At 68.0% G+C, this 54,201-nt stretch carries 47 protein-coding genes, 4 tRNA genes and 2 pseudogenes; 41 read left to right on the top strand and 12 right to left on the bottom strand.

Annotated features, from left to right (window positions below):
- Positions 1–214 precede the first annotated feature (214 nt).
- Complete coding sequence (gene ilvD / locus DFQ14_RS19980; RefSeq protein ID WP_114454882.1) at positions 215–1,918, top strand: dihydroxy-acid dehydratase; 1,704 nt, start codon at positions 215–217, stop codon at positions 1,916–1,918.
- Here the strand turns inward: ilvD and DFQ14_RS19985 are convergent.
- Positions 1,915–2,634, bottom strand: coding sequence for an alpha/beta hydrolase family protein (locus DFQ14_RS19985; RefSeq protein ID WP_246195505.1), 720 nt, complete (start codon positions 2,632–2,634; stop codon positions 1,915–1,917). The two genes, ilvD and DFQ14_RS19985, sit on opposite strands and share 4 nt — an antisense overlap.
- A gap of 281 nt (positions 2,635–2,915) precedes the next feature.
- Between DFQ14_RS19985 and DFQ14_RS19990 the strand changes: the two genes are divergently transcribed.
- Positions 2,916–5,438 carry a beta-glucosidase family protein gene (locus DFQ14_RS19990; RefSeq protein WP_114454883.1) on the top strand — a complete coding sequence of 841 codons (2,523 nt, stop codon included), beginning with the start codon at positions 2,916–2,918 and terminating at the stop codon, positions 5,436–5,438.
- 13 nt (positions 5,439–5,451) lie between these two features.
- On the opposite strand, the gene DFQ14_RS19995 is transcribed toward DFQ14_RS19990, so the two are convergent.
- Together DFQ14_RS19995 and DFQ14_RS20000 are read right to left on the bottom strand one after the other, a co-directional pair.
- Positions 5,452–6,249, bottom strand: a complete 798-nt coding sequence (locus DFQ14_RS19995) for a phosphatase PAP2 family protein (protein WP_114454884.1) — start codon at positions 6,247–6,249, stop codon at positions 5,452–5,454.
- A gap of 235 nt (positions 6,250–6,484) precedes the next feature.
- Positions 6,485–6,557: transfer RNA gene (locus DFQ14_RS20000), tRNA-Lys, on the bottom strand.
- Between the two features lie 385 nt (positions 6,558–6,942).
- Here DFQ14_RS20000 and DFQ14_RS20005 point away from each other — a divergent pair.
- The 5 genes and pseudogenes from DFQ14_RS20005 to DFQ14_RS22680 form a co-directional block, all read left to right on the top strand.
- On the top strand, positions 6,943–8,079 hold the full coding sequence (locus DFQ14_RS20005; RefSeq protein ID WP_246195574.1) for a L,D-transpeptidase: 1,137 nt from the start codon (positions 6,943–6,945) through the stop codon (positions 8,077–8,079).
- A gap of 77 nt (positions 8,080–8,156) precedes the next feature.
- Positions 8,157–8,885: a hypothetical protein gene (locus DFQ14_RS20010; RefSeq protein ID WP_420810201.1), complete on the top strand. Its 729-nt coding sequence runs from the start codon at positions 8,157–8,159 to the stop codon at positions 8,883–8,885.
- A gap of 245 nt (positions 8,886–9,130) precedes the next feature.
- Positions 9,131–11,248 (top strand): NAD-dependent DNA ligase LigA, encoded by a 2,118-nt coding sequence (ligA, locus tag DFQ14_RS20015; RefSeq protein WP_246195572.1) that lies wholly within the window; start codon positions 9,131–9,133, stop codon positions 11,246–11,248.
- A 61-nt stretch (positions 11,249–11,309) separates the two neighbouring features.
- Complete coding sequence (locus tag DFQ14_RS20020; protein ID WP_114454922.1) at positions 11,310–11,804, top strand: GNAT family N-acetyltransferase; 495 nt, start codon at positions 11,310–11,312, stop codon at positions 11,802–11,804.
- 31 nt (positions 11,805–11,835) lie between these two features.
- Positions 11,836–11,946: pseudogene (locus DFQ14_RS22680) on the top strand (type II toxin-antitoxin system VapB family antitoxin); the annotation flags it as partial.
- Positions 11,947–12,128: 182 nt separating this feature from the next.
- On the opposite strand, the gene DFQ14_RS20030 reads toward DFQ14_RS22680, so the two are convergent.
- Positions 12,129–12,782, bottom strand: a complete 654-nt coding sequence (locus DFQ14_RS20030) for an ACT domain-containing protein (protein WP_114454923.1) — start codon at positions 12,780–12,782, stop codon at positions 12,129–12,131.
- Positions 12,783–13,110: 328 nt separating this feature from the next.
- On the opposite strand from DFQ14_RS20030, the gene gatC reads away from it, so the two are divergent.
- The 11 genes from gatC (at position 13,111) to mnhG (ending at position 22,375) form a co-directional block, all read left to right on the top strand.
- Positions 13,111–13,410 carry an Asp-tRNA(Asn)/Glu-tRNA(Gln) amidotransferase subunit GatC gene (gene gatC / locus DFQ14_RS20035; RefSeq protein WP_114454924.1) on the top strand — a complete coding sequence of 100 codons (300 nt, stop codon included), beginning with the start codon at positions 13,111–13,113 and terminating at the stop codon, positions 13,408–13,410.
- Complete coding sequence (gatA, locus tag DFQ14_RS20040) at positions 13,410–14,969, top strand: Asp-tRNA(Asn)/Glu-tRNA(Gln) amidotransferase subunit GatA (protein ID WP_114454889.1); 1,560 nt, start codon at positions 13,410–13,412, stop codon at positions 14,967–14,969. Before gatC ends, gatA begins: the two co-directional genes overlap by 1 nt.
- Positions 14,969–15,166 carry a hypothetical protein gene (locus DFQ14_RS20045; protein WP_114454890.1) on the top strand — a complete coding sequence of 66 codons (198 nt, stop codon included), beginning with the start codon at positions 14,969–14,971 and terminating at the stop codon, positions 15,164–15,166. The genes gatA and DFQ14_RS20045 overlap by 1 nt, the downstream gene beginning before the upstream one ends.
- Complete coding sequence (gatB, locus tag DFQ14_RS20050) at positions 15,163–16,668, top strand: Asp-tRNA(Asn)/Glu-tRNA(Gln) amidotransferase subunit GatB (RefSeq protein WP_114454891.1); 1,506 nt, start codon at positions 15,163–15,165, stop codon at positions 16,666–16,668. The genes DFQ14_RS20045 and gatB overlap by 4 nt, the downstream gene beginning before the upstream one ends.
- A 163-nt stretch (positions 16,669–16,831) precedes the next feature.
- A complete protein-coding gene (gene mbhE, locus DFQ14_RS20055) occupies positions 16,832–19,111 on the top strand; it encodes a hydrogen gas-evolving membrane-bound hydrogenase subunit E (protein ID WP_114454892.1) in 2,280 nt (759 codons plus the stop codon).
- Entirely contained in the window at positions 19,108–19,527 is a 420-nt protein-coding gene (locus DFQ14_RS20060; RefSeq protein WP_114454893.1) for an MnhB domain-containing protein, read from the top strand. The genes mbhE and DFQ14_RS20060 overlap by 4 nt, the downstream gene beginning before the upstream one ends.
- On the top strand, positions 19,524–19,937 hold the full coding sequence (locus DFQ14_RS20065; protein ID WP_114454894.1) for a sodium:proton antiporter: 414 nt from the start codon (positions 19,524–19,526) through the stop codon (positions 19,935–19,937). Before DFQ14_RS20060 ends, DFQ14_RS20065 begins: the two co-directional genes overlap by 4 nt.
- Entirely contained in the window at positions 19,937–21,379 is a 1,443-nt protein-coding gene (locus tag DFQ14_RS20070) for a proton-conducting transporter transmembrane domain-containing protein (RefSeq protein WP_114454895.1), read from the top strand. Before DFQ14_RS20065 ends, DFQ14_RS20070 begins: the two co-directional genes overlap by 1 nt.
- On the top strand, positions 21,376–21,705 hold the full coding sequence (locus tag DFQ14_RS20075; RefSeq protein WP_114454896.1) for a Na+/H+ antiporter subunit E: 330 nt from the start codon (positions 21,376–21,378) through the stop codon (positions 21,703–21,705). Before DFQ14_RS20070 ends, DFQ14_RS20075 begins: the two co-directional genes overlap by 4 nt.
- Complete coding sequence (locus DFQ14_RS20080) at positions 21,702–21,977, top strand: MrpF/PhaF family protein (protein WP_114454897.1); 276 nt, start codon at positions 21,702–21,704, stop codon at positions 21,975–21,977. The genes DFQ14_RS20075 and DFQ14_RS20080 overlap by 4 nt, the downstream gene beginning before the upstream one ends.
- A complete protein-coding gene (gene mnhG / locus DFQ14_RS20085; RefSeq protein WP_114454898.1) occupies positions 21,974–22,375 on the top strand; it encodes a monovalent cation/H(+) antiporter subunit G in 402 nt (133 codons plus the stop codon). The genes DFQ14_RS20080 and mnhG overlap by 4 nt, the downstream gene beginning before the upstream one ends.
- Positions 22,376–22,477: 102 nt before the next feature.
- Here mnhG and DFQ14_RS20090 read toward each other — a convergent pair whose 3' ends face one another.
- Positions 22,478–22,996: a MarR family winged helix-turn-helix transcriptional regulator gene (locus tag DFQ14_RS20090; RefSeq protein WP_246195504.1), complete on the bottom strand. Its 519-nt coding sequence runs from the start codon at positions 22,994–22,996 to the stop codon at positions 22,478–22,480.
- Positions 22,997–23,387: 391 nt separating this feature from the next.
- On the opposite strand from DFQ14_RS20090, the gene DFQ14_RS20095 reads away from it, so the two are divergent.
- Together DFQ14_RS20095 and DFQ14_RS20100 are read left to right on the top strand one after the other, a co-directional pair.
- Entirely contained in the window at positions 23,388–24,353 is a 966-nt protein-coding gene (locus tag DFQ14_RS20095; protein WP_114454900.1) for a zinc-binding dehydrogenase, read from the top strand.
- 107 nt (positions 24,354–24,460) lie between these two features.
- Positions 24,461–24,664, top strand: a pseudogene (locus tag DFQ14_RS20100) (NADPH-dependent FMN reductase); the annotation flags it as partial.
- Between the two features lie 13 nt (positions 24,665–24,677).
- Here the strand turns inward: DFQ14_RS20100 and DFQ14_RS20105 are convergent.
- Positions 24,678–25,877, bottom strand: a complete 1,200-nt coding sequence (locus DFQ14_RS20105; RefSeq protein WP_338072638.1) for a PQQ-dependent sugar dehydrogenase — start codon at positions 25,875–25,877, stop codon at positions 24,678–24,680.
- A 133-nt stretch (positions 25,878–26,010) separates the two neighbouring features.
- On the opposite strand from DFQ14_RS20105, the gene DFQ14_RS20110 reads away from it, so the two are divergent.
- Positions 26,011–26,772: a DoxX family protein gene (locus tag DFQ14_RS20110; protein ID WP_170206322.1), complete on the top strand. Its 762-nt coding sequence runs from the start codon at positions 26,011–26,013 to the stop codon at positions 26,770–26,772.
- A gap of 65 nt (positions 26,773–26,837) precedes the next feature.
- Here the strand turns inward: DFQ14_RS20110 and DFQ14_RS20115 are convergent, their stop codons facing one another.
- Complete coding sequence (locus DFQ14_RS20115; RefSeq protein WP_114454902.1) at positions 26,838–27,359, bottom strand: PH domain-containing protein; 522 nt, start codon at positions 27,357–27,359, stop codon at positions 26,838–26,840.
- Between the two features lie 313 nt (positions 27,360–27,672).
- On the opposite strand from DFQ14_RS20115, the gene DFQ14_RS20120 reads away from it, so the two are divergent.
- The 8 genes from DFQ14_RS20120 (at position 27,673) to DFQ14_RS20155 (ending at position 37,292) form a co-directional block, all read left to right on the top strand.
- Positions 27,673–29,505, top strand: a complete 1,833-nt coding sequence (locus DFQ14_RS20120) for an acetolactate synthase large subunit (protein ID WP_114454903.1) — start codon at positions 27,673–27,675, stop codon at positions 29,503–29,505.
- An 8-nt stretch (positions 29,506–29,513) separates the two neighbouring features.
- Positions 29,514–30,020, top strand: a complete 507-nt coding sequence (gene ilvN / locus DFQ14_RS20125) for an acetolactate synthase small subunit (RefSeq protein WP_114454904.1) — start codon at positions 29,514–29,516, stop codon at positions 30,018–30,020.
- Between the two features lie 60 nt (positions 30,021–30,080).
- Positions 30,081–31,076, top strand: coding sequence for a ketol-acid reductoisomerase (gene ilvC, locus DFQ14_RS20130; RefSeq protein ID WP_114454905.1), 996 nt, complete (start codon positions 30,081–30,083; stop codon positions 31,074–31,076).
- A 118-nt stretch (positions 31,077–31,194) separates the two neighbouring features.
- The gene (locus tag DFQ14_RS20135; protein ID WP_114454906.1) at positions 31,195–31,440 is read left to right on the top strand and encodes a DUF397 domain-containing protein; all 246 of its coding nucleotides are present in this window, start codon (positions 31,195–31,197) and stop codon (positions 31,438–31,440) included.
- Positions 31,441–31,620: 180 nt separating this feature from the next.
- Positions 31,621–33,216, top strand: coding sequence for a phosphoglycerate dehydrogenase (serA, locus tag DFQ14_RS20140; protein ID WP_114454907.1), 1,596 nt, complete (start codon positions 31,621–31,623; stop codon positions 33,214–33,216).
- 215 nt (positions 33,217–33,431) lie between these two features.
- Complete coding sequence (locus tag DFQ14_RS20145; RefSeq protein ID WP_114454908.1) at positions 33,432–34,475, top strand: 3-isopropylmalate dehydrogenase; 1,044 nt, start codon at positions 33,432–33,434, stop codon at positions 34,473–34,475.
- Between the two features lie 296 nt (positions 34,476–34,771).
- On the top strand, positions 34,772–36,439 hold the full coding sequence (gene cimA, locus DFQ14_RS20150) for a citramalate synthase (RefSeq protein ID WP_114454909.1): 1,668 nt from the start codon (positions 34,772–34,774) through the stop codon (positions 36,437–36,439).
- Between the two features lie 67 nt (positions 36,440–36,506).
- Positions 36,507–37,292: a fumarylacetoacetate hydrolase family protein gene (locus DFQ14_RS20155; RefSeq protein WP_114454910.1), complete on the top strand. Its 786-nt coding sequence runs from the start codon at positions 36,507–36,509 to the stop codon at positions 37,290–37,292.
- Positions 37,293–37,358: 66 nt separating this feature from the next.
- Here DFQ14_RS20155 and DFQ14_RS20160 read toward each other — a convergent pair whose 3' ends face one another.
- A complete protein-coding gene (locus DFQ14_RS20160; RefSeq protein WP_114454911.1) occupies positions 37,359–38,591 on the bottom strand; it encodes an FAD-dependent oxidoreductase in 1,233 nt (410 codons plus the stop codon).
- A gap of 120 nt (positions 38,592–38,711) precedes the next feature.
- On the opposite strand from DFQ14_RS20160, the gene gltX reads away from it, so the two are divergent.
- The 5 genes from gltX (at position 38,712) to DFQ14_RS20185 (ending at position 41,772) form a co-directional block, all read left to right on the top strand.
- Complete coding sequence (gene gltX, locus DFQ14_RS20165) at positions 38,712–40,211, top strand: glutamate--tRNA ligase (protein WP_114454912.1); 1,500 nt, start codon at positions 38,712–38,714, stop codon at positions 40,209–40,211.
- 187 nt (positions 40,212–40,398) lie between these two features.
- Positions 40,399–41,205 (top strand): HAD family hydrolase, encoded by an 807-nt coding sequence (locus DFQ14_RS20170; protein WP_114454913.1) that lies wholly within the window; start codon positions 40,399–40,401, stop codon positions 41,203–41,205.
- Between the two features lie 195 nt (positions 41,206–41,400).
- A tRNA-Gln gene (locus DFQ14_RS20175) sits at positions 41,401–41,472 on the top strand.
- 41 nt (positions 41,473–41,513) lie between these two features.
- Positions 41,514–41,586: transfer RNA gene (locus DFQ14_RS20180), tRNA-Glu, on the top strand.
- Between the two features lie 113 nt (positions 41,587–41,699).
- Positions 41,700–41,772, top strand: a tRNA-Glu gene (locus tag DFQ14_RS20185).
- Positions 41,773–41,926: 154 nt separating this feature from the next.
- Here DFQ14_RS20185 and DFQ14_RS20190 read toward each other — a convergent pair.
- Entirely contained in the window at positions 41,927–42,628 is a 702-nt protein-coding gene (locus DFQ14_RS20190) for an IclR family transcriptional regulator (RefSeq protein WP_170206321.1), read from the bottom strand.
- 102 nt (positions 42,629–42,730) lie between these two features.
- Here DFQ14_RS20190 and leuC point away from each other — a divergent pair, with 102 nt between their 5' ends.
- The 3 genes from leuC to DFQ14_RS20205 all read left to right on the top strand — a co-directional run bounded on the left by leuC (position 42,731) and on the right by DFQ14_RS20205 (position 45,953).
- A complete protein-coding gene (gene leuC / locus DFQ14_RS20195; RefSeq protein WP_114454914.1) occupies positions 42,731–44,131 on the top strand; it encodes a 3-isopropylmalate dehydratase large subunit in 1,401 nt (466 codons plus the stop codon).
- 50 nt (positions 44,132–44,181) lie between these two features.
- Positions 44,182–44,784 (top strand): 3-isopropylmalate dehydratase small subunit, encoded by a 603-nt coding sequence (gene leuD, locus DFQ14_RS20200; protein WP_114454915.1) that lies wholly within the window; start codon positions 44,182–44,184, stop codon positions 44,782–44,784.
- 239 nt (positions 44,785–45,023) lie between these two features.
- A complete protein-coding gene (locus DFQ14_RS20205; protein ID WP_114454916.1) occupies positions 45,024–45,953 on the top strand; it encodes an HU family DNA-binding protein in 930 nt (309 codons plus the stop codon).
- Between the two features lie 136 nt (positions 45,954–46,089).
- Here the strand turns inward: DFQ14_RS20205 and DFQ14_RS20210 are convergent, their stop codons facing one another.
- From DFQ14_RS20210 to cofC, 3 genes are all read right to left on the bottom strand, one after another.
- On the bottom strand, positions 46,090–47,127 hold the full coding sequence (locus tag DFQ14_RS20210) for an NUDIX hydrolase (RefSeq protein ID WP_114454917.1): 1,038 nt from the start codon (positions 47,125–47,127) through the stop codon (positions 46,090–46,092).
- 6 nt (positions 47,128–47,133) lie between these two features.
- A complete protein-coding gene (locus tag DFQ14_RS20215) occupies positions 47,134–49,476 on the bottom strand; it encodes an RNA degradosome polyphosphate kinase (protein WP_420810202.1) in 2,343 nt (780 codons plus the stop codon).
- A 102-nt stretch (positions 49,477–49,578) separates the two neighbouring features.
- Positions 49,579–50,247 carry a 2-phospho-L-lactate guanylyltransferase gene (gene cofC, locus DFQ14_RS20220; protein WP_420810203.1) on the bottom strand — a complete coding sequence of 223 codons (669 nt, stop codon included), beginning with the start codon at positions 50,245–50,247 and terminating at the stop codon, positions 49,579–49,581.
- A gap of 108 nt (positions 50,248–50,355) precedes the next feature.
- Here cofC and DFQ14_RS20225 point away from each other — a divergent pair, with 108 nt between their 5' ends.
- The 4 genes from DFQ14_RS20225 to DFQ14_RS20240 all read left to right on the top strand — a co-directional run bounded on the left by DFQ14_RS20225 (position 50,356) and on the right by DFQ14_RS20240 (position 54,104).
- On the top strand, positions 50,356–51,135 hold the full coding sequence (locus DFQ14_RS20225) for a lysophospholipid acyltransferase family protein (RefSeq protein WP_114454918.1): 780 nt from the start codon (positions 50,356–50,358) through the stop codon (positions 51,133–51,135).
- Entirely contained in the window at positions 51,128–52,159 is a 1,032-nt protein-coding gene (locus tag DFQ14_RS20230; protein ID WP_114454930.1) for an NAD(P)H-dependent glycerol-3-phosphate dehydrogenase, read from the top strand. The genes DFQ14_RS20225 and DFQ14_RS20230 overlap by 8 nt, the downstream gene beginning before the upstream one ends.
- Before the next feature lie 49 nt (positions 52,160–52,208).
- Positions 52,209–53,321 carry a cystathionine gamma-lyase gene (locus DFQ14_RS20235; RefSeq protein WP_114454919.1) on the top strand — a complete coding sequence of 371 codons (1,113 nt, stop codon included), beginning with the start codon at positions 52,209–52,211 and terminating at the stop codon, positions 53,319–53,321.
- A gap of 294 nt (positions 53,322–53,615) precedes the next feature.
- Positions 53,616–54,104, top strand: coding sequence for a cysteine dioxygenase (locus tag DFQ14_RS20240; RefSeq protein ID WP_114454920.1), 489 nt, complete (start codon positions 53,616–53,618; stop codon positions 54,102–54,104).
- Positions 54,105–54,201 lie beyond the last annotated feature (97 nt).

Consider the following 54,201-nt stretch of genomic DNA (forward strand, 5'->3'; position numbering starts at 1 on the left):
CAGCGCCGATGGTACTGCACCCCCGCGGGTGTGGGAGAGTAGGACACCGCCGACCCCCACCTCTTCGAGAGAGTGTGTGCCCCCAACCCCCACCCCGGGGATTGGGGGCACACCCATCACCACCCCCACCACCACGAAAGCTCTCTCGGGCATCCCTCCGACCAGGGCAGACCTGGCGTAAGCCCGGTAATGTCCGCGGATTACAGTCGGGGATGTGACCGAACAGAATGATGCCACCGTCGCCCAGTCGAGCACGAGGAAGCCTCGTAGTAGTGAGGTGACCGATGGGCTGGAGCGTACGGCAGCCCGCGGCATGCTCCGGGCAGTGGGGATGCAGGATGACGACTTCGCGAAGCCACAGATCGGAGTGGCTTCGTCCTGGAACGAGATTACGCCGTGCAATCTCTCCCTGCAGCGGCTCGCGCAGGCGAGCAAGGACGGCGTCCACGCCGCCGACGGTTTTCCGATGGAGTTCGGCACCATTTCCGTTTCCGACGGTATCTCCATGGGACACGTGGGCATGCATTACTCGCTGGTGTCCCGGGAGATCATCGCCGATTCGGTCGAGACCGTGATGGAAGCCGAACGCCTCGACGGTTCCGTTCTGCTGGCGGGATGCGACAAGAGTTTGCCCGGCATGCTCATGGCGGCCGCGCGACTGGATCTCGCCTCGGTGTTCGTCTACGCGGGCTCGATCCTGCCCGGCAATGTCGACGGGGAGGAAGTGACCCTCATCGACGCCTTCGAGGCGGTGGGGGCGTGTGCGCGAGGGTTGATCTCCCGGGAGCAGGTGGACCGTATCGAGCGCTCCATCTGCCCTGGTGAGGGCGCATGCGGCGGCATGTACACGGCGAACACGATGGCCTGCGCCGCCGAGGCTCTCGGAATGTCGATGCCCGGAGCGGCGAGCCCGCCGTCCGTGGATCGGCGCCGGGACACGAGTGCGCACGAGGCCGGCCAGGCGGTTGTGGGCCTGATCGAGAAGGGGATCACCGCGCGCCGCATCATGACGAAGGAAGCCTTCGAGAACGCGATCGCGGTCGTGATGGCTTTCGGCGGCTCCACGAATGCGGTGCTGCATCTGCTCGCAGTGGCGCGAGAGGCCGGCGTCGACCTCACCCTGGAGGATTTCAACCGAGTCGGAGACCGTGTTCCCCACCTGGCCGACGTGAAACCGTTCGGCAGGCACGTGATGTCCACGGTGGATCGCATCGGTGGTGTACCGGTCGTGATGAAGGCTCTGCTCGATGCAGGGCTCCTGCACGGGGACTGCCTGACCGTGACCGGGAGGACCGTCGCGGAGAATCTCGCCGAGCTCGATCCGCCGGAACTCGACGGCGATGTCGTGCACAAGCTGTCCGACCCGCTGCATCCGACCGGTGGGCTGACGGTCCTGCGTGGCTCGCTTGCTCCGGAAGGCGCCGTGGTCAAAAGCGCCGGTTTCGACCGGGACAGCTTTGAAGGCACGGCACGGGTCTTCGATGGTGAGCAGGCCGCGATGGATGCTGTGGCGGACAATTCGTTGCAGGCCGGCGACGTGGTGGTCATCCGCTACGAGGGTCCACGGGGTGGGCCGGGCATGCGGGAGATGTTGGCCGTGACCGGTGCCATCAAGGGGGCCGGACTGGGCAAGGACGTTCTGTTGCTCACCGACGGCCGGTTCTCCGGAGGTACCACCGGCTTGTGCATCGGCCATGTCGCTCCGGAGGCCACCGACAGCGGCCCGATCGCGTTCGTGGTCGACGGTGATCCCATCCGCTTGGATCTGCAGCAACGTACGCTCGACCTGCTGGTATCGGAGGACGAGCTCGCCCGGCGCCGGCAGGACTGGACGCCGCCCGCACCGAAGTACCGGCACGGGGTGCTCGGCAAGTACGCCCGCCTCGTCGGCTCCGCCGCCGAAGGTGCGATCTGCTAGCTTTTGCGCTGCAGTCGACCGGTCGGCACCGCATCGCGTACGAAATCGCGTACCAGTGCGGTCCACAATCCGGAGCGGCGCAGCATGGCGTGTCCGCTGCTCGGGACGGTCACGAACCGGATATCGGCGCAGGAGTGGCTCGCCCGTTGCACGTACTCGGCGGAAGCGCGCGGTGACGTTCTCCGGTCGCGGTCTCCGTGCGCGATCAGCACCGGCTTTCCGGCCAGCTGTCGGACGGGCTCCTCCTGCTCGATCCACGGGGCGAGTGCGCAGACGGCGACCACTCCCTCGTCCCCGGCCAGCCGGAGAGCGGTGCGACCCCCCATCGAGTGCCCGATCAGCACGATGTTCGCCGCCGGGTGGGCCCGTCGAAGTTCGGTCAGGGCCCAGCGGGCGTCGTCGACCGGAGCCCGCTGTGGTTCGTTCCAACCGCGGAGGCGGTTGCGCAGTAGCCACACTGCCGTTCCGGACTGTGCGGCAACGCTGTGTGCGGCATACGTGAACGGGATCATGCGCAGGTAAGCGAGCTGCCACGGCTGCACCGGGTTGGTGCTCCGCGCCTGGCCGCCGTGGAGCACGAGCACGACCGTGCGGGTGTTGCCGCCTGCGGGCAGTGTCCGAAGGGAGGGAACAGTCCCGGACGGGCCTTTCGTGCCGGCAGCCTCCGTGCCGTGCCGGGCGAGACGGTGAACCCTGCGCAGGCTCCGTGTTCGCATGCTCCGCCTTCGAAACGGCCCCGGTGCCGGACTGGTCACCGTGTGATTGTACAGAGCACATCGACAGCGGTCCGCGCGAATCTTTCGGGCGAGTACCACGATGACGGATCCTCGCCAGGCTACCGGGGCCTCGAATCGGAGATCGGTGTTCGTGCCGCATGGGGCGGGAGCGTGCGGGCGTGGTGGGCCGGAGGCGGTGTACTACGGGCAGAACCGGAATCCGTGAGTGAGACTGGAGGTAATCGTCCGCCTGTTCACAGCGAGGCCGGGAGGGAGCCGCGATGACGTCTGCACCCGACGTGGACCGACCCGAGCCCGACGAGGAGAAGCTACGGGACCTGGTCGAAGAACTCACCGTGCCGGAAAAGGCTCGCCTCGTCACGGGGGCGGATCTGTGGACACTGCCTCCGATTCCGCGTATCGGTCTGCACCGCTTGGTGCTGTCCGACGGTCCCAACGGGGTACGCGGGCCGACGTGGGACGAGCGCGACAACTCGCTGCTGCTCCCGGTCGGCTCTGCTGTTGCCGCCACCTGGGACAGGAGCGCGGCCCGCCGGGTGGGCGAATTGCTCGGCGACGAGGCGCGCCGCCGTGGAGTCCACGCCGTGCTGGCGCCCACGGTCAATGTGCATCGTAGCCCGTTCGGGGGGCGGAACTTCGAGAACCCGTCCGAGGATCCGCGTTTGATCTCCGAACTCGGCTCCGAGATCGTCACGGGGATACAGTCCAGGGGAGTCGGGGCGGCTCCGAAGCATTTCGTGGCCAACGACAGCGAGACCGAACGGTTCAGCTACGACGTCGATGTGGACGAACGGACCCTGCGCGAGCTGTATCTGACGCCGTTCGAGTACATCGTGACCCGGACCCGGCCGTGGATGCTCATGACCGCGTACAACTCGGTCAACGGCCGGGCCATGACCGAAAACGCTCGGCTGGTCAACGAGATCCTCAAGGGAGAATGGTCCTGGGACGGAGTGAACGTATCCGACTGGTACGCCACCCGTGACCTGGAAGGTGCTGCCCACGGGGGGCTCGATCTGGCGATGCCGGGGCCGGACAGCCCGTTCGGTGGTGGTGCGCTCGTGCAAGCGGTCACCGAAGGGCGAATTCCCGGCGAGGTGCTGGACGCGAAAGTGAGACGGATCCTGCGGCTGGCGGCCAGGACGGGAGCCCTGGGAGAACCGTTCGACGAGCAGGACGATCCGAGCGGCACCTCCGGGCGTCCGGCCGCGCCCGACGAAGCCCGGCCGGTGATACGCCACCTCGCCGCACGCGGGTTCGTGCTCCTGCGCAACGAGTCCGCAGAGGGAACTCCGCTGTTGCCGTTGGATGCGTCGGCGCTGAGCACGGTCGCCGTGGTCGGGGAGAACGCGACGCTGCCTGCCGTACAGGGCGGTGGGTCCTCACAGGTGAATCCGCCCCGGATTGTCACGCCCCTCGAGGGGATACGCGGGGTGCTGGATCGGGCGGAGGTTGTGCACCGGCGCGGTGTCCGGCACCGGCGGTTGCTCGATCCGATCCCTCGGGAGCGGGTGACCGACCCCGATGAAGGCGGCACCGGCGTGCGGGTCGATTACCTCGACGAGAACGCACAGGTGCTCAGCAGCGAAGTGCGCGGTACGAACCGCCTGCTGTGGCCGGGCAGGCAGGAGCTTCCGCAACGGGCCACCGGGATCCGGCTACGGGGCCGGGTGGAGCTCGATGGGCCGGGCGAGCACACCTTCGCCGTACACGGCGCGGGGCGGTTCCGGGTCACCGTGGCAGGGCGTGAGGTGTTCGACGGCCGGGTGCCGGATGAGGAGAGGCCGGACCGTGCCACCGGAGACTCCACGGCGAACATGCCGGAGCAGCGGATCAGCGTCGTGCTGATGGACTCGGAACTGGACGACCACGGAACGGTGCTGCTCGACGTCGAACACACGCCCGCCGCAGGTGCGATATTCCCGGGAGTGGGGCTCGGCTATTTCAGGCAGGACCGGGACGAGCAGTCCGAGCTGACCGCGGCGGTGCAGGCAGCTCGCGAGGCGGATGTGGCCGTGGTCGTCGTCGGCACGCACGAGGAGATCGAGACCGAGGGGCGGGATCGCTCGTCCTTGGAGTTGCCCGGTGGCCAGGACGACCTCGTGCGCGCTGTCGCGGCGGTGAATCCCCGTACCGTGGTCGTGCTCAACGCGGGCGCCCCGGTCCTGATGCCGTGGATGTCCGAGGTCCCGGCGGTGCTGTGGACCTGGTTCGGCACCCAGGAGTACGGCAGCGCACTCGCCGATGTCCTGTTCGGGGCCGAGGAGCCGGGCGGTCGGTTGCCGATGACGCTGCCTGCCGCCCTCACGGACGTGCCGGTGCCGCTGCCGGGAGTGCAGCCGGTGGAGGGCACGCTCACCTACTCCGAAGGCACCCTCGTCGGATACCGGGCCTACTCCGCCCGGGGAGTGGCTCCGCTGTTTCCCTTCGGGCACGGCCTCGGTTACACGACATGGGAATACGGTGGTGCGGCGGCGGAGTCCGCGGAAGACGGGGTGCGGTTGCGGGTGGCCGTGCGCAACGCCGGGACCCGTGCCGGGCGGGAGATCGTTCAGGTGTACGAGCGTGGCCCGGAGGGTGAGCCTCCTCGCCTTGTCGGGTTCACCGTGGTGGAGGCCGAGCCCGGGGAAGGGGATACGGTGTCGATCGACATCGAACAGCGGGCCTTCGCCCACTACGACGTCGACCTGCCGGGCTGGTCGGTGCTCTCGGGCGAGCACGAATTGCTCATCGGACGTTCTCTCTCCGACATCCGCCGTACCGTCATCGCGCAGTATCCGTGACGGGAGGGAACCGTCACCGGCGAGCATGCCGGACGAGGTATGTCATCAACGGCGGCAGGTAGGACGACAGTCGCCACAGGCTGACCAGCAGGACCGTGAGACTCGCTCCGAGGATCCATCCGGCCAGCACGTCGGAGGGGGAATGCACCCCGAGCACCAGGCGCGATATCCCCGTGATGACCACGATGAGCAGTGTCGCGGCGAGCACTGTCGTACGCCCCCACCATGAGTGCAGCAACCGCAGCAGCAGGATGGCGATCATCAGGTAGACGGCGGCGGAGTGTGCCGAGTGCCCCGAGGGAAACGCGAAGCTGTCTTCGGTGGCCGCATTGGGGGCCGGGATGGGGCGGGGGCGCGCGATGAGCAGTTTGATGAGAAAAACCGTGAGGTAGGCGCCCACGGAGGTCGCTGCGAGCAGGAGTAATGGTGTCCAGCTGCGCATCGGCCGCACCAGCAGTATGCCTGTGATGGCGGCAACGGGTAGGACGACGAGGGAGTCACCGGCGTAGGTCACCACTCCGAACACCCCCACCAGGACGGGAGTGCGCAAGGTCGCGATCCGCTCCAGCAAGCGCTCATCCAGCGCCAGCAAGGGCCCGTGCTGGTACACCTGCTCGGTGATCTCCGCGAAAGCCCAGGCGCCCAGGGCCACCAGTATCAACCCGAACACCGGGGGCAGCCATGGGTATACCGCGACCAGGTCCCGCACCGTCGCATGTTCTTCTCGCCCCTCCGGCCGTCCGCCGCCCTCGATGTGCTCGGGGCGATTCCGCGGATCGTGCTTGTGTTCGCTGTCGCCGGTCGAGGCCATCGTCAAGGTCACACTCCGGGTCGAAAGAGTGGGTATGCACCGAGCGTCTCGCGGACATTCCGATTCTACCGGCGTGCAACCGCATCACCGTTCGAAAGAACGACGCGGCACGGGCGGAGTGTCCATGCTGGAGTGGAAGACCCGGGCACGGTGGCGGTGCCGGCGTGCGCACGGGCTCCGGGTGGCCGTGATCCGGACATGAAAAACCCCAGGCCGTGCGACCTGGGGTGTGCTGTGCGCCAACAGGGACTCGAACCCCGAACCCACTGATTAAGAGTCAGTTGCTCTGCCACTTGAGCTATTGGCGCTCGTGTATCGACCAGCTTGTCCTTGCGGGAGTTCCGACTTTGTTCCGTAGTCCCGCGCTGGCGACATGAACAACATTAGCACAGCATTTCCGGAGGCGATTCGAGGGGGTGTCGTACGGGGCCGCCCCTGCGGAAGAGGTGCCGGACGGGCAACCTCCCGGTGCCCTCGCGCGTCTTCCGGGTGGCAGCTTCCATCGTGCGCGCTGTGTGTGCGGCCGTGTGCACGGTTGATTGCTGGGCTCGATCGGGTGTTCTTGCATGCCGCTTCGGGTCACGATGGTGGATCGAACGAACGGACTGTCGTTACATGGTGGTCTCGAGTCACTCGTTCAAAAAAGCGAGTTTCTTTCGTCGTGTGCTCCCGCTCACTGCTGTCGGCCTTCTGATGGCGACGGTGCTCGCGGGCTGCGCCGGCAGCCCGGGCTCCGGGGCCGGCTCTCCCACCGCGTCACCGTCTGCTTCGCCCCGGCCGCCGTCGATACGGTTCACGCCCGTCGACGATGCGCAGGATGTTCCCCCGAAAGGCACCATCAAGGCGGTCGCGTCCCACGCCACCATCACCGAGGCCGTCATGACGAACGCTTCGGGTGAGAAGGTCGACGGCTCTCTCGCACCGGACCGGACGAGCTGGTCGGCCGGCGAACCCCTCGGCTACGGCAAGACCTACACGCTCGCGGTCACCGCACGGGCGGCGAACGGTCGGACCATCACCGAACGCTCGGAGTTCAGCACCCTGACCCCCGAGCACACGACCTACGTGTCCATGAACCCGCTCGACGGTCAGACCGTGGGTGTGGGGCAACCACTGGCGTTCTACTTCAGCGACGATGCTCCGCCGCCGGACAAGAAGCGGGCGGAACAGGCGATCACCGTTCGCACCGATCCGCATGTCGAGGGCGCGTTCTACTGGTTCGACGACCGCGAGGTGCACTGGCGTCCCCGGGAGTACTGGGAGCCCGGCACGACCGTGCACGTCGACATCGATGTCTACGGCAGGAACCTCGGTAACGGTGTTTACGGCAAGAGCGACCGCACCGCGACGATCACCATCGGGGACTCGGTCATCCTCCGGGCCGATGGCGCGTCACATCGGATGTCGGTCGAGGTCGACGGGGAGGTCGTGCGCACGATTCCGATCTCGATGGGCCGGCCGTCGTTCCCCTCCCACAACGGGGTCCACGTGGTCATGCGCAAGTCGCCGACCTACCTGATGGACTCCACGACCTACGGCCTGTCGTTGGACGAGGGCGGCTACAAGACCGAGGTCAAGTGGGCCGTGCGCATCTCCAACGGGGGCGAGTTCCTGCATGCCGCCCCCTGGTCGGTGGCGGATCAAGGCAAGCGCAACGTCAGCCATGGCTGCATCAACATGAGCACCTCGGACGCCGAGTGGGTCTACGACCTGCTCGACAAGGGCGACGTCGTGAAAATCACCAACTCGGGGGGTGAGCAACTGCCGCCCTGGGACGGTTTCGGGGACTGGCAGATTCCCTGGAGCGAGTGGGTGCAGGGCAACCACTGACCGCGGGCGCCGGAGACGGGGTGCGGATCACATCATCCGGCCCACGAACCGTGCCGCACGACGGCACAATGGGGATCATGTTCGAGTTCCTGCGCCGCCGTCGCGGCCACGGTATTTCCGCGCCGGTGAGCCGATCCGACGGGCAACAGGCGCGGGAACGTGCGGACATGTTCTGGCAGCGTTGGCAGGAGCTGCTTCCCGAAGTCAGCGCCGCACTCGGGGACGGTGAGCCGCACCGTGTCGACCACCAGCTGGCCGAGGCTCTCGCGCTCGTGCATCCGGACCTGACCTTCTCTCTCGAACGAGGTGAGCAGGCAATCCACGCGCTGGTGGTCAGCAGTCGGGCCGATCCGGAACTGAGGGTCTACACCGACGCCTGGAAGGCGGCCGCGCCCCCGTCCGACTCGCAGTGGGAGTACCACGACGCGGTGCCTGCGGTGCCGGATCCGACGCAGGTCACGGTCAATCTGCACGGTACGGCGTATCCGCTGGCCGAGGTGCGGGTGGCGCCGCAGGTCGACACGGCTGCGGGACTGATCGATGTCGCCGTGTATCACCCGGGGTTCGCGGCGCTGGCGGACGCCGAACGCCGGGCACTGACTTTCCTGCCGCTGGAGGCGACTCTGGGAGAGCGATTGGCGGCCGACCGCGTCGGACGCGTCGAGACGGCCGAACGGGAGCCGCAGGACGCCATTGGTCTGCTCGAGTTTCGTGACCTCGTCCGTGAGCTCGACGCCGGTGGACCCGGCCGGGACGAGACCGATACCACCGGAAAGAGCGAAATGGACGCTCGGCCGGGTGAATGAGGCCCTTGGACGCACATCCGGTTTGTGGTTCCGCGCGACATGACCGGAACGGCGCGCGAAAGGTGCGGGCTTCGCGCGAAACCGGCTGTCCCGACCGGTCGCTTCGCCGTGCGGCGGTACCGTGCGCCTCTGTCGGGGTGGCTGGTTAGTCTCGGGGTGTGACCAGCAGCGAGTCAGTTCACGGCGGAACGGTGTACGGCGATTCCCCGTCGGAGGATCCGCGGGGTGGACGGAATCCGGCCGAATTGCCGACCGATCCCGCGGCGGAGCAGCGTGCCGAGGGTGTGGAGGATGTGACGCCCGAGGTGCGGGAGCGCTACGACGCCCTCGTCGACGAGGTCCGGGCGCACCAGTTCCGCTACTACGTGCTGGACTCGCCCACGATCACCGATGGCGAGTTCGACGAGTTGTTCGTCGAACTGCAGCGCCTGGAGTCCGAACATCCCGCCTTGCGGCACGCGGATTCACCGACCCAGCAGGTCGGCGGCACCTTCTCGACCGAGTTCACCGCCGTGAACCACCTGGAGCGGATGCTGAGCCTGGACAACGCGTTCACCATCGAAGAACTTCGAGCCTGGGTGGAGCGCGTCACGCGGGAGTCCGGCACCGCGCCGCACTACCTGTGCGAGCCCAAGATCGACGGCTTGGCGATCAACCTGATCTATCGCGACGGGTACCTGGACCGAGCTCTGACCAGGGGTGACGGGCGAACCGGTGAGGATGTGACGCTCAACGTCCGTACGATGAGCGAGGTCCCCGAGCGGCTGTCCGCCGACCCGGAATACCCGGTGCCCGCACTGGTGGAGATCCGGGGTGAGGTGTTCTTCCGTCTCGACGAGTTCACCGAGCTCAACGCCTCGCTCGTCGACGCGGGCAAAACTCCCTTCGCCAATCCGCGCAATGCCGCAGCGGGGTCATTGCGGCAGAAGGATCCGCGGGTGAGCCGGAGCCGGCCGCTGCGACTGATCTGCCACGGGCTGGGCAGGCGTGACGGTTTCGAACCGGGCAGGCAGTCCGAATCCTATGCCGCGCTGCGGGCGTGGGGCCTGCCGGTGTCCGGGCACACGGTGGTGCTGTCCTCGATCGAGGAACTCGTCGACCACATCCACTACTGGGGTGAGCATCGGCACGATGCCGAGCACGAGATCGACGGTATCGTGGTCAAGATCGACGAGGTCTCCTTGCAGCGCAGGCTGGGGACCACGTCGCGCGCTCCGCGCTGGTCCATCGCCTACAAGTACCCGCCGGAGCAGGCGACCACGGAGCTGCGCGACATCCAGGTCAATGTCGGCCGCACCGGCCGTGTCACCCCGTTCGCGGTGATGGAGCCGGTCAAGGTGGCCGGGTCCACGGTGTCGATGGCGACCCTGCACAACGCCGACGAGGTGCGCCGCAAGGGTGTCCTCATCGGGGACCGGGTGGTGATCCGCAAGGCGGGCGACGTGATTCCCGAGGTGCTCGGGCCGGTCGTGGACGCCCGCAGTGGTGGCGAGCGCGAGTTCGTCATGCCGACCGAATGTCCGGAGTGCGGTTCGACGCTGTACCGGCAGAAGGACAGTGATGTCGATATCCGCTGTCCGAACGCGCGCTCCTGCCCGGCACAGCTCCGCGAGCGGCTGTTCCACCTGGCCGGTCGGGGTGCCTTCGACATCGAGATGCTCGGGTACGAGGCCGCTGCGGCGCTTCTGGCTTCGGGAATGCTGCGCGACGAGGGTGACGTGTTCCGGCTCGACGAGGCCACGTTGCTGGAGACGCCGCTGTTCCGGACGAGGGACGGCACTCTCTCGGCCAATGGCACCAAGCTGCTGAACAATCTCGAGTCCGCCAAGCAGCGTCCATTGTGGAGGATCCTGGTCGCGCTGTCGATTCGGTATGTCGGTCCGACGGCGGCGCAGGCACTGGCTCGGGAATTCGGCTCCCTGGAGCGCATCGAGTCGGCCGCGGAGGAAGAGCTGGCCGCCGTGGACGGTGTCGGCCCCAGGATCGCGGCGGCCGTGCGCGAATGGTTCACGGTGGACTGGCACCGGGACGTGGTCCGCAAGTGGCGCGAGGCCGGGGTGCGGATGGCCGACGAGCGCGACGAGTCGGTGCCACGAACACTCGAAGGAATGTCCATTGTGGTCACCGGTTCGCTGGGGACCTACTCCCGGGACGAGGCCAAGGAGTACATCATGGATCGGGGCGGTCGCGCCGCCGGTTCGGTGTCGAAGAAGACGGCGTTCGTGGTCGTCGGTGACTCGCCCGGTTCGAAGTACGACAAGGCGATGCAGCTGGGAGTCCCCGTCCTGGACGAGGACGGGTTTCGCGTACTGCTGGAGCAGGGGCCGGATGCGGCGGCCGAGGTGGCCTTGCCCGCCGAGTGAGGGAAGCCGCCGCGCGAAAAACGAGTGTTTCTTGTCGGAGTGCGGTGGCAGTATCGCGTCCATGTCGACTGTCACCATCCGAGCCGCCCGTCCCGAGGACCTCGACGCCGTGGGCGAGGTGACCGCTCGCGCCTACATGGAGGGCGGGCACATCGGCGACCGCAGCGACTACCTGGGGAAGTTGCGCGACGCCGCCGATCGTGCCGAGAAGGCGGAACTGCTGGTCGCCGTGGAGGGGGACAAGGTCCTCGGGTCGGTCACCGTCGCGCGGGACGGCACCGAGTACACCGAGATGGCCCGTCCCGGCGAAATCGAGTTCCGGATGCTCGCCGTGGCGCCGGAGGCCGCCGGCCGCGGTGTCGGCCGATGTCTGGTTCGGGCCGTGCTCGACCGCGCCAGGGCCGAGGAGTGGAGTCGGGTCGTGCTGTGCAGCCAGGAGTCGATGGCGGTCGCTCACCGGCTGTACCGGAGTCTCGGTTTCGAGCGCGCCCCGGAACGCGACTGGTGGCCGCATCCCGACCTGCCCCTGCTCGCCTTCGTGCTGGAATCGAAGTGATCCATGCACACAGAAGGTGTGTCGTATGTGTATGTCCAGGACCAATATCGAGATCGACGACGAGCTGATCGGCGAGGCGATGCGCCGCTACCGGGTGTCGCCGAAGCGGGAAGCGGTCGACCTGGCCCTGAGGCGGTTGATCGGTCCTCGGATCACCTCGCAGGAGATTCTCGCCCTGGAGGGAATCGGCTGGGACGGCGACCTGGAAGCGATGCGCGATGACGATCCGGACCGAGGTGATCGCGCTGCACCGGGACCGGGACTTCGACGTGCTTGCCGAGATCGCCCCGGACCTGCGATGCGAGTCCCTGCTGAACTGACCGTTCAGCTGTCGAGGACGACCGACACTATCCCGGCCAGGTGAGCGAGTCGGGCGACTTCGGCGGCACGGAACATCGGCCCGCCCGGCCTGCCTGCCAGCAGCACGCGATCGGGCTTTCCGATCGGTGTGGCGGCCAGTTCGGTGCCCAGCTCCTGCCAGGTGTCGGGAACCCAGGAATCGTCCCCGTCGAGAATGGTCGCCCTGGGCAGCGGAAGCCAGGGCAGCTCCAGGTAGTCGTCCTCGGGTGCCGAGGTGCTCGAGGCGAGGTGCTCGGCCCCGCCCGCACGGTGCCCGAGGACGATGGCCCAACCCGATCGGATGATCTTCGGTACGCCTTCGGCGAACAGCTGGAGTCCGCGCCCGGGCTCGGCGGCGATCTCCTCCACCAGTTCCAGTTCGCGATGTGTGTCCAGCACACCCGCGTAGGGCCGCACTGCGTCGACCTCGACGCCCTCGACGGACTCGGCAGCCGTGATCAGCACATCCGGCAACCGCCCCGACGGGAGCTCCACCACCATGTCGTCGACGGCCCCGTCGCTGCCACGTTCGACGACGTCGACGCTGAGGATGTCGGCTCCGATCTCGCCCAGCGCACCGGCCACCGCCCCGAGCGTCCCCGGGCGGTCCGGGATCTGCACCCGGATCAGAAAGGACACCGGTTTCCACGCCTCCAGCTTCGTGCGCGGCACCTCGCCGTCCGCGCTCATCGGGGCGCACGAGCGGGCTCTGCCAGGCCGCCGTGCGAAAGCAGGCCGCCCAAATTGTGGCAGACACGCCCCGGTAGCAGGGATACCGCCGTCCGTGCAGCGGAAGCCGCGTGCGCGGTACGGTCGCGGACCCGCCCGAGGACACGACCACCCTTCGGGGGCGGTGAGCAGTCCCCATAGACTCGATGGTGCCCATGCCGGGCAGCGCCGACGCCGACGAGCGCCCGTGCTGGACCGTGCCCGCGACACCGGAAAAAACGACCAGGGAGCCCGCGCAGTGCCCACGATCTCCCGTGACGAGGTGGCCCACCTCGCCGGCCTGGCCAGGTTGGCCGTCACCGAATCGGAACTCGACACCTTTGCCGGCCAGCTCGACGTGATCCTGGATTCGGTGGCCCGAGTGGGGGAGGTTGCCGCCGAGGACATCCCTCCCACCTCGCACGCCGTCCCGGTCACCAACGTCTTCCGCTCCGACGTGGTCCGCCCCGGTCTGTCGCAGGAGCAGGCGCTGGCCGGCGCGCCGGCGGCCGAGGAGAACCGGTTCCGCGTGCCCAGGATTCTCAACGAGGAGGCGTGATGACTTCGACCGCATCCGGCGGGGGCCCGTCCGACGGGCGCACCGACACTGCCGCGCTCACCGGTCTCACCGCCGCCGAACTCGCCGCGAAGCTCGCCGCCGGTGAGGTCTCCTCGGTCGAGGTGACCCGGGCGTATCTGGACCGCATCGCCGCTGTCGAGCCTGCCGTGCACGCGTTCCTGCACGTGGACGAGGAGGGGGCGCTGGCCGCTGCTCGCCGAGCCGACGAGGATCGCGCGGCCGGCCGTGCCTCTTCGGAACTGGCCGGGGTGCCGTTGGCGCTCAAAGACGTGCTCACCACCAGTGACATGCCGACCACCTGCGGGTCGAAGATGCTGGAGGGCTGGACACCGCCCTACGACGCCACGGTGACACGGCGGCTGCGCGAGGCGGGGGTCGTCCTTCTCGGCAAGACGAACATGGACGAGTTCGCGATGGGCTCCTCCACCGAGAACTCCGCTTACGGGCCGACCCGCAACCCGTGGGACACCGAGCGCATTCCCGGCGGCTCCGGCGGTGGATCCTCCGCGGCGTTGGCGGCATTCGAGGCACCGCTGGCCATCGGCACGGACACGGGCGGATCGATCCGCCAGCCCGGCGCGGTGACCGGCACGGTCGGCGTGAAGCCCACCTATGGTGGGGTGTCCCGCCACGGACTGGTTGCTTTCTCCTCCTCGCTGGACCAGGCGGGTCCGTGCGGCAGGACCGTGCTGGATGCCGCGCTGCTGCACGAGGTCATCGCCGGGCACGATCCGCTCGATTCGACCTCGGTCGATGCGCCGGTCCCGCAGGTGGTCGCCGCCGCGCGGGAGGGTGCGGCCGGCGACCTGCGCGGCGTGCGCGTCGGTGTGGTGCGTGAGCTCGGCGGCGAGGGGTATCAGGAGGGTGTGCAGCGCTCCTTCCGGGCGGCCGTGGACCAACTCACCGCGCTGGGTGCGGAAGTCGTGGAGGTCTCCTGTCCGCACTTCGACTACGGGCTCGGTGCCTACTACCTGATCGCACCGAGCGAATGCTCCTCGAACCTCGCCCGGTTCGACGCGATGCGGTACGGCCTGCGGGTGGGCGACGACGGAAGCCGCAGTGCCGAAGAGGTGATGTCGCTGACTCGTGAGGCCGGATTCGGCCCCGAGGTCAAGCGCCGCATCATGCTCGGTACCTACGCGCTGTCGTCGGGCTACTACGATGCCTACTACGGCCAGGCGCAGAAGGTCCGCACGTTGATCACCCGGGATTTCACCGCGGCGTTCGAGCAGGTCGACGTCCTGGTCTCGCCGACGACGCCGACGACCGCGTTCCGGATCGGTGAGCGGGTGGAGAATCCGATGGAGATGTATCTCGCCGACCTGTGCACCATTCCGTCGAACCTGGCCGGTAACGCGTCCATGAGCGTGCCGAGCGGCCTGTCGGACGAGGACGGTTTGCCGGTGGGGCTGCAGATCATGGCTCCGCCGATGGCCGACGATCGGCTGTACCGTGTCGGCGCGGCCTACGAGGCCGCACGCGATGCCGCCCAGGGTGGCGCGCTGATCGACCGTGTCCCGCAGCTGGAGGTGGCGTGATGAACGCGAAGATCAAGGCAGCCGTGTTGGTGGCCTCCCAGGTGGCCGCGGCAGCCGGCCTGCGCAGCAAGATCCGGGAGGCGCGGCGCGACGGCGACCGGCTGGCCCTGGCCGACTCGCTGATCACCGTGCTCAGCGTCATCACCGGCACCGCACTGGCTGTGCGGACCCTGCGCAAGGGGGAGGACGAGCAGTGACGGCCGTCGCCGAGATCATGGACTACGACGAGCTCCTCGAGCGTTTCGATCCGGTGCTCGGGCTCGAGGTGCACGTCGAGCTGTCCACCGCCACGAAGATGTTCTGTGGCTGCGCCACCGACTTCGGTGCCGAGCCCAACACCCAGGTGTGCCCGGTGTGCCTCGGCATGCCCGGTGCCCTGCCGGTGGTCAACGGCACGGCGGTGGAATCGGCGATCCGCATCGGGCTCGCCCTGAACTGCCGGGTCGCCGAGTGGTGCCGGTTCGCCCGGAAGAACTACTTCTATCCGGACATGCCGAAGAACTTCCAGACCTCGCAGTACGACGAGCCGATCGTCTTCGACGGTTACCTCGATGTGGTCCTCGACGACGGCGAGACCTTCCGGGTCGAGATCGAGCGCGCCCACATGGAGGAGGACACCGGCAAGTCGATGCACGTCGGCGGGGCGGCCGGTCGCATTCACGGTGCCGAGCACACGCTGATGGACTACAACCGCGCCGGCGTGCCGCTGATCGAGATCGTCACCAAGCCGATCGTCGGAGCCGGGGAGCGGGCGCCCGAGGTGGCGCGCGCCTATGTCACCGCGCTGCGCGATCTGCTGCGGTCCATGCGGGTCTCCGACGTGCGGATGGATCAGGGCTCGCTGCGCTGTGACGCCAATGTCTCGCTGAGCCCGAAGGGGTCGGCGGAGTTCGGCACGCGCACCGAGACCAAGAACGTCAACTCGCTGCGCAGTGTCGAGCGGGCGGTGCGTTACGAGATGCGGCGGCACGCCGGAGTGCTGACCGCCGGTGGCACCATCGTGCAGGAGACCCGGCACTTCGACGAATCCACCGCGTCGACCTCGGCAGGACGCCCCAAGGAGACCGCGGAGGACTACCGCTACTTCCCGGAGCCGGACCTGGTGCCGATCGCGCCGTCGAACGAGTGGATCGAGCAGCTGCGCGAGACCCTGCCCGAGTTGCCGTGGGAACGGCGCAAGCGCGTGCAACAGGACTGGCAGCTCTCCGACGAGGAGCTGCGGGACCTGGTCAATGCGGGGGCGCTGGACCTGGTCGCCGCGACCGTGGACGCCGGGGCCTCACCCGCCGAGGCCAGGTCGTGGTGGGTGGCCTACCTCAGCCAGCAGGCCAACACGCAAGGTGTGGAACTCGAGGCGCTGGCGATCACCCCGGAGCAGGTGGCCCGGGTGATCGAGCTGGTCTCCGAAGGCAAACTGACCCACAAGCTGGCCCGGCAGGTCGTCGACGGTGTGCTGGCCGGAAAGGGCGATCCGGACGAGGTCGTGGCGACCGAGGGGATCGAGGTCGTCTCCGACGACTCCGCGCTGCAGGCCGCCGTGGACGAGGCACTGGCTGCCCAACCGGATGTCGCCGACAAGATCCGCGGTGGGAAAGTGCAGGCAGCCGGGGCGGTCGTCGGCGCGGTCATGAAGGCCACGCAGGGTCAGGCCGATGCCAAGCGCGTGCGCGAGCTCGTCCTCGCCGCTTGCGGGCAGTGAAGCGAGTGCGAGAAGCCGGTGGGGCGAGAACCCGACGGCTGCTACTCCAGAAGGGTGATCACCAACAGGCGACAGAGGACGAGCACAGGTAAGTTCCACGCGTTGAGGCGAGAGCCTTCCCCGCGGAGGCTCTCGGAGAGCCCACGTTGTGGAGCGCTGGAGCATGTCGCCCGAGGCCGTCCTCGTCGCAGTCCCGGCGGTGCTGGGTGTGGCCACAGTGGTGGCACTGCCTCTCGGACGGTACTTCGGGGCCCGTGCGGGGTATCCGCTCGCCTTTCTGGCGGCCACGAGTGGTGCCCTGCTGCTGGTGCTGCTGCCCGAGGTGCTCGAGGCTCCGGTCACCGTCACGGGACGCTGGATTCCGGCGCTCGGTGCCGAGTGGAGTCTGCATCTCGACGCGCTGGCGCTCGTGTTCGGGTTGGTGGTCACGCTGGTCGGCGCCGTCGTGCTGGCCTACTCCGCCCACTACCTCGACGAGGAACACAACTCGGCGCGGTACTACGGCGAACTCCTGGGATTCGCGGCGTCGATGACGCTGCTCGTTCTCGCCGGTGACGCGCTCACACTCTACGTCGGCTGGGAAGGCACCACCCTCACCTCCTACGCGTTGATCGCCTCCGCAGCGGGGGGTTGGCTCGCTGCGGTCCGCGCGCTGCTGATCACCTTTGCCGGCGGGCTCGCGCTCCTGGCCGGAATCCTGCTGGCCGCGGCGGAACTCGACACGCTGGTGTTGCTCGAGCTGGCCGATGCGAGCCGGTGGGCCTCCACGCCGCTGGTGGCGTTCCTGGTGCTGCTCGTCGTGGCTGCCGCCGCCAAGTCCGCGCAGGCACCCTTCCACGTCTGGTTGCCGCCCGCGATGGTGGCGCCCACTCCGGTCAGTGCGTACCTGCACGCCGCGGCGATGGTGACGGCCGGCCTCTACCTGCTGCTGCGCTTCGCGGAGCCGATCGCCGCCCACCCGCCGGTGGCTGCCATCGTCGCCGTGCTGGGCACCGTGACCGGGGTGTTCGCGGCCGCGGCGGCGATGCGCAGGAAGGACATGAAGGAGCTGCTGGCGTACTCGACGATCAGCCAGCTCGGGTTCATGATCGCTCTGGTGGGCGTGGGCACCCGCGCGGCGATCGCAGGCGCCCTGGTCTCCTTCCTCGCGCACGCCACCTACAAGAGCTCGCTGTTCCTGGCCACCGGCGTCTACGATCACCTGTTGGGGACGAGGGAATTGCCGCAGCTCGCCGGTGCCGGTCGCCGGATCCCACTGGCCACTGCCGCGGTCGCCCTCGCCTGCCTGTCGATGGCCGGACTCCCTCCCGCGCTGGGATATGTCGGCAAGGAAGAGGCGCTCAAGGGGATGTTGTCCCCGTCGTCCGTCCTGCGGACCGTGATCGTGGTGGGCATCGCGGCCGCTCTGGTGCTGACCTTCGCCTACACCGTTCGGGTCGCCGTCGCGGCCCTGCGCGGTGTCGGCGACCGCACCGGCCACGCGCGGAACGCGTCCCTGCCGCACCCGCACCTGTTCTCGCTCGGGCCCGTACTGCTCGCGGCCACCACCGTCGGTCTGGGGATCGTCGCCGCCAAGGTCACGCCGCTGATCGACGCCGCGGTCGAGGACTCGATCGGGCGGCCGCCGTCACAATCGCTCGGGCTGTGGCACGGGATCACCCCGGCGCTGCTCACCTCACTGGTGATCTACGCCGTCGGCGGGGCCGTGTTCGGGCTGTGGCGCGCACGCGGCTGGTGGCGGGCCCTGCCGGATGATGTGGGTGCCCGGTGCTTCGACGGGTTCGGACGCAGGCTGCGTGCGGCCGGTCGTCCCGTCGAACGGGTCGTGGCCCATCCCTCGCCCGCGGTCCACCTCGCGATCGTCTTCGCCGCCGTCGCCGTGGTCGTGTGGCTCGCCCTGGGACACCGGCCCGCCGGTACCGCCGTGCCCGCGGCCGACTCGGGCCCCCGGTGGATCGTCTCGCTGCTGCTGGCTGTCACGGCCGTTGTCGTGGCCCAGGTGCGTGGCCGACTGACCGCGCTCGCGGTGCTCGGTGGCGTGGGCTTCGTCATCGCAGCCTGGTACATCCTGCACGGCGCACCGCAGCTCGCCGCCGTGCAGCTCGTCGTCGACGGGCTCACGGTGGCGCTGGCGATGTTCGTGCTGCGGCACCTGTCGAGTGAGTACCCGCAAGTGTCGCGTCGGCGCCGCCTGGGTGCGGCTGCGGCGGCGCTGCTCGGTGGCAGCGCGTTCGCCGGCCTGTCACTGTTCCAGCGCACTCCGGCCCTGCCCCGGGCCTCGGAAATCTACCTCCACGAAGCCCAGTCCTCGAGCACCGGGAACCTGGTGACCGCGATCCTCACCGAGTTCCGGGCACTGGACACGCTCGGCGAGACCACGGTGATCGCGGTGGCCGCGATGGGGGTCGTCGCCGTGATACGGATGGAGCGGGAAAGCCGATGAACACGGTCATCTCCCGGATTGCGGCGCGCGTGATCGCCCCGATCGCCATCGGGCTCGGGATCTGGCTTTTCCTGCGAGGGCACTTCTCCCTCGGTGGTGGTTTCCTCGCGGCGGTGGTGGTCGGCCTTGCCGCCGTGTTCCGGTGGGTCACCATCAGGGCGCGCACCATCGAGCGGATCGTCGACCGCGGCATCGTCGGACTGGTCGGTACGGGCCTGCTGGTGATGATCGGCTACGGGTTCGCCGGGTTCCTGTGGGCCACCGGATTTCTCGGCGCGAAGACCGCGCACCCGCACGTCCCCGTCCTCGGAACGCTGTCGGTTCCCTCCACGCTGCTGTTCGAACTCGGTATCGCCGTGACCGTCATGGCGGTCGTGGTGGCGGTGATCCAGGAGCTCGGGAGGGACGAGGAATGAGCGACGCGATCGCCACGGGCATGCTCGCCGCGGCGGGAATCTACCTGCTCATGCAGCGCGGGTTCGTGCGTGCGGTCATCGGATTCCTGCTGCTCCAGCACGCGGTCAATCTGCTGCTCATCACCGCGCGAGCACCGCAGCGCGACGAGGCGCCGATCGTTCCGCTCAACACGCCGTCGGACCCGCTCGGGCAGGCATTCGTTCTGACCGCGATCGTGATCGGCCTCGGATCCGTTCTCTTCCTGCTCGCCGTCGCCCTGCGCTACTCCCGGCTGCGCAACGCCGCAGTCGTCGAGCAGCATCCGCCCGATTCCGCCGCACGGTCCTCCCGCGACCCGGGGGCCACGGGGGCCGATGGCCGGGACGACCGAGCCGACGGCGGTACGCAGGGGGGAGACGAGCTGCCGTGATGAAGACCCAACTGCTGTTGATCGCCCCGCTGATCGCCCCGCTGACGGCGGCAGGCATCGCGGCGCTCGGTCGCGGACGGCGCGGTCTCCAGCGTGTCGCGAGCACGGTCGCGCTCGTGGTCGTCACCGGTGCCGGCACACTGCTCACACTGCGGGCAGTGCCCTCCGGGGTGGTGCACACGGTCATCGGTTCGGAGACGGCACTGACCGGTATCGCGCTCACCGCGGACCCGTTCGGTGCGGCGTTGGTGGCCGCCATCGGCCTGCTCACGACAGTCGCAGTCACCACGACGGCAGGGACCGGGGACGACCACCATCCCCTGCAGCATCCGCTGTTGCTCGTGCTCGTGGGGGGCGCATGCGGCAGTTTCGTCGCGGGAGACCTGTTCAACCTCTTCGTGATGTTCGAGGTCGTACTGATCGCCAGTTACGTCCTGCTGGTTCTGCACGGCGGGCTTCGACAGTTCCGCGCGGCCGCCGTCTACGTCATCGTGAACCTCGTCGGTACGGTACTGCTGCTCGCCGGTATCGCCGCCGTGTTCGCCGCCACGGGCACGGTGAACCTGGCACTGCTCGCCGAACGGCCCACCGTGGCCGCCGGGGCGATGCCCGGAGCGGCTCTCGTGCTGATCGCGTTCACGTTGAAGGCGGGCCTGCTGCCGTTCTCCGGGTGGCTCGTCGTCGGCTACCCCGCCACCCGGCGCACCACCATGGCCCTGTTCGCGGGCACGATGACCACGGTGGGCATGGCAGCGCTGTACCGGGTGGCCCTGCTCGCCTTCGGTGACGCCGAGGTGCTGCGGACCGCGGTGCTGGTCGTGGCGGTGGCGACCGCGCTGCTCACCTCGCTGGCCGCTCTCGCGGCCGCGGACCACGGCCGGGTGCTCGCGCTGCTGATCACGACCCAGGTCGGGTTCATGGCCCTCGGCTTCGGGCTCGGAACCGTCGCCGGTATCGCCGCCGGTGTGTTCTTCGTCCTGCAGGACGTGCTCGTCAAGACTGCCGTGGTCCTTGCCTACCGTTCCTGCGGTGAACACCACCCGCCGGTCATCCGGGGCATCGTGACCGCGAGCTTCGCGGTGCTCGCCCTGTCCCTGGTGGGGTTTCCGCCGCTGGCCGGATTCGTCGGCAAGGCGCTGCTCGTGGAGGCCGCGCTGGAGGCCGGTGCGGTTGTTGCCGCCGCGGTGGCGCTCGCCGCGTCGGCGATGACGCTCGCGGCGCTGCTGCCGCTGTGGTGGCACATCACCGGCAACCGCGACGGGGGCGGGGAAGGGACGGCGCGACGGCTCCGTCCCGGCGCCTGCGCCGCTCCTGCCGCGGTGGTCGCCGTCGCCGCCGTCGCGGTGGGGATCGTGCCGGGCTGGCTTCTGGCGATCGCCGGAGCCGCCGCGGAAGTGCTCGCCGACCCGGCCGGCTATGCACAGGAGGTGCTCGGACCGTGAGTGTGCTGCGACGGATCGCGAACATCGCCATGCTGGTGCTGTTCTACTTCGGTGATCTCGTGCAGGCCAATCTCGAGCTGACGTGGGTGCTGATCACGCCCGGCACCGTCGAGCCCGCCGTGATCGCCGTCGAAGTGCACACCGACAGCCCGTGGTTGATCACGGCGTTCGCGAACCTCATCACCCTCTCACCCGGCACGACCACGTTGGAGGTGGCCGACGACGGGTCCGAGATCTATGTCCACCTGCTCACCACACGTCCTCTCGGCACGATGCGTGCCGACCTGATGGCTCTCCAACACCGACTCCTGAAGGCTGCGACATGAGTCCCATCGACCTGCCCCTCGGTATCCTCGCCGCTGCGTTCGCACTCACGCTGATGCGCATCGCGACGGGCCCGTCCCTGGCCGACCGGGTCACCGCCGCCGAACTCGCCTTCGTGGTCCTGCTCGCCGGGATCGGCCTGCTCGCCGCGCGGCTCCACTCGACCCACGCGCTCACCGTGGCGGTCATCGCCGCGCTGTTGCAGTTCATCGCCACAGCGGCATTGGCCGCCTTGCTGCTCCGCGCCGAGCCCCGGGAGCACGAGCTGCCATGACCTGGATCGGAACGGGAATCGCCACCCTCGGCGCGCTCCTGTGCCTGGTCGCCGCCATCGGGCTGCTGCGATTGCACGATGCCCTCTCCCGCCTCGCGGTGACCACCAAGGCCAGTACTCTCGGCCTGCTGTTCTCCATGATCGGAGTGGCCGTGCTCTTCCCCGAGATCGACGCCGTGGTGAAAGCCGCGGCCACCCTCGCCTTCCTGATGCTGGTGACGCCCATATCCGGGCACCTCATCGGTCGGGCGGCCTATCGCGCGGGCCTCACCGGTACGCTCCGCGTCGACGAGCTCGCCGAAGCCGAGGCGCGTGCCCACCACGGTGGTGATGGAGGCACCGGTACCGCCCTGCGGTACGGCTCGGAGGATGACGTCACGGACGACATGGAGGACTGATCCCGTTGACGTGGCCGCAAGCGGCCGAAAGGCCGAAAAGGCCATCGCTGCGCGTGGCTGGTTGCTGCGGGGCAGGGCGTCCGTGACGCGGAACGAGAGGGGTCAGTGCGTCTCCGCGTGCGCGGTTTCCAGGGTGTCTCGGACGCGGGTCAGGGAGTCTTGTAGCTCGGTGAGTTGCCGGTGGGTGAGCCGGCTGGTGGTGTGACGTTCGAGCTCGCGCCATGCTGCTCGTGCTGCGGACACCTGCTGTCGCCCGTGGGCGGTCAGTGAGACGGTCATGGCGCGACTGTCCGTTTCGGATGGCGACCGTTCGATGAGGTCGGCTCGCTCCATCGCCTGCAGTGTGGCGGTCACGGTCGACCGGTCTCGTCCGAGATAGGTCACAAGCGCTGGTTGCGGAGCGGGTTCGTGCTCGTCGAGGTAGAGGAGGACGAGCTCGTGCGGTGGGGTCAGGCCCGCGCCCCGTAGAAGCTCCGTGCCCAGTCGGGCGTGGGCGCGTACCACCTGCAGGAGCACAGACCCGACAGGGGCGACATCGATCTCTACCCGCGTTTCCTGCGTGTAGGCCGTGCGCTGCTTACGGCGGCCGGGGGTTGCTGACTGTGGTTCTGCGCAGCTCATGACACGAAAAGTACCAGGGATTGCGGGCATGCCAACGGCCTTGGTAGTTTGTTGGCACGCCAACAGAAACGGGAGGTGCGTCGAATCGCGACGTGGTCGTGCTCGGTTCTGGTGATCGGTGCGATAGGGGCGCTGTTGGATACCACGATCGTGGCGATCGCGGAGGCCTCTCGGGTGCGTTCTCGCGCTCGGTCGCGGTGACCCAGTGGGTGACCCGGCCTCTCTGCTGGCATGGGAGTCGTCATCCCGTCCGCAGCTTTCTCGGGCACTTTCGGCTCGGTCGTTGTCCTGACCGCCCTGGCCGTCACCGTGTCCAGGCTCCTGCCCGAAGGCCCGGCCGGCATACCCAGCCCGCCGACTCACCTCGATCTGCAGACGAAAGGAACCCACGATGCGCATGGTCGTCGCTGATCGCCCTGGCAGTCCGGAGGTGTTGAAGCTGACGGAGACTCCTGACCCGCACCCCACACCCGGGCAGGTGCGCATCGCCGTCGAGTACGCGGCCGTCACGTTCATCGACACACAACTGCGTGCCGGTACCTCGGCAGCGCCGCCGCCTGGGTTCCCGGTCGTGCTCGGGAATGGAGTGGGCGGGAGAATCGACGAGGTCGGAGACGACGTGGACCGGGACTGGCTCGGCACCGCAGTCGTGGCGGCGACCGGCGGAACGGGCGGATACGCCTCCGCAGTGGTCATCGAACCTACCGCTCTGCATCGGGTGCCCACCAACCTGGCGCTGGCCGAGGCGACAGCCGTGCTGGCCGACGGGCGCACCGCCCTCGCCTTGATCCGGCGAGCCAGCATCACCGCCGACGATATGGTGATCGTCACCGCTGCGGCAGGAGGCGTCGGCACCCTTCTCGTCCAACTCGCCTCAGCGGCAGGAGCCGGCGTCATCGCCCTTGCCGGCAGCGATGACAAACTGATCCACGCACGTGAACACGGCGCCCAGCAAGCCATCAACTACCGCCACCCCGACTGGGAGCGCCAACTCACCGGCGGTGCAGCCAACGGGGTCACCACCGTGTTCGACGGTGTCGGCGGCTCCACTTCCGCCACCCTGACGCAGCAGCTCCGCAGCGCCGGGCACTACCTGCAGTACGGAACCGCCAGCGGCGCACCCGGCAACGTGTCTTCGCATGATCTTGGCCGCCGCCACATCACGATGTCTTCGCTCGCCGATCTCATCGCCGGGCCCGAGGACAACGCATCCCTGGTCGACACCGCGCTTGATCTCGCCGCGCAAGGCCGGCTACGTCCCGTGATCGGACAGACCTACCCGCTCGCCGCCGCCGCATCCGCCCATACCGACATCGAAGCCCGCCACACGAACGGAAAGACCCTCCTGCTGCCATGACCGCACCACCGACGACCACCGCGCCCACCGTGTCGTCCCGGACGGAGTCCGCGCTGCGAATGCTCGTGCTCATCCTCAGCGAATCGTGATCGTGATCCCCCGAGTACAACCACAGCTACTCCGGCACGCTGAAGAATTTCATCGACCACTTTCTCCCCGAGCGGTCCGGTCGACCGATCGCACTCGTCGGCTACGGCGGCGTAGCCGGGGGCCTGCGTTCCATCGAACACCTTGCTTTCTGCACCGGTACAACCATCACCGCCACCACACCAGCATCGGCGCCCCACCTGCCCACCGCATTCCTGACCTGACGGGACAGGACAGCTAGTCCTTGCCCGCGGCACTGCCCGCCGGGGGTTTGATGCGGATGACGCGGTCGTCACTGGAGACCGCCTCACCCCCGTCCCTGTTCGCCGTGCCCAGCCAGAGCAGCCCCTTCGAACCGAGTGCTGCCGCGGAGAACCTGCCGTAGGTGTCGACCATGACCTTCTGCGGTTCTCCGGTGAAGCCTCCTTGCGGGGCGGGGTGCATGGTGTACAGCGCCGAGGCATCGGTCAAGGTCACCACCACCAGCCCCGGGGTCGCCACACAATCGGAGGCACCCGGCCGGTTCCGCCAGGTCCAGGCGGGAGTGCCGAGAGGTTCGCCCAGCTGCACCCGATGCAGGGTCTGTGGATCGCTGCCGCGGTCGGTCACCCAATGTGCCGCTCCGCCGCCGGCGACACACAAGCCGCCGGGGTCGGTCAGACCGGAGGAGACGATCGGAGACCCGGGGTCGGGATTACCCGCGGCGGGTTCGCCGAATGCGTTGATACGAAGCACCTTGCCCGCCAGGGAGGTGGCATCGGCTGCCTCTTCCGATGAGCCTGCGTTGCCCGTGGCGACGAGCAGTGCTCCCCGGTCGTCGGCGGTGATCGCTCCGGAATTGCCGCGCGGTCCGCGGGGAATGCCGGTCAGGATCGGTTCCGGGGGGTCTTCCGGAGCGACTCGCACAACCCGGTTGTCGGTCGACGTGCTGAGGTAGGCATAGATCAGCTGGTCCTCGGCGTAGCTCGGCGACAGCGCGAGTCCGGTCAGGCCTCCACCGCCTGCGGGATCCACGGGGATGCGTGCGATCTCCACCGGTTGCTGCCCTTCCTGCACGCGCAGGATCCTGCCGGTCGTGCGCTCGCCGACCAGCGCGCCCGTCCCTTGGGGCAGCGCCACGAGAGCACCGACCGGCTCCAGGCAGGTGGCGACGACAGCGGGGTCGGGATCCTTGCAGCCCTGTGGAGGTGGCGGCGGTTCTCCCGGCGCCTGCGAGCGTGGAGGTGGAGGAGGAGAATCCTGCCCCTCGATGTGGGGTTGTGGGCCCGCCTGCGGTTCCAGCGAGGGCTGTGCATGCCAGTCCCGCGGACGGCCGTCGGGAAACTGGGCACACCCGGTCACGAAAATGCCGGTGGCCAGCACTACGCTCAGCAGTCTCCGGGTCCGGTGTCGGGCAGCACCGTGCGGAGACCGGTGGTGGAATAGCGAAGCTGCCACGGGGACCGACTCTATCTGCGCGCGCGTGAACACGGGGTGAGCCCGCGACGCCGAACGCCGGTCCGTACGAAGTGGCCGGTTTTCGGCGGTGGCTCCTCGCCCCGGCATCGGCGATGCCCTAACCTCTGCCACTGTGAGTAGCCACGACGATCGCCCCCGTGGCGAGGGCGACTATCCAGAGGACCATGACCACAGCAACGCGCCGGCCGCGGAGGAAGGCGTGCACTCCACGACGCAGCCCGTCGCAGCCGTGGCCTCGCAGGACCGGGCGGCCGGAGACCACCGCGATCTCGATGTCGCGACTTTCGACGACGAGGCCTACAGCGACCCGGAGATGGCGTGGGGCTATGACGTCGATCAGTACGACGAGCCGTTTCCGGGGCGCGAGCCATTGCGCTGGAATGCCGGAGCCGACCTGGGGCTGCTGATCCTGCGTGTGACTCTGGGTGGGGTCTTCATGGCGCACGGGGCGCAGAAGCTGTTCGGTCTGCTGGGGGGGCCGGGGCCCGGTGGGTTCGCGCGCATGCTGCAGCAGATGGGTTTTCGCCGGAACGAAACACTGGCATTGGTGACGGGCGCGACCGAGCTCGGGGGTGGTGCCCTGCTGGTGCTCGGCTTGTTCACCCCGCTGGCCGCGGCCGGACTCGTGGGAGTCATGGTCAACGCCCTTGCCGTGAAGTACGGTTCCGGCTTCTTCGCCTCCTCCGGAGGGGTGGAATACGAGCTCGTCCTGGCAGGGCTGGCACTCGGGTTGCTGTTCACCGGGCCCGGCCGGGCGGCGCTGGACAACGGGCGGTCCTGGTTTCGCCGTCCGCTGGTCGCGGGGTTCCTCGGTCTGGCGGTGGCAGCCGCGGCTTCGGCGACGGTGTTCCTCCTGTTCCACGGGAGGCCCTGATCCGGTGGGAATGACCGGCCCGCCTGTGCCGGGGCGTCCGTCACCCGAGACGGGTGTCCCGGCGCTCAGTCGGGTGTTTTCGCCGGTTCGTGCTCGGGCTCGGCCGTGGGGTCGGAGATCCGGTCATCGCTCATCGCGGCAAGGCGGGGCAGGTCGCGGACGCGGACGGCGGGCAACCGGATCTCCCGTCCGGAATGCAGGACCGCGCGGACCCAGCGCCGCTCGTTGATCCGCAGTGAGCGCAGCTCGTCCCATCCGATGCGGAACGTGCGCACGGCGGTGCGTGCCACGAGTCCGCCGGTATCGACGGTGGTCCGTACGCGCAGCACCCAGACGAGCAGTCCCAGCGGCAGGATGTACAGCCACAGCAGCCACGGGGCCGCAGCCGCGGCGGGGGAGACGCACACCGCCACCGTGAGGACACCGATGATCGACAGTCGCGTGATGCGGAAGGTCAGCCGAGCGGGCAGGGCCGCCGGTTGCCGGTTCTCCTCGGCCTCGCCCTGCTCGTCGTGAACAGCCGTGCTACCGAGACGGCTGTCCGTGTCGGCGTCGTGGTGGCCGGAATCCGCTGAAGACTCGTTCACTCCCCCATGCTCTCACCGGGGTGGATGGTGAGCACGCGCATACCCGCACGGGCACGTCCGATCCGCCGGGTCCTTCTCCTGCCGCACCGGAAGTGTCCAGAATGCGGGAAGACCTTCCCGTAAGTTTGACGCCACGGGCTCTGCGCCGCTATGGTTCGTGCCATGCTGCGCATCAACGACATTCTCGTACTTCCCTGGCGCGTCGACGCCTAGGAAGTTCGCAACGTCGACGCGCCAACCCTCGTACGGCCCAGTGTGGCCGGCGGGGGTTTTTTCGTGCCCGGCCTACATCATCGACCGTGAGGCAAACCCGATGACCAGCGCCAATACCAGGCAGAACCCGGTTCCGGCCCCGCCGCCGGGACACACTCCCAAGCCGGCACCGCCCAGCGGCGCCCCGGTGAGAGCGACCGGTGCGCAGGCGCTGGTGCGCTCGCTGGAGTCCGCGGGCTGTGAGGTCGTGTTCGGTATTCCCGGTGGCACGATCCTCCCTTCCTACGACCCCCTGCTGGATTCGACGAAGGTGCGCCACGTCCTGGTGCGCCACGAGCAGGGCGCCGGCCACGCCGCCACCGGTTACGCGCAGGTCACCGGAAAGCCCGGTGTGTGCATGGCCACATCGGGGCCCGGTGCGACGAATCTGGTCACCGCGCTGGCCGACGCGCAGATGGACTCCGTCCCGGTGGTGGCCATCACCGGTCAGACCGCGCGCGGCATGATCGGTACGGATGCCTTCCAGGAAGCCGATATCTGTGGCATCACCCTGCCGGTGACCAAGCACAACTTCCTGGTGACCGATCCCGCGGAGATCCCCCGCATCATCGCCGAGGCCTTCTACATCGCCTCCAGCGGCCGGCCGGGGCCCGTGCTGGTGGACATCCCGAAAGACGTGCAGCAGGCGATGACCTCGTTCTCCTGGCCACCGGAGACGCGACTGCCCGGCTACCGGCCGACCAGCAAGCCCCACGGCAAGCAGGTCCGGGAGGCCGCCAAGCTCATCACCTCCGCCCAGCGCCCGGTGCTCTACGCCGGTGGTGGTGTGCTCAAGGCGGAAGCCTCCGAAGAACTGAGGCAGTTGGCCGAGAGCACCGGTATCCCGGTGGTGACGACGCTGATGGCGCGCGGTGCTTTTCCGGACTCGCATTCGCTGCACCTCGGAATGCCCGGGATGCACGGCGCGGTCGCGGCCGTCGCGGCGATGCAGCGTTCCGATCTGCTGATCGCGCTGGGCACCCGCTTCGACGACCGAGTCACCGGTCAGCTGTCGAGTTTCGCTCCTGATGCCAAGGTCGTGCACGCCGATATCGATCCGGCGGAGATCTCCAAGAACCGCGTCGCCGATGTGCCGATCGTCGGTGACTGCAAGGACGTGATCGCCGATCTGGTCGAGGCCGTCGAGAGCGCCGCCGAGGAGAGCGGCAAGGCCGATCTCGCTCCGTGGTGGAAGCAGCTCAGCAGCTGGCGCGAGACGTTCCCACTGGGTTACGACTGGCCCGAGGACGGCACTCTCTCACCGGAGTACGTCACCGAGCGACTGGGCAAGCTGGCCGGGCCGGAGGCGACCTATGTCGCGGGTGTCGGTCAGCACCAGATGTGGGCGGCACAGTTCATCGGCTACGAGCGGCCCCGCAGCTGGATCAACTCCGGCGGGTTGGGCACGATGGGGTACGCGGTGCCCGCCGCGATGGGGGCCAAGGCCGGGGAACCGGACCGCCAGGTCTGGGCCATCGACGGTGACGGCTGTTTCCAGATGACCAATCAGGAGCTGGCCACCTGTGCCGTCGAGGGCATCCCCATCAAGGTCGCCATCATCAACAACGGGAACCTGGGTATGGTTCGTCAGTGGCAGAACCTGTTTTATGCCGAGCGCTATTCACAGAGTGACCTCGGCACCCACAAGCACCGCATCCCCGACTTCGCGATGCTGGCCGAGTCGCTCGGCTGTGTGGGCCTGCGGTGCGAGTCCGGTGAGGACGTCGACAGCGTCATCCGGCAGGCAATGGAGATCGACGACCGACCGGTCGTCATCGACTTCGTGGTGGGTAAGGACGCCCAGGTGTGGCCGATGGTGGCCGCGGGCACCGGCAATGACGAGATCATGGCGGCACGCGGGATCCGCCCGCTGTTCGACGACGAGGAGAAGTGAGCGCGCCGATGAGCCGACACACGCTGAGCGTGCTGGTGGAAAACGTTCCCGGGGTTCTGGCGCGGGTCTCCGGTCTGTTCTCCCGTCGCAGCTTCAACATCGAATCCCTGGCGGTGGGGCCGACCGAGCATCCGGAGATTTCCCGGATGACGATCGTCGTCTCGGTCGAGGATCAGCCACTGGAGCAGGTCACCAAGCAGCTCAACAAGCTGATCAACGTCATCAAGATCGTCGAGTTGGAGTCCGACGCCTCCGTGCAGCGGGAGCTGCTGCTGGTCAAGGTGCGCGCCGACTCCTCGGTGCGCAGTCAGGTGCTGGAGACCGTGCAACTGTTCCGCGCCAAGGTCGTCGATGTCTCGCCGGAGGCACTGACCATCGAGGCCACCGGCGATGTCGACAAGCTCGACGCGCTACTGCGGATGCTCGAGCCCTACGGGGTCCGCGAGATGGTGCAGTCCGGGATGGTCGCGATCGGCCGCGGGCCGCGGTCGATCACCGCGACCGCAGTGCGGTAGGTCACGCGATCTGCGCCCTGGGCAAGGGGATCATTCACAGGAAAGGAACGAAAGACAGCGATGGCAAGCGAGATTTTCTACGAGGCCGACGCGGACCTGGGGTTGGTACAGGGGCGCAAGGTCGCGATCATCGGGTACGGCAGCCAGGGGCACGCGCACGCGTTGAGCCTGCGCGACTCCGGGGTGGATGTGCGTATCGGACTCCCCGAGGGATCGAAGTCCCGTGCCAAGGCCTCCGAGGAAGGCCTGCGTGTGGTGACGCCGAACGAGGCGGCTGCCGAGGCCGACCTCATCATGATCCTGGCGCCGGACACCAAGCAGCGCCAGATCTATGCCGACGACATCGCCCCGAACCTGAACAGCGGTGACGCGCTGTTTTTCGGACACGGCTTCAACATCCGCTACGGACTGATCCAGCCGCCGTCCGATGTGGACGTCGCGATGGTCGCGCCGAAGGGGCCGGGGCACCTGGTGCGCAGGCAATTCGTCGACGGCAAGGGGGTGCCGTGCCTGATCGCCGTCGAGCAGAACCCCTCCGGGAACGGGCAGGCGCTCGCGCTGTCCTACGCGGCCGGGATCGGCGGTGCTCGGGCAGGGGTCATCAAGACCACCTTCACCGAGGAGACCGAGACCGATCTCTTCGGCGAGCAGTCCGTGCTGTGCGGTGGCACCTCCGCCCTGGTGCAGACCGGGTTCGAGGTGCTGGTCGAGGCCGGCTACCAGCCGGAGATCGCCTACTTCGAGGTGTTGCACGAGCTCAAGCTGATCGTGGACCTCATGTGGGAGGGCGGTATCGCCGGCCAGCGTTACTCCTGCAGTGACACCGCCACCTATGGTGATCTCACCCGCGGGCCGCGTGTCATCGGCCCCGCGGTCAAGGACGAGATGCGCCGTGTGCTGTCCGAGATCCAGGATGGCTCGTTCGCCAAGGAGTGGGTGGCCGAGGACGAGGCCGGTCGTCCGAAGTTCAACGAACTGCAGGAGGCGGGCAACGCGCACCAGATCGAAGAGGTCGGCAAGAAGCTGCGCGCGCTGATGTCCTGGACGCAGAAGTGATGCGCCACTGACCCGTGCACGGCGGGTGAACGGAACTTTCGTTGCTTCTGTGCGAGCGAAAGTTCCGTTCACCCCCGGATCGCGGGATGACCACCGCGAGTGACGATAGGATGTCTCCGTGAGCGAGGACAGCGCGCCGATCGACGACAAGGCCCACATCCGGGATCAGCTCGACTTCACCGACGCCGAATGGATCGCCAGCACCGAGGACGACGAGGAGCCCGGGGTCGAGATCGCCTTCGTGGACGGCTACGTGGGGATGCGCAACGGTGCCGATCCGGATGGCCCGGTGCTCGTCTTCACCCCGGAGGAATGGGACGCCTTCGTCGCGGGAGCCAAGGACGGGGAGTTCGACGAGCCATAATGGCGTTGCCCCGTTTTTCCTGCTCAGTGCTGCTTCGGGGGTGCAGGTCGCCGATATCGGAAACGTGATACGGCCAACACCGGAGGGAACGTGTTCTCGGCGCGGCGTTAAACTACTTCACCGTCTCGGCACAACGTTGTGCCCTGCTTCGACTGTGATCTCTTTTTCTGGAGCGCGCCCGTGACCAATGCAAGCCGTCCTGTCGTCCTGATCGCCGAGAAGCTGGCTCCTTCGGTGCTCGAAGCATTCGGGGACGAGGTCGAGATCCGTCATGTCGACGGAACCGACCGGCCAGCACTCCTCGAGGCCGTCGCCGACGCCGACGCGCTGCTGGTCCGTTCGGCGACCAAGGTCGATGCCGAGGTACTCGCCGCCACGAACACGCTGAAGGTCGTCGCACGCGCCGGCGTCGGGCTGGACAATGTCGAGGTCCCCGCGGCCACCGAGCGCGGTGTGATGGTGGTCAACGCCCCCACGTCCAACATCATCTCCGCCGCCGAACACGCGGTGGCTCTGCTGCTGGCGGTGGCGCGCAACGTCGCTCCCGCGGACGCGAGCCTGCGGGCCGGGGAGTGGAAGCGCAGCTCCTTCGGTGGTGTGGAGCTCAACGGCAAGACCGTCGGTATCGTCGGACTCGGCAAGATCGGCCAGCTCGTGGCTCAGCGCGTCGAAGCCTTCGGGACCAAGTTGATCGCCTACGACCCCTACGTGTCGGCGTCCCGTGCCGCACAGCTCGGCATCGAGCTGGTCAGCCTCGAGGAGTTGCTGGAACGCGCGGACGCGATCTCGATCCACCTGCCCAAGACGGCCGAGACCCTCGGCCTGATCGGTGCCGAACAGCTCAAGAAGTGCAAGCAGGGCGTGCTGATCGTCAACGCGGCCCGCGGTGGTCTCATCGACGAGGACGCGCTGGCCGATGCGCTGGGCAACGGCCACATCGGCGGTGCGGGCATCGATGTGTACCGCACCGAGCCGACCACCTCCAGTCCGCTGTTCGAACTGTCCAACGTCGTGGCCACTCCCCACCTGGGTGCCTCGACCGTCGAGGCGCAGGACCGTGCGGGTACCGATGTCGCGCACTCGACCCTGCAGGCGCTGCGCGGGGAGTTCGTCCCGGACGCGGTGAACGTGCAGGGTGGTGCGGTCGGTGAGGAGGTGCGCCCGTACCTGCCGCTGACCCAGAAGCTGGGCTCGCTGCTGACGGCTGTGCTGAGCGGCACCCCGTCCTCGGTCACCGTCGAAGCGCGGGGTGAGCTGGCCGACGAGGACGTGTCGGTCCTTCCGCTGGCCGCGATGCGCGGAGTGTTCGCCGGGGCGGTGGACAGTCAGGTCACCTTCGTCAACGCGCCGCAGCTCGCCGAGGACCTGGGCGTCGATGTCGACGTGAAGAAGGCTCCGGAGAGCCCGAGTCACCGCAGCGTCGTGACGGTGCGCGCCGTGCTGGCCGACGGGACCACCGGCGTGGTTTCGGGTGCGCTGGACGGCCCGAACCAGGTGGAGAAGCTGGTCGAGGTCAACGGTAGGCACTTCGATCTGCGGGCCCAGGGCAGCGTGCTGCTGCTGGAGTACCCGGACCGCCCCGGCGTGATGGGCAAGGTCGGCACGTTGCTCGGCGAGGTCGGTGTCAACATCGAGGCGGCGCAGATCAGCCAGACCACCGATGGCTCCGATGCGATCATGCTGCTGCGCGTGGACCGTCCGGTCGAGACCGGTGTGCTGGAGCCGATCGGTGCGGCCGTGGGTGCCGGCACGGTGCGGACCGTCAGCTTCGAGTGATCGTCACCGAGCGATTGTGAGTGAACGGAACTTTCGTCACTTCTCCGCGGGCGAAAGTTCCGTTCACCTGCTTTTCACACGGTTGTGTGTCCCACCAAACGGGAGAGGGTGACCGACAAGTGGGTCCGGTCTGCTTGGCGGATCAGGGATGGCGGTAACCTTCAGCGCGATGGTTCGGACCCCGGCCGCCGGGGTGATACTCGGGAGGTGTGTGCATGCGGCTCGCTGTGATCCCAGGTGACGGGATCGGGCCGGAAGTGGTGTCCGAGGCGTTGAAGGTCCTCGGTGAGGTGGTTCCCGAAACCGAGATCACCCACTACGACCTGGGCGCGACTCGCTGGCACAACACCGGAGAGCTCCTGCCCGAGTCGGTTCTGGACGAACTCCGTCAGCAGGACGGGATCCTGCTCGGCGCCGTGGGCGATCCGTCCGTTCCCAGCGGTATCCTCGAACGCGGGCTGCTGCTGCGACTGCGCTTCGAACTCGACCACCATGTGAACCTGCGCCCCGCGCGGCTGTACCCGGGAGTGCAGAGTCCGGTGGCCGACCCCGGCGAGATCGACATGGTGGTGGTCCGCGAGGGGACCGAGGGGCCGTATGCGGGCAATGGTGGCCTGCTGCGCAAGGACACGCCCCACGAGATCGCCACCGAGGTGAGCCTGAACACCGCATTCGGGGTGGAGCGAGTGGTGCGGGACGCCTTTGCCAGGGCTGCCGCCCGGCCACGCAAGCATCTGACGATGGTGCACAAGACGAACGTGCTCACCCACGCCGGTTCCTTGTGGTCCCGCGTGGTCGAGGAAGTCTCCCTCGAACATCCCGACGTCACCGTTGCCTACCAGCATGTGGACGCCACGACCATTCACATGGTCACCGACCCCTCCCGATTCGACGTCGTGGTGACCGACAATCTCTTCGGCGACATCATCACCGACCTCGCGGGAGCGGTGACCGGAGGTATCGGCCGGGCCGCCAGCGGGAACATCGACGCCACCCACCGCAATCCCGGCATGTTCGAGCCGGTGCACGGCAGCGCACCGGACATCGCGGGTCAGGGAGTGGCCGATCCGACGGCGGCGGTGCTGTCCGTGGCGCTGCTGCTCGATCATGTCGGCCGCACCGAGGCGGCTCGCCGGGTCGAGGCGTCGGTGGCCTTCGACCTGGCGACCCGGGATCATTCCGCGCCCGGTGCGACCCACGCCATCGGTGACCGCCTGGCCGCCCTGGTCTCGTCCCGTGAGGTGGCTCAGCAGGTGTGAGGGGGGGCGCACCGAAGACGGTGCGCGGCGCTCTTCTCCGGCTGTCTGCCGGTGGTCCACATCGTGGGAATACCCACCCGAGTGATGGTACCGGCGTGGATTGTGGCAGCATACGGGCATGGCCCAGTACACGGCGATCATTATTGGCAGGCGCGCCGGGTGACTCCGCACCCCGGCGCGCAGACCTCTCGCATTCGCGGGGGGTCTTTTTTGTGCTCTCGGGACCCGTACAGGGCCGATCGCCCGGCCACCCGGCGATCACGCTGAACAACACCGAACACCGCCAGGAGAATCCAGTGACGCGCACCACTCCGGCAGGAACCCCCCTGGGAGATTCCTTCCACGTTTACGACACGACACTGCGCGACGGCGCGCAGCGCGAGGGCATCTCCTACTCCGTCACCGACAAGCTCGCCGTGGCGCGCCTGCTGGACTCGCTCGGTGTCGGGTTCATCGAAGGTGGCTGGCCCGGTGCTCTGCCGAAGGACACCGAGTTCTTCCAGCGTGCTGCGGCCGGGGAGCTCGAACTCCGGCATGCGGCGCTGGTGGCCTTCGGCTCGACCCGCCGTGCCGGGGTCTCCGCTCACGAGGATCCGCAGGTGCGTGCGCTGCTCGACTCGCAGGCACCGGTGGTGACACTGGTCGCCAAGTCCGACCGCCGCCACATCGAACGGGCGCTGCGTACCGATGTGGCCGAAAACTGCGCGATGGTCGCCGACACCGTGGCCTACCTCGTCGGTGAAGGCCGACGAGTGTTTCTGGACGCCGAGCACTTCTTCGACGGCTATGCCCACGACCCGGACGCGTCGTTGCGGGTGCTCGAGGCGGCGATGCACGCGGGCGCCGACGTGGTGTGCCTGTGCGACACCAACGGGGGCCAGCTCCCGACCCAGCTCGCCGAAACGGTGACGGAGGTGATCGCCCGTACGGGCTTCCGTGTCGGCATCCACTGCCAGGACGACACCGGCTGTGCCGTTGCCAATACCGTTGCCGCCGCGCAGGCCGGAGCGACGCACGTGCAGTGCACGGCCAACGGTTACGGCGAGCGCGCGGGCAACGCCGACCTGTTCACGGTGATCGGCAATCTGGCGACCAAACTGAACATGCCCGTGCTGCCCGAGGGCAAGCTCACCGAGCTGACCCGGACCTCACACGCCCTCGCCGAGATCGCCAATCTCGCCCCCGATACGCATCAGGCCTATGTCGGTACCTCGACGTTCGCGCACAAGGCGGGTCTGCACGCCAGCGCGATCAAGGTGGATCCCGAACTCTACAACCACATCGATCCGTCCACCGTGGGCAATGACATGCGGATCCTGGTCACCGAGATGGCCGGTCGGGCAAGCCTGGAGCTCAAGGGAGCCGAGCTGGGGCTCGATCTGAGCGGCTCTCCCGAAGCGGTCACCGGTTCGGTGCAGCGCGTGAAGGAGCTGGAAGCACACGGCTGGTCATTCGAGGCGGCCGACGCGTCCCTGGAGCTGCTGCTGCGACGCCAGCTGGCCGTGGCTCCCGAGAGCGGTTCCGGAGCCCGGGATGGCGGCGACATGCCCGACATGCCGTTCGAGCTGGAGTCCTACCGCGTTTCTCTCGACCACCGGCCGGACGGGGAGGCGGTCTCCGAGGCCACGGTCAAGGTGTACGTGGGTGATGAGCGGGTGATCACCACCGCCGAGGGCAACGGCCCGGTCAACGCCCTGGACGCGGCGCTGCGTGAGGCCCTGATCCCGCGTCTGCCCTGGTTGAACGAGGTGGAACTCGTCGACTACAAGGTGCGCATCCTCACCGACGCCTCCGGTACCGATGCCGTGACCCGCGTCCTCGTCGAATCGCGCGACGAGGAGCACGAGTGGACCACCGTCGGTGTGCACGGCAGCATCGTCGAGGCGAGTTGGCTGGCTCTGTGCGACGCTTTGGCTTTCAAGACGCTGCGCCGCCACCAATCCCTCAGCGCCGCTTCCGCCTAGCGTGCGGCGATGCCCGGCACGGTGCGTACGCTGATTGAGTTCCACTGCTGCAAAGGGAGGTCTTGTCTTGCGCCTGGCACGTGTCGCCCACTCGGAAGGCGTCTCGTTCGTCGCGCTGGAGCCCGATCCGGCCGCGCCCGGCGAGAAGGTTCTGGCCATCGAGATCGACCAGCATCCCTTCGGGGAGCCGACGTTCACCGGGCGCAGGTGGCCGATGTCCGATGTCCGGCTGCTCGCCCCGATCCTGCCGACCAAGGTGCTCTGCGTCGGCAAGAACTACGCCGAGCACGCCAGGGAGATGGGCGCGGAACCACCGGAGAATCCCGTCCTGTTCATGAAGCCCTCCACCTCGGTGATCGGCCCCAATGTGCCGATCAAGCTTCCCGCCGACTCCGAGCGGGTGGATTTCGAGGGTGAACTGGCCGTGGTGATCGGACAGCCGTGCAAGGATGTCCCCGAGGCGCGGGGAACCGATGTACTGCTGGGCTACACGATCGCCAACGATGTCACTGCCCGCGATCAGCAGAAGGCCGACGGCCAGTGGACCCGGGCGAAGGGCTACGACACCTTCTGCCCCCTGGGGCCGTGGATCGACACCGCGGTGGACCCGGGTGACCTGGGTCTGCGCACCGAACTCGACGGCGAGCTCAAGCAGGAGTCCCGCACCTCGCTGCTGACCCACGATGTCGCGGCACTCGTCTCCTCCGTCTCGCGGGTGATGACGCTGCTGCCCGGTGACGTGCTGTTGACCGGTACTCCGGCCGGGGTGGGGCCGATGCAGCCCGGTCAGAAGGTATCGGTGTCCATCGACAACCTCGGCACGCTCACCAATCCGGTCCAGCAGCGCGAGTGATTCGAGTGAACGGAACTTTCACCCGGCAAGAGCGCGCGAAAGTTCCGTTCACTCACGTTCCGGCGGTCACCGCAGCGCGGCGGCGGGCGGGCGTTCGCGCATCGCGCCGTAGGCGAGCACGTACGGTGGGATCCTGCGCAGCCACGGCATCTTCGTCAGGGCTTTCAACGGCCGCGGGATCCGCGCCCGCTCGCCGAAGTCGATCTCACCGTGCAGTGCGGGTTCGACGACGTTGTCGTGAATCACACGTTGCAATCGCTGGACGAGCACGGTCGTCGGCAGGCGCCGCCGCTGGACCGCTGCGACGTGCCTGCGTCGCAATCTGCCCTCGCGCAGCGGCTCGGCCAGGTGCCGGGCTGCTGCGACGGCGTCCTGAACGGCCAGGTTGATCCCGATACCGCCGACCGGGGACATCGCGTGCGCGGCGTCGCCGAGACACAGCAGGCCGGGAACGTGCCACTTGCGCAGGCGGTCCAGCGTGACGTGCAGCAGCTTGACGTCCTCCCAGTCCCGCACCAGCTCTCGCTCGTCGTCCAGCCACGGCAGGTGCTCGGCGAGTGTCCGGTTGAACTGCTCGATCGGCTGTGACCGGCCGGCCGCGTCGGTGTCCTTGGCGATGATCGAGGCGATCTGAAAGTAGTCGCCGCGGTCGAGCAGTGTCATGAACGTCCTTCCGCGGATGAGGCCGATCCCACCGGCGGGATCCTCGGGGTGGCGGGGCACTTTGAACCACCGCACGTCCATCGGGGTGGGGAAGTCACGCAGTCGCAGTTCGGGCAGACCGCGCGCGAAGGACTTCCGCCCGTCGCAGGCGACGGTGATCGGGGCACGGATCTCGCCGGTTGCGCCGTCGCCGGTGCGGTACCGCACCCCGTTGATCCGGCCGTGCTCGCGGATCGGTTCGGTGACCTCGGTGTTCATTCGCAGGGTGAAGGAGTGCTCCTGCGCGCCCGCATCGGCCAACAGGTCGAGAAAGTCCCACTGCGGGACCATCGCGATGTAGTTGTACTTGGTCGGCAGGGTTGTGAAGTCGCCGAAGGTGAAGAACTCGCCGTCGGGCCCGAGTGGCACCCCGACCCGATCGAGTCGTCGCTGGGGCAGCTGCGCGAAGCGTTCACTCAGCCCGAGGTCATCCAGCAGCTGCAGGGTCGTGGGATGCACGGTGTCGCCCCGGAAGTCGCGCAGGAAGTCGCCGTGCTTTTCCAGCACCGTGACCGGTACTCCTGCTCGCGCGAGCAGCAGCCCGAGAACCATCCCGGCCGGGCCGCCTCCGACGATGCAGCAGGTGGTTCGCTCCATTGCGATGCCTCCCTCACAGCCTTCCGCACAGCTATTCAACGATCGTTGAATAACGCCAGCATGCGCCCCGGTGGATGCGCCGGTCAAGGGCGAGACGGGGCTGGATAAGCTGGAAGGGTCATGAGCACGTCAGAGGTCACACCCCCGCGCCAGTCGGTTTCCGGGATCCGGGCCCGGTTCTGTCCTTCGCCGACCGGTTCGCCGCACGTCGGATTGATCCGCACCGCCCTGTTCAACTGGGCTTTCGCTCGCCACAACGGTGGCACGCTGGTGTTCCGCATCGAGGACACCGACGTCAGCAGAGACAGCGAGGAGTCCTACCGGGCGCTGTTCGAGGCGCTGCGCTGGTTGGGGCTCGACTGGGACGAAGGGCCGGACATCGGCGGTGAGTACGGCCCTTACCGACAGAGCCTGCGGCGTGAGATCTACAGTGACATCGCGCGGCGCCTGCTGGAGGCGGGAGAGCTCTACGAGTCGTTCTCCACCTCCGAGGAGGTGGAAGCGCGGCACCGTGCCGCGGGACGGGACCCCAAGCTCGGGTACGACAACGCCGACCGCGACCTCACCGACGAGCAGAAGGCGCAGCTGCGCGCCGAGGGGCGCAGCGCGGTACTGCGCCTGAAGATGCCCGAGCGGGACATCTCCTTCACCGACCTGGTGCGCGGCGAGGTCACCTTCCCTGCGGGGACGGTGCCGGATCCGGTGCTGGTGCGGGGCAACGGTGACGCCCTCTACACGCTGACCAACCCCGTCGACGACGCGCTGATGCGGATCACCCACGTTCTGCGCGGCGAGGATCTGCTGGCTTCGACGCCGCGTCAGATCGCGCTGTACGAGGCGCTGCGACGTATCGGCGTCACCGACTTCACACCCGAGTTCGGTCACCTTCCGTTCGTGATGGGCGAGGGCAACAAGAAGCTGTCCAAGCGGGACCCGCAGTCCGACGTCTTCCACCATCGGAATCGGGGATTCCTGCCCGAGGGGTTGCTGAACTACCTGGGGCTGCTGGGCTGGTCCATCGCCGAGGACCGGGACATGTTCTCCCTCGAGGAGATGGTGGAGAACTTCGAGATCGGCCGTGTCAGCTCCAATCCGGCACGCTTCGACCAGAAGAAGGCCGATGCGATCAACGCGGCGCACCTGCGCGCGCTGGCACCGGACGATTTCGTCGCTCGCATCGTGCCGTATCTGGTCCAGGGGGGTGTGCTGCCGCAGGAGCCCACCGAGGAACAGCTTTCCACCGTCCGAGCCGCGGCACCGTTGGTTCAGGAGAGGTTGATCGTGCTCTCCGACGCGGTGGGCATGATGGGCTTCCTGTTCGCAGGCGAGGACTTCGCTCCGGAGCAGGCCGCAGCGGACAAGGCCTTGGGCGAGGACGCCAGGCCGGTGCTGGAAGCCGCGATCGCCGCTCTCGAAGCGCTGCCGGAGTGGACCAAGGATGCCATCGAGTCCGCGCTCAAGGAGGCGATCGTGGAGGGGCTGGGAATCAAGCCCCGCAAGGCCTTCGCGCCGGTGCGGGTGGCCATCACCGGGCGTACCGTGTCCCCGCCGCTGTTCGAGTCGATGGAGATACTCGGCCGGGAGACCTCGCTGCGGCGGCTGCGCGCTGCTCTGGGCTGACTTCGGTGGGCGGGGCGGCCGCAAGCAATGCCGCACGTCCCGCACTGCGCGTTTCAGCACGGACGACCGATTTTACCCGTGTGATCACGGTGATGCGGAGAATGTCGGCTACTGAACCGTGTCAGGAGAGGAAATATCACCACGTTGGCCGAGTCGAGCACGCCGCGTGGGTGCCTAGCCTCACGGAGTGACATCCGCGCTTGAGGTTTCGACACCGGACGAACTCGAACAGATCAAGGCCGTATGCCTGGATATCGACGACACGTTGCTCGACAACGAGCGATCGTCGCGGAGGGGCTTGGCGGCGCTGACCGGAAACGATGCGTCCTGGCCGGTGTGGCGCCGCACCACCGAAGAACATTACGCGCGGTTCGTCGCCGGGGAGACCGACTTCGACACGATGTGCCGGGAACGTCTCCGGGCCTTCTTCGCCGCATTCGGGGAACGACTCAGCGAGGCCGAGGTCGTGGCTCGGGAGCAGGTGCGCATGTCGGCCATGCAGCGGGCCTGGAAGCTGTTCGACGACGCTGCACCGTGCCTGGAGTGGCTGCGTGCCAGCGGCTTGCGTGTTGCGGTCATCAGTAACGCGCCGGGGCCCTATCAGCGCAAGAAGATCGCCTCGGTCGGTTTGGCGGATGTGTTCGACGAGCTCGTTCTCTCCGGTGAATTCGGGGTGGCCAAACCGGACAGGCGGATTTTCGCGGCCGCGTGTTCGGCGCTGGGGCTGCGTCCCGAGGAGGTCGCGCATGTCGGCGACCGGCTCGACCAGGATGCGCTCGGGGCAACCCATGCGGGTATGCACGGTGTCTGGTTGAATCGCCGCGATACCGCACGTCGCTCGGTGGCGGAGACACCTCCGGAGGGTGTGTCGACGATCACCGGCCTCGACGAGTTGCCGGAGCTGCTGGTGTGCGACCTGCCGGCGGCCTCTCTGCGAGGTGCGTCCCCGCGAGGGGCGTGCCCGGGAAGTGAACTGCTCCGGTCCGCCGGATGAGGCCACGGGGCGCGCGGGTGGGCGCCTTGCGTGCGTGTATGGGCGCTTACCTGCGGAATCCTGGTTATGAGGGGGGTGGTTTCAGGCCGCTGTGGGGCATGGTCTAGTATTTTTACCAACAGCAGCGAACAGCACTGATGACTCCGAGTCTCGAAGCGAGAAACCCGGAGGAGTTGGCCTGGGCGTTGCACCCTATGGGGTATGGTGTAATCGGCAGCACGACTGATTCTGGTTCAGTTAGTCTAGGTTCGAATCCTGGTACCCCAGCGAGACGAGGCGGTGAGGCATCGTCGCCCTCGTTTCCACAGGCTCCCGTCGTCTAGTGGCCTAGGACGCCGGCCTCTCACGCCGGTAACGTGGGTTCGAATCCCATCGGGAGTACGAAAGTACGGCCGGTGTGTGAGCGTGCACCGGCCGCTTTGCTGCGGATGACATGCAGTGCCGAGTCCCCGTCTTCGTCGGCGGTGTCGACCCGGTACGGTGTGTTCCGTCCTGCTCCCGTCGTCTAGTGGCCTAGGACGCCGGCCTCTCACGCCGGTAACGTGGGTTCGAATCCCATCGGGAGTACGAAAGTACGGCCGGTGTGCAAGCGCACACCGGCCGCTTTGCTGCGGATGATGGGCAGGGCAACCGGAACTCTCGTCACGGCTTCGGCAGCGAACGGTCCGTTCGCTGCCGAAGCCGTCGCCACCGCAGCCGATCAGGGCGAATCGGTTCGTTCTCAGAGTCGATTCTGCAGACCGTCGGCCGCTGCGAGCAGGTCGGCCGCCCAACGACTCCCCGGCCGCCGTCCCATTCGGTCGATCGGGCCGGACACCGAAATCGCCGCGACCACGTTCCCGTTCGAGTCGCGCACCGGTGCGGACACGCTCGCCACCCCGGATTCGCGCTCGGCCACGCTCTGGGCCCACCCGCGGCGGCGCACCTCCATCAGCGTGCGCTCCCCGTACACCGCCTCGGCGAGAACGGCGCGCTGGGTGGCGGCATCGGACCAGGCGGCAAGGACCTTGGCGCCCGAGCCGGCGGTCATCGACAGCATGGCATTGACGGGCACGGTGTCTCGCAGACCGCTGGGTGGTTCGGCAGTGGCGATGCACCGGCGCTGCATACCGTCGCGCCGGTACAGTTGCACACTCTCCCCGGTGGCGTCCCGGAGTTTGGGCAGCACCACCGAGGCAGCTTCCAACAACGGGTCGACGGCTTTGCCCGCGAGCTCGGCCAGTGCGGCCCCCGAGCGCCAACGGCCGTCCGAACCGCGCCGCAACATCCGGTGCGTTTCCAGGCCCACAGCCAGCCGATGAGCCGTCGCACGGGGAAGTCCGGTCCGCTCGCACAGTTCGGCGAGGCCGCACGGATCCTCGGCGACCGCCTGCAGTACGGCCACTGCCTTGTCCAAAACTCCGATACCGCTATGCTGTCCCACGTAGCGATATTAACTTCTCGTTATTTGGGAAGTCTACTGCTGGGACATGGATTGCGATGTGATCCGTCGCGCGGGTCACCACTGCCTCGATGGGGAGAAGCGATGGGCAAGACGCTCGCGGAAAAGGTCTGGGACGCGCATCTCGTGCGCCAGGGCACGGGCCATGAGCCCGACCTGCTCTACATCGACCTCCACCTGGTGCACGAAGTCACCAGTCCGCAGGCATTCGAAGGGCTGCGGCTGGCGAATCGTGCGGTGCGTCGGCCCGACCTGACGCTGGCAACCGAAGACCACAACGTACCGACCACCGGAATCGATCTGCCGATCGCCGACCCGGTGTCCCGTACGCAGGTGGACACGTTGCGAGCCAACTGCGAGGAATTCGGCATCCGCCTGCACCCGATGGGGGATGCCGAGCAGGGCATCGTGCACGTGGTGGGTCCCCAACTCGGCCTGACCCAGCCCGGAGCCACGGTGGTCTGCGGCGACAGCCACACCTCGACACACGGTGCCTTCGGCGCGCTGGCCTTCGGGATCGGCACCTCGGAGGTCGAGCACGTGCTGGCCACTCAGACGTTGCCGCTGAAGCCGTTCAAGACGATGGCGATCAATATCGAGGGCACCCTGCGGCCGGGAGTGACGAGCAAGGACGTGATCCTTGCGGTGATCTCCCGGATCGGCACCGGCGGTGGGCAGGGATACGTCCTGGAGTACCGGGGAACAGCCGTTGAGGCGATGTCGATGGAAGCACGCATGACGATGTGCAACATGTCCATCGAGGCGGGGGCGCGAGCCGGGATGATCGCGCCGGACGAGACCACTTTCGCCTATCTCGAGGGCCGCTCGCACGCTCCGGCAGGACAGCAGTGGGATGCCGCGGTGGAGTACTGGAAGACGCTGCGGACCGACGAGGACGCCTCGTTCGACGCGGAGATCACCATCAATGCCGACGAGCTGACGCCGTTCGTCACCTGGGGAACCAATCCGGGGCAGGGACTGCCGTTGGGCGAGCGGATCCCCGATCCGGAGCGGATCGCCGATGCCGACGAGCGCTATGCCACGGAGAAAGCGCTGGACTACATGGGCCTGAAGCCCGGGGTGCCGCTGCGTGATGTGGCTGTGGACACGGTCTTTCTGGGGTCGTGCACCAACGGGCGCATCGAAGACCTGCGCACCGCTGCGGAGATCCTGCGCGATCGCAAGGTTTCCGATGACGTGCGCATGCTCGTGGTTCCAGGCTCGATGAAGGTGCGCGAGCAGGCGGAAGCCGAGGGCCTCGACGAGGTCTTCACCACCGCCGGTGCGCAGTGGCGGTCGGCGGGATGCTCGATGTGTCTGGGCATGAACCCGGATCAGCTCACGCCCGGTGAGCGCTCGGCGTCGACGTCCAACCGCAACTTCGAGGGCAGGCAGGGCAAGGGGGGGCGCACCCACCTCGTCTCGCCGGTGGTGGCCGCAGCCACCGCGGTGCGGGGCACCCTGTCCTCCCCCGAAGACCTCTGAAAGAGGCGAAGAACACGTACCAAATCACCACGAGTCCAGGAGCAGTAACGATGGAGCCGTTCACGACACACACCGGCATCGGCGTTCCCCTGCGCCGGTCCAACGTGGACACCGACCAGATCATCCCCGCGGTCTACCTCAAGCGGGTTTCCCGGACGGGTTTCGAGGATGCCCTGTTCGCCGCCTGGCGAAGCGACGAGAACTTCATTCTCAACTCCGAGCCTTTCCGCCATGGCAGTGTTCTGGTGGCCGGACCCGACTTCGGAACCGGGTCGTCCCGGGAACATGCCGTGTGGGCATTGAAGGACTACGGATTCCGAGTGGTCATCTCTTCCCGATTCGCCGACATCTTTCGGGGTAATGCGGGTAAGCAGGGCCTGTTGGCCGCTCAGTGCGAGCAGTCCGATGTGGAGATGTTGTGGAAGCTGCTGGAAACCGAACCCGGAACTCGGGTAACAGTGGATCTTGAGCAGCGAACGATCCATGCCAAGGACCTGACCGTGCCTTTCAGCATCGACGACTACACGCGCTGGCGGCTGCTGGAAGGCTTCGACGACATCGGGCTGACCCTTCGTGAGGCCGAGACGATCGGCGCGTTCGAGCGGACCCGGCCGAGTTTCAAGCCCCGTACATTGCCCGCCGCGGAGAAGTAAAGCCGTCCGAGGCGGTATCCGGTGCGGGCGCGTTTTCGGTCTTGTGGCGGAAAACGCGCCCGCACGCCGACAACCGGAAGCTGCTGCCGCGAAGCCGGATCGTGGGCCGAACGGACCCGATTACGCGATGTCCCAATGGAAAAAGGGGGCGTGGCGAATGGCACACGTCTGTTCGGAGATTTACTGTGGCCTTGAGTCGGCCCGACGGACGGGGCCGTTGTTGTCCTGGGAGGGACGAAATGAACAAGGCCCAACTCATCGAGGCTCTGGCTGAACGCCTCGGGGACAAGAAGACCGCGAACCAAGCAGTAGAGGACATGACCGACCTCATCGTTCGTCATGTCAACAAGGGCGAGAAAGTCAACATCACCGGTTTCGGCGTCTTCGAGAAGCGTGCTCGTGCCGCTCGGACCGCACGCAATCCGCGTACCGGCGAGGCGGTGAAGGTGAAGAAGACCAATGTTCCCGCCTTCCGTCCCGGTACGCAGTTCAAGGAAGTGGTCGGCGGACAGCGCAAGCTTCCCCGTGTCAGTGCGGGCAAGACGGGTGGTACCGCATCGCGCTCGACCAAGAGCAGCACCGCATCCTCGACAACGGGCCGTGCTGCTACCACCGGCTCCACCTCCAAGACCGCTGCGGCGCGCACGACGGGGACTCGGAGCACCGCCCGGGCCGGGACGACCGGCAAGGCCGCCACGACCAAGGCCGGTACCAGCAAGGCGAGCACGACCAAGGCCGCAACGACCGGTAAGGCCGGGACGGCCAACAAGTCCGCAACGACCGGCAAGGCCAGTACGGGCAAGTCGAGCACGACCAAGGCCGCAACGACCGGCAAGGCCGCCACGACCAAGGCGAGCACGACCAAGGCCGCAACGACCGGCAAGGCCGCCACGACCAAGGCCAGTACGGGCAAGGCGAGTACGGCCAAGTCCGCAACGACCGGCAAGTCGAGTACGGCCAAGTCCGCAACGACCAAGTCGAATACGACAGGCAAGTCCGGGACGACCAAGTCGAGCACGACCAAGTCCGGAACCAGCAAGGCGAATGCGGCAGGCAAGTCCGAAACCGGCAAGTCGAGCACAGCAGGGACCGGCAAGACCGGGACGGCGAAATCGGGGGCGGCCTCGTCCAGCAGGAAGTCCACGACGCGCAGCACCGCGAAGAAGTGACCGGCCCGCGCCCGGCGTGGATGGTACGAGCACGACCACGACCGGCACAGGAGGAGACCCGCTGCACAGCGGCTTGTTGGCAGCAGCCGAGCGACCGGAGCCGAGCCGGGCGGTGAACACCGACAACCGACGAAGTTCAGGAACAGGGCTCTGCCAGGTAGTCGGCAGCGGCCAGATGCAGGGCGGGGGCGGCGTTGTGGCCGGAGGGCCGGCCACGCTGGAACGTCAGCGTCCAGACGCTGGCTTTTTTGCTTCGGACCTCACCCGGCTCCAACCCGGATTCGGCGGCCAGACGCGTCACCAGATCCGGGATGACACCTCCCTGACTGCATACCACCGCGATGCCCGGCATCGCGGCGATTTCCAGTAGCCGCTGTACCGCGTCGGACGGATCCGACCAGTAGCCTTCCTCGGACAGCAGCGGTTCGTCACCGATATCGACACCGAGCTCCTCGGCCAGCGGCGATACGGTCTGCTCACACCGCAACCGTGGTGCGGAGTGCACGCGCTCGGGCCCGAACAGCGGCAGGAGTGTGTGCAGCGCCTGCCGCTGTGCGAAACCGGCCTCGCTGAGCGGCCGGAGGGTGTCGTCGCCGCTGAATCGGGAACGAGTGCCCGCCTTCGCGTGCCGGACCAGCAGCAGGGTGGCCGTGTCCGTGGGGAGCCTGTCGAAGGCGTCGAGCACGGACACATCCAGGGCGTAGCTGAGTTGCTCCCGCGCCTGCTCGGTGGTCATCCAGCGCAGCTCGTCCACTTCCTCGTTCGGGAGGAACGATCCGCTGCGGACGCGGGCCGAGAAGTAGTCCACGGATTTGACGGCCCGGCCACCGTCCCGTGTCGGGATCCGGTAGGTCACTTGCGGCAGACGCCGGGACAGGACGCATGTCAGACCGGTCTCTTCGCTGATCTCGCGGAAGGCCGTGTGCGCGATGGTTTCCCCCGGATCCACCTTGCCCTTCGGCAAGGACCAGTCGTCGTAGCGGGGGCGGTGTACCACCGCCACTTCGGTTCCCCCGCCGGGCCGTGCCCGCCACACGACGGCTCCCGCGGCGTGCACGGTCGCGATGCCGTTCTCCGGCCGCTCCCGGCCGGAACAGGCCGGATTCGGCGCGGAAAGTTCGGATACCGGTCCGCCGGCACCGGACTCTCCGGGGGCCGTTTCGTCCGCGCTCATACCACCTCACACCTTCGCACCGTGCTGCCGCAGCATGTCCGTCTGATGGTCTCGTACTCGTGCGGCGTTGCGCGGAGACGCCTCCCAGTCGCCCATGGCATTGAGCACCCAGCAGCGCGTATCGGGGTGCAGCGCCGAGTCGAGCAGCGTGTCGAGTTCGGCGACGAGCCGGGGATCGGTGACCGGAACCTGGGTCTCGATCCGGCGGTCCAGGTTGCGGTGCATCATGTCGGCACTTCCGATCCAGTGCTCGTCGGCGCCGGCAAAGTGAAAGACCCGGGAGTGCTCCAGGAACCGTCCCAGGATCGAACGCACTTCGATGTTCTCGCTGAGCCCCGGAACCCCGGCTTTCAACGCGCAAATTCCCCGCACGACGACCCGGACGGGGACACCGGCCGAGGATGCGCGGTAGAGAGCGTCGATGATCTGCTCGTCGACCAGGGAATTCACCTTCATCCGGATGCCGCACGGCCTTCCCGCCTGGGCATGGGCGATCTCGCCCTCGATGCGTTCGACGATTCCGATGCGGATGCCCTGCGGTGACACCAGGATTCGCCGGTAGGTGTCGTGGCGCGCATAGCCGGTGAGTACGTTGAACAGATCGGTCAGGTCGGCGCCGATGTCGTCATCGGCCGTCAGCAGCCCCAGATCCTCGAAGGTGCGTGCGGTCTTGGGGTTGTAGTTACCGGTGCCCAGATGGCAGTAGCGGCGCAGCACCGCCCCCTCCTGGCGCACCACCAGCGCGACTTTGCAGTGCGTTTTCAGGCCTACCAGGCCGTAGACGACGTGCACGCCGGAGCGTTCGAGGGTGCGTGCCCACTGGATGTTGGCCTGCTCGTCGAACCGGGCCTTCAACTCCACCAGCGCGACGACCTGTTTGCCCGCTTCGGCAGCGTTGATCAGCGCGTTGACGATGGGGGAATCGCCGGAGGTGCGGTACAGCGTCTGTTTGATGGCCAGCACGTTCGGGTCCGTCGCGGCCTGTTCGATGAAGCGTTGCACCGAGGTGGAAAACGCGTGGTACGGGTGGTGCAGCAGTATCCCGCCCTCGCGCAAGGTGCTGAAGATGCTCTTCGAGGTGGTGCCTTCCGCGAACGCCGGGTGGGTCGCCGGGACGAACGGTGCTGCTTTGAGGTCCGGGCGTTGCAGTTTCTCCAGTTGGAACAGGCAGGACAGATCGAGCAGCCCCCGGGCCTCGACGACGTCGTGCGGATCGACGTCGAGCTCGCGCAGGAGGAGTTCGAGCATCGTCTCGCTCATCGTGTCGGTCACCTCCAGGCGTACCGGCGGGCCGAATCGGCGACGCGCCAGTTCCCGTTCCATCGCCTGCAGCAGATCCTCGTCGCGGTCCTCCTCGACTTCGAGGTCGGCGTTGCGGGTGACCCGGAAGATGTGGTGCTCGGTGACCTCCATGCCGGGGAACAACGTGCCGAGATGTGCGGCGATCAGTTCCTCCAGCGGCAGGAACGTGGCGCGGTCCGGGGCGCGCTCGGTTTCCACGCGGATCAGCCGTTGCACGTTGTCCGGCACCTTGACCCGGGCGAAGCGCTTGAGTCCCGCCTCCGGATCGGTGACCGTGACCGCCAGATTCAGGGACAACCCGGAGATGTAGGGAAACGGGTGTGCGGGGTCGACCGCCAGCGGGGTCAGCACCGGAAAGACGTGGTCCTCGAAGTACCGGGTGAGGTGCCGCCGGTCGGCGCTGTCGAGGCTGTCCCAGGACACGATGCCGACCCCGGTCGCTTCGAGCTCGGGCAGCAGCTCGTCGAGGAACACCCGTCCGAGTTTCTCGGTGAGGTCCTGGTTGCGTGCCGAGATCCTGGTGAGCTGCTCGTACGGCGAGAGACCGTCGGCGCTGCGCACGGACAGTCCGGCTTCCTCGCGGCGTTTCAGACCGGCCACCCGGACCATGTAGAACTCGTCCAGGTTGGAGGCGAAGATCGCCAGGAGTTTGGCACGTTCCAACAGTGGTTGGGAGCGGTCCTCGGCGTTGGCCAGCACCCTGGCGTTGAAATCCAGCCAGGACAGTTCGCGGTTGAGATAGCGGTCTCCGGGCAGGTCGGTGCTGGCCGCGGCTCGGGTGACGGCGGGAGGTGCGGCCGGGACCCTGGCCCCCTCGGAGAGGTGCTCGGTGGAATCGTCCTGCACCGGGGCGGTCTCGTGGGCAGCTGCCGAGAGGTGCGTGCCGGTGCGCGCGGTTTCCGGGAACGGATGACCGTGCCCCGCGCTGTCGCCGGAGCGGGGAGTGGCTGCGGCCTCCGTTCCGGTACCGGGGGAGGTTTCCGGCGCCGACGGCCGCTCCGTCTCGGGGGACCGGTCGAGCCGCGGGTCAGTGCTGTCCGTGCTCACGGCTCCATTGTCACGTACCACGTGCTCGTGTGGTTGGCTGTTTCGAGTGAGCAACGCGGTGCTCAGCTGCCTCGCCGCGGTGGAAGGTGGTGTGGTGACACCTCACCCGGCGTAGTCGGTGGCGTGCTGCCGGGCGAGGTGGGCACGGGTGTGGGAGCCCAGCCCCAGTTCGATGGCCGCCTTCAGGTCCACCCCGGTGTCCACATCACACCGCAGGGACTCCCAGGGGCCGTCCAGCAGCACGGCACCACTGTCGCCGTGCGTGGTTGCGGATCCGGGGCCGAACCGGGGGTCCAGGGGCCCGTTGTGCCCGGCCAGCAGCAGCGTGGTGCCGGTGCCCTGGCGATCCGGGCAGAACGCGCGCCGGGTACCGGCGGCTTCCACCGCGGCCCCGAGCTCGTCGGGGCGGAGAGCGGGGAGATCGGCCTGCAACGCGCCGGTTCGTACCTCCGGGGAGCTTCGCCGCAGTACGCCGTCGGCATGGCGCAGGGCAGCATTGAGCCCTGCTGCGGGAGAATCCGGCAGCACTGCGACCCCCGCGGCCCGGAGGGTGGAGGTCAACTCCGGGTCGGACGTGACGGCGACGACCCGGTGCACCTGCGGGGTGCGGCGCGCCGCCGAAACCGTGTCCAGTGTCACAGCCGTGACGAGCGAGGCATGCGCCCGCGATCGGCCGCGTTCACGGCCGACGGCACCGAGCAGACGTGATTTGGCGAGATGGAGTGGTTTGATCGGCACGAGGAGGTGTAGTCCTGCGGTCACGGAAGCCATCGTGCTCTTTCGTGGCGCGGGTTTGCCACGAAGCGGTGTGGTCGTGCGGAGCTCCCGTCTCTCGGGCGGGTAATTTGGCACCCGCTCGCGAGGCGTAAAGGAGTTGGCGTGACGAAACCGAGAAGTCTCAGGCGCGTGCGCAAGCAGACCAGAGAACGGGGACGAAAGGGCCTGGGCAAGCTCTGGCTCGGACTCGCCGTGATGGTGTTCTACCCGCTGCAGGCACTGCTGGCCCGGACGAGGCTGGTCGGATTGGAGCGCCTTCCCGCCGAGGGGCCGGTGCTGCTGGTGCTCAATCACGTGTCACATCTGGATCCGGTCTACGATGCGGTGACCGTGCATCGTGCCGGTCGGCTACCGCGATTTCTGGCCAAGAACACCCTGTGGAACGTCCCGCTGCTGCGCGGCGTGCTGTCCGGGGTGGAGCAGATTCCGGTGTACCGGGGGACCACGGACGCGCAGAAGAGCCTCCAGGAGGCGCACCGGGCGCTGGGCGAGAACAAGGTGATCCTGATCTATCCGGACGGAACCATCACCAGGGATCCCCGGGGATGGCCGATGACACCGAAGGTGGGCGTGGCTCGGCTGGCGCTGGAGCACGACGTGCCCGTCATCCCGGTCGCCCGGTGGGGAACGCGGGAGGTCTACGACCACTACAACAAGAAATTCCGCCCCCTGCCGCGCAAGGAAGTCACCATCAAGTTCGGTGAGCCGATCGATCTGTCGGCCTATCGCGCGAAGGAGGAGGACCCCCGCCTCCTGCGGGAAGTGGCCGATCTGGCGATGCAACGTGTCCGGGAGCTGCTCGGCGAGATCCGCGAGGAACAGCCTCCGCACGAGTTCTACTCGAGCACTCCCAAGCGCAATCCGAGTGGTGACGATGCCTGAGCGGTCCGCATTCCCCGCAGGCGCCGTGCGGAAGGTGGCGGTGCTGGGATCGGGTTCCTGGGGCACCACGTTCGCGAAGGTGCTCGCCGACGCGGGTAGCACCGTGACGCTGTGGGCCCGGCGAACCGAAGTGGCCTCGACGATCAACGAAACCCGGCTGAACCGGGAGTACCTGCCGGGCGTGGTGCTGCCGGAGTCGCTGCGAGCCACCGACGACGCCGCCGAGGCGATGCACGATGCCGATGCCGTGGTGCTGGCCGTTCCCAGTCAGACCCTGCGGGAGAACCTGGCGGGGTGGCAACCGCTGCTGCCGCCGGGGGCGACGCTGGTCAGCCTCGCCAAGGGCGTGGAGCTGAGCACGCTGCGGCGGATGAGCGAGGTCGTCGGCGAGGTCGCCGACGTGCCGATGGATCGGGTCGCGGTCGTCTCCGGTCCCAACCTCGCGAAGGAGATCGCCGACGAGCAGCCCACCGCGACGGTCGTTGCGTGCAGCGACCACGATCGGGCGGTCGCCCTGCAGCAGGCTTGCTCGACGGGCTATTTCCGCCCGTACACCAACACCGATCTCGTGGGCGTGGAACTGGCCGGTGCCTGCAAGAACGTGATCGCCCTGGCCTGCGGGATGGCCTCGGGGCTGGGCTACGGGTCGAATACGATGTCGACGCTGATCACCCGCGGGCTCGCCGAGACCACCCGGCTCGGCTGGGCGCTGGGGGCCGAGCCGATGACGTTCGCGGGCCTGGCCGGGATGGGCGATCTGGTGGCCACCTGCGCGTCCCCGTTGTCCCGGAATCGCACGTTCGGTGAGCGACTGGGCCGCGGGGAGACCCTGGCGCAGGCGCAGGAGGCCGCGCACGGGCAGGTTGCCGAGGGAGTGAAGTCCTGCTCGTCGCTGCGTGAACTGGCCGCGCGGCACGGGGTCGAGATGCCGATCACCGAGGTCGTGCACCGGGTGTGTCACGAAGGGCTCGCCCCGGCTCCCGCGGCGGCTCAGTTGCTGGACCGCAAGCGCAAACCGGAATGAGACCGCGAGGCCGGGGTTTCCCCGCTGCCGGAATCGGAGAGGAAGCACTGTGACCACCGGAGAACTCGGCGACGGCACGCGGTGCGTGCAGGGCGGGCATCCGGAGCCGGTGGCGGGGAAACCGCTGCTGCCGGGACCCGTGTTCGCCGCGCCGTACCACCTCGGCGGCTCCGACCGTGCCGCGGACACCGATTTCTACGGTCGTGCGGGCAATCCGACGTGGCGGGCTCTGGAATCCGCGATCGGTGATCTCGAGGGTGGCCACTGTGTCCTCCTGCCGTCGGGGATGGCGGCCATCAGCACCCTGCTTCGCGCGGTGCTGGAGCCGGGTGACGCCGTGGTGCTGCCGACCGACGGGTACTACGCGACCCGGCAGTTCGTGCACGACGAGCTCGCCGAGCTGGGGCTCGACATCCGCGAGATCCCCACACCGGGCCCGTGGCCGGACGGGGTCTTCGACGGGGTACGCCTGGTGTTGCTGGAAACCCCGTCCAATCCGGGCCTGGACGTGTGCGACATCGCCGCACTCGCCGAGCGCGCGCACAGCGCCGGGGCGTGGGTGGCGGTCGACAACACCACGGCGACCCCGCTGGGGCAGCGCCCGCTGGAGTTGGGGGCCGACGCCGTTCTCGCCAGTGACACCAAGGCACTGTCCGGACACAGTGATGTCCTGCTCGGTCATGTTTCGGTGCGTGACAGCGCGCTCGCGGACCGCTTGGTCCGGGCGCGCACGCTGTCCGGGGCGATCCCGGGGCCGTTCGAGTCGTGGCTGGCGCACCGGAGTATGGGAACCCTCGATCTGCGGCTGGCTCGGCAGGCCGAGAACGCGGCCGCGCTCGTCGACGCGCTGCGTGGGCATCCGGCGGTGTCCGGACTGCGCTGGCCCGGGATGCCCGAGGATCCTTCGCACGAACTCGCCCGGCGGCAGATGCGGCGCTGGGGCGGGGTGTTCCGTTTCGAGCTCGCCGATGCCCGGGCCGTCGAGGAGTTCCTGCGGCGCAGCCGGCTCGTGGTGGGTGCCACCAGCTTCGGTGGTGTGCACAGCACCATCGACCGGCGTGCACAGTGGGGAGATCCGGTGCCGGAGGGTTTCGTGCGGTTCTCCGCCGGGTGTGAGGACAGCGCCGACCTCGTGGCCGACGTGGTGAACGCGCTCGGCTGAAACGCGGCGGGTGGTGTGTGAAACCGCGGAAAACCGATGACACCGAGGTGTGAGATCCCGCTCGACCTGCGGTGACGACTTGACTTGATGGTGCAGGGCTGGTTCAGTTCTTGGCGTGTTGATGCGCGTGATGAGCAGCAGGCGGGGTCACATCGACCTGCGTCGCGTGGCCAGCGCGCTCTGTCCTTGCCGCTGATCGTCTCCGTCACGCGGCGTGATCCGTGATCCGTGTGGCTGTTCACCCGCCCTCCGCCGCTGTTTCCGCGGCGCCCGATCTCCAAGGACTGTTCAAGCGTGTTCGCTGTCCCGGCCAATACCGTTGCCCTGCCTGCCCATCGCGCGATCGCGCATCCGGTGCGGATCGCGCGCGATCTCGCCGGCGACCGGCACACCTGGGCGCATCTCGTGCGCTACGACCCCGATGGGCGCTGGTTCACCGTGCTCGAGCGCACCGACGAGCACGAGGCCTGGCTGATGAGCTGGCTTCCGGGCCAGCACACCGACCTGCACGACCACGGCGGCGCCGCAGGCGGGTTCACCATCGTCTCCGGAGCGCTGTCGGAGCGGGCGATCCGGATGGACACCGCGGGGCGGCCGGTGGAGGCGCTGCACTCGCTGGTGGCAGGCCATTCCCGCGCGTTCGGACCGAACTACGTGCACCAGGTGCGCAACGACGGCCCGGATCCGGCGATCAGCATCCACGTCTACCGGCCCGCCCGCGCTCCCATGAACGTGTACACCATGGATCCGGTCTCCGGGATCGTGCCCGACGAGTCCACCTAGATGCAATACCGCTGATTTAGGTTGGGTGTGGCTGGTAGTGTGTGTTCATGCCCAGGCCTGGTCAGGTGACGTCGTCGTCGCGGGAGCGGTTGCCGGA

This window comes from Halopolyspora algeriensis (assembly GCF_003337235.1).
GTDB lineage: Bacteria > Actinomycetota > Actinomycetes > Mycobacteriales > Pseudonocardiaceae > Haloactinomyces > Haloactinomyces algeriensis.

Bases quoted from the DNA above. Each gene is read 5' to 3' on its own strand.
- DFQ14_RS19985 (WP_246195505.1), bottom strand. From the start codon at position 2,634: ATGCGAACACGGAGCCTGCGCAGGGTTCACCGTCTCGCCCGGCACGGC.
- DFQ14_RS19990 (WP_114454883.1), top strand. From the start codon at position 2,916: ATGACGTCTGCACCCGACGTGGACCGACCCGAGCCCGACGAGGAGAAG.
- DFQ14_RS19995 (WP_114454884.1), bottom strand. From the start codon at position 6,249: ATGGCCTCGACCGGCGACAGCGAACACAAGCACGATCCGCGGAATCGC.
- DFQ14_RS20005 (WP_246195574.1), top strand. From the start codon at position 6,943: ATGGCGACGGTGCTCGCGGGCTGCGCCGGCAGCCCGGGCTCCGGGGCC.
- DFQ14_RS20010 (WP_420810201.1), top strand. From the start codon at position 8,157: ATGTTCGAGTTCCTGCGCCGCCGTCGCGGCCACGGTATTTCCGCGCCG.
- DFQ14_RS20020 (WP_114454922.1), top strand. From the start codon at position 11,310: ATGTCGACTGTCACCATCCGAGCCGCCCGTCCCGAGGACCTCGACGCC.
- gatA (WP_114454889.1), top strand. From the start codon at position 13,410: ATGACTTCGACCGCATCCGGCGGGGGCCCGTCCGACGGGCGCACCGAC.
- DFQ14_RS20045 (WP_114454890.1), top strand. From the start codon at position 14,969: ATGAACGCGAAGATCAAGGCAGCCGTGTTGGTGGCCTCCCAGGTGGCC.
- mbhE (WP_114454892.1), top strand. From the start codon at position 16,832: ATGTCGCCCGAGGCCGTCCTCGTCGCAGTCCCGGCGGTGCTGGGTGTG.
- DFQ14_RS20060 (WP_114454893.1), top strand. From the start codon at position 19,108: ATGAACACGGTCATCTCCCGGATTGCGGCGCGCGTGATCGCCCCGATC.
- DFQ14_RS20065 (WP_114454894.1), top strand. From the start codon at position 19,524: ATGAGCGACGCGATCGCCACGGGCATGCTCGCCGCGGCGGGAATCTAC.
- DFQ14_RS20070 (WP_114454895.1), top strand. From the start codon at position 19,937: ATGAAGACCCAACTGCTGTTGATCGCCCCGCTGATCGCCCCGCTGACG.
- DFQ14_RS20080 (WP_114454897.1), top strand. From the start codon at position 21,702: ATGAGTCCCATCGACCTGCCCCTCGGTATCCTCGCCGCTGCGTTCGCA.
- mnhG (WP_114454898.1), top strand. From the start codon at position 21,974: ATGACCTGGATCGGAACGGGAATCGCCACCCTCGGCGCGCTCCTGTGC.
- DFQ14_RS20090 (WP_246195504.1), bottom strand. From the start codon at position 22,996: ATGAGCTGCGCAGAACCACAGTCAGCAACCCCCGGCCGCCGTAAGCAG.
- DFQ14_RS20095 (WP_114454900.1), top strand. From the start codon at position 23,388: ATGCGCATGGTCGTCGCTGATCGCCCTGGCAGTCCGGAGGTGTTGAAG.
- DFQ14_RS20120 (WP_114454903.1), top strand. From the start codon at position 27,673: ATGACCAGCGCCAATACCAGGCAGAACCCGGTTCCGGCCCCGCCGCCG.
- ilvN (WP_114454904.1), top strand. From the start codon at position 29,514: ATGAGCCGACACACGCTGAGCGTGCTGGTGGAAAACGTTCCCGGGGTT.
- ilvC (WP_114454905.1), top strand. From the start codon at position 30,081: ATGGCAAGCGAGATTTTCTACGAGGCCGACGCGGACCTGGGGTTGGTA.
- DFQ14_RS20145 (WP_114454908.1), top strand. From the start codon at position 33,432: ATGCGGCTCGCTGTGATCCCAGGTGACGGGATCGGGCCGGAAGTGGTG.
- DFQ14_RS20160 (WP_114454911.1), bottom strand. From the start codon at position 38,591: ATGGAGCGAACCACCTGCTGCATCGTCGGAGGCGGCCCGGCCGGGATG.
- gltX (WP_114454912.1), top strand. From the start codon at position 38,712: ATGAGCACGTCAGAGGTCACACCCCCGCGCCAGTCGGTTTCCGGGATC.
- leuC (WP_114454914.1), top strand. From the start codon at position 42,731: ATGGGCAAGACGCTCGCGGAAAAGGTCTGGGACGCGCATCTCGTGCGC.
- leuD (WP_114454915.1), top strand. From the start codon at position 44,182: ATGGAGCCGTTCACGACACACACCGGCATCGGCGTTCCCCTGCGCCGG.
- DFQ14_RS20205 (WP_114454916.1), top strand. From the start codon at position 45,024: ATGAACAAGGCCCAACTCATCGAGGCTCTGGCTGAACGCCTCGGGGAC.
- DFQ14_RS20210 (WP_114454917.1), bottom strand. From the start codon at position 47,127: ATGAGCGCGGACGAAACGGCCCCCGGAGAGTCCGGTGCCGGCGGACCG.
- cofC (WP_420810203.1), bottom strand. From the start codon at position 50,247: ATGGCTTCCGTGACCGCAGGACTACACCTCCTCGTGCCGATCAAACCA.
- DFQ14_RS20230 (WP_114454930.1), top strand. From the start codon at position 51,128: ATGCCTGAGCGGTCCGCATTCCCCGCAGGCGCCGTGCGGAAGGTGGCG.